Raw genomic sequence first — 57,671 nt, forward strand, 5'->3', positions numbered from 1 at the left:
GAACCCTGCGGCTTGTAATCCGTTGTTCCGTGTCAGTGGAGGCGCATTATAGGGAGTTATTTCAGGCTGACAAGGGGAAAATACAAAAAACTTATCAACCGATTACTTTTCCATCAAAACTAGTAATGGAAAGTTATTTTCGCCTGGTTTTTAAACAAAAACGAGCCCCGCAGGGCCCGTTTTTAGTATTTTGTGACTTACTGCACTGCCACAATGCGTTCGTCATTCACTTCCAGACGAATCGTTTTTCCAGGAACCAGCTCACCCGACAGGATTTGCTGGGCCAGCGGGTTTTCGATCTGTTGCTGGATAGCACGTTTCAATGGACGCGCCCCGTAGACAGGATCGTACCCATTCGCGCTCAGCAGTTTAAGCGCCTCGTCAGAGATGTGGATTTCATAGCCACGATCTTCCAGACGTTTGTACAGACGCTGCAGCTGGATCTGGGCAATAGACGCAATGTGTTGTTCACCCAACGGATGGAAGACAACAACTTCATCTATACGGTTAATGAATTCCGGACGGAAGTTTTGGCTGACCACGCCCAGCACCATGTCTTTCATGTGTCCGTAGTCCAGGTCGCCAAAACGTTCCTGAATGAGATCGGACCCCAAGTTAGAAGTCATGATGACCACCGTATTACGGAAGTCGACCGTTCTCCCCTGCCCGTCAGTCAGTCGACCGTCATCCAGCACCTGCAACAGAATGTTGAACACATCCGGATGCGCCTTTTCCACTTCATCCAGCAGGATGACGGAATAAGGGCGACGACGCACCGCTTCTGTCAAGTAACCGCCCTCTTCATAGCCAACGTATCCCGGGGGCGCACCGACCAGACGAGAGACAGAGTGTTTCTCCATAAACTCAGACATATCGATACGAACCATCGCGTCGTCGCTGTCGAACATAAAGTTAGCCAGCGCTTTACACAGTTCGGTTTTACCGACACCGGTTGGCCCAAGGAACAAGAACGAACCGATCGGACGATTCGGATCGGACAACCCTGCACGGCTACGGCGAATCGCGTTGGATACCGCTTCCACCGCTTCGTTCTGACCAATGACGCGGTTATGCAGATCCTGCTCCATACGCAGCAGTTTTTCACGCTCGCCTTCCAGCATGCGGGCAACAGGGATCCCCGTCCAACGTGCCAGTACTTCGGCGATTTCCGCATCCGTCACTTTATTACGCAACAGGCGCATGGTTTTGCCTTCAGACTGAGTGGCTGCTTCCAGCTGTTTTTCCAGCTCAGGAATTTTGCCGTACTGCAGCTCAGACATCCGCGCCAGGTCACCCACCCGACGAGCCTGTTCGATAGCGATTTTCGCCTGCTCCAGTTCAGCCTTAATCGTCTGCGTACCGGAGAGTGACGCTTTTTCCGCTTTCCACTCTTCTTCGAGCTCAGAATACTGACGCTCTTTGTCATCCAGCTCTTCATTAAGCATATCGAGGCGCTTTTTACTCGCCTCGTCAGACTCTTTCATTAACGCCTGCTGTTCCAGTTTGAGCTGGATGATTCGGCGATCGAGTCGGTCCAGTTCTTCCGGCTTGGAGTCAATCTGCATACGAATGCTGGACGCCGCTTCATCGATAAGATCGATGGCTTTGTCCGGTAACTGACGGTCAGCAATGTAACGATGAGATAGCGTCGCTGCCGCGACAATTGCCGGGTCAGTGATCTGCACGTGGTGGTGCAGCTCATAGCGTTCTTTCAACCCACGCAAAATGGCGATGGTGTCTTCCACGCTCGGCTCGGCAACAAACACTTTCTGGAAACGACGTTCCAGTGCCGCATCTTTTTCGATGTACTGGCGGTACTCATCAAGTGTTGTAGCCCCTACACAGTGCAGTTCGCCACGAGCCAGTGCCGGTTTCAACATGTTCCCGGCATCCATGGCACCATCGGCTTTACCTGCGCCAACCATAGTATGCAGCTCATCGATAAACAGAATGACATTGCCTTCCTGTTTCGACAGATCGTTCAGCACACCTTTTAAACGTTCTTCAAATTCACCGCGATATTTCGCCCCGGCCACCAGCGCGCCCATATCCAGCGCCAGTACACGGCGGCCTTTTAAACCCTCCGGCACTTCGCCATTAATGATGCGCTGCGCAAGCCCTTCAACAATGGCCGTTTTACCGACACCAGGCTCACCAATTAATACCGGATTGTTTTTAGTACGGCGTTGCAGCACCTGAATGGTGCGACGAATTTCTTCATCACGACCGATAACCGGATCGAGCTTACCCTGCTCGGCACGTTCCGTCAGGTCGACGGTGTATTTTTTCAAGGCCTGACGTTGGTCTTCAGCCCCTTGGTCGTTCACGCTTTCACCTCCACGCATCTGTTCAATTGCCTGAGTGATATTAGCGGTCGTCGCCCCCGCTGATTTTAATAAATCGGTCAGCGTACCGCGTGACTCAAGCGCCGCCAGAACGAACAGTTCCGACGAAATAAAATTGTCCCCACGTTTTTGCGCCAGCTTGTCGCAAAGATTCAGTACACGCACCAGCTCCTGAGAAGGCTGCACATCACCGCCGGTGCCTTCTACCTGCGGCAAGCGGCTCAATGCCTGATCAATGGCTGTGCGTAACTGGCCGGCGTTAATGCCAGCAGACGTTAACAAAGGACGGACCGATCCCCCTTCCTGATTAAGCAGGGCGCTCATTAGATGAAGTGGTTCGATAAACTGGTTGTCGTGCCCCAGTGCGAGTGACTGGGCATCGGCGAGTGCAAGCTGGAATTTATTAGTAAGACGATCCAGACGCATAACTCCTCCCATAACAGGTCAAAATTGCTACTGGAGATTAAATGAGGTCATCCCTCAATTATTCAAGGTGAATGACCTGAATTATGTGAAAAGAAAATTACGCGTACCGGATCGTCTTGATTCTTTAGGTTATATCAGCCAAATAAAACTTGCCATACGACCGGTGGTTTTGTCGCGACGATAAGAGAAGAAAGTCTCACTTTCGCTGAACGTACAGCGGTCACCGCCGTAGAGGTTCTCAACCCCAACATGTGCCAGACGCTGGCGAGCAAGCTGATAAATATCTGCCAGGTACTTTTCACCACGTGGCACAAATGCGCTGTCTGCTTGTGGATCTTTGACCATAAACGCGTCACGCACTTCAGGCCCCACTTCAAATGCACGGGGACCAATTGCCGGGCCTAACCAGGCAATAATGTTTTCGGGTTTATCAGCAAAACACGCAACGGTCTCTTCAAGCACGCCTGCACATAACCCGCGCCAGCCCGCATGAGCCGCCGCGACTTCCGTGCCAGCACGATTACAAAATAACACGGGCAAACAGTCTGCCGTCATCACTGCACACACGGTGCCCGGCGTATTGCTGTAGGACGCATCCGCACGCTTAGAAGAATAAGGCTCGCCGGTAAGTTTCAGAACCTCTTTACCGTGCACCTGTTCGAGCCAGACCGGTTTTGAAGGCAGATTGCCCGCAGCAAAGAGTCGTTTGCGGTTCTCTTCAACATGTTCCAGGTTATCGCCGCAATGGGCCCCCAGATTCAGCGAATCGTACGGCGGCAAACTGACGCCACCAATACGGGTAGAACTACAGGCCGCGACGCCTTGCGGCAGCGGCCACTGCGGGACAATTAGCTTACTCATAGCCAGGCCACATCATCCTTATGCTCTTCGAAATCGGCACGCATCACGGCAATCAGATCAACCATATCTTGCGGAATTGGCGCATGCCATTCCATTTCGATACCTGTGATTGGGTGATACAAGCGCAGCATGGTGGCATGCAGCGCCTGGCGGTCGAACTTACGCAGCGTAGAAATAAATTCATCCGACGCGCCTTTCGGTGGACGTGGACGGCCGCCGTAGACCTGGTCGCCCACCAGCGGATGGGTAATATGCGCCATGTGCACGCGGATCTGGTGTGTACGTCCGGTTTCCAGACGCAGCCTAAGGCGCGTGTGTACACGGAAGTGCTCCATAATGCGGTAATGCGTCACCGCAGGTTTCCCCATAGGATGCACGGACATATGCGTACGTTTGGTGGGATGACGGCTGATAGGCTCTTCTACAGTGCCACCGGCTGTCATATGACCAATCGCTACGGCTTCGTACTCACGCGTAATTTCACGCAGCTGTAGCGACTCGACCAAACGCGTTTGCGCCGGAACCGTTTTTGCTACCACCATTAATCCGGTGGTGTCCTTATCCAGACGGTGCACGATACCTGCACGAGGAACATCCGCAATCGGCGGGTAGTAATGCAGTAACGCATTCAATACCGTGCCATCAGGATTACCGGCGCCCGGATGTACCACGAAATCACGTGGTTTGTTGATGACCAGAATATCGTCATCTTCATAGACGATATCTAGCGGGATATCTTGCGCTTCAAAACGAATTTCTTCGTCAATTTCAGCATTGATGGAGACACGTTCTCCACCCAAAACTTTTTCTTTCGGTTTATCGCAAAGATTCCCGTTTACCAGCACGCGCTGATCGAGGATCCATTCTTTTATGCGAGAACGCGAATAATCAGGGAACAATTCGGCCAAAGCCTGATCTAAGCGTTGACCGAGCTGATTATCGGAGACTGTTGCGGTGAGTTCTACTCGTTGTGCCATAAACTGCTTCTTCGTTTAACGTTGGGTTTTACGGCTTTGCCGTTTAATATAGTGTGCTATTGTAGCTGGTCTTAACCGGGAGCAGGAACAGAGAATCTCCCGTAAAACATTTTGAGGAAAGTCAAAACGTCATGACGCGCATGAAATACCTGGTGGCAGCAGCCACGTTGAGCCTGTTTTTGGCGGGTTGCTCTGGTTCAAAGGAAGAGGTGCCCGATAACCCACCAAATGAAATCTACGCGACTGCTCAGCAAAAGCTGCAGGACGGTAACTGGAAACAGGCAATAACGCAATTGGAAGCGTTGGATAATCGCTATCCATTTGGACCTTATTCTCAGCAGGTGCAATTAGATCTCATCTACGCCTACTACAAAAATGCCGATCTGCCGCTCGCTCAGGCCGCCATCGATCGTTTTATCCGTCTGAACCCGACACACCCTAACATTGATTATGTCATGTATATGCGTGGCCTGACCAATATGGCGTTGGATGATAGCGCACTGCAAGGATTCTTTGGTGTTGATCGCAGCGATCGCGATCCACAGCACGCCCGAGCTGCGTTTAATGACTTTTCCAAACTGGTACGTGGCTACCCGAATAGCCAGTACACAACGGACGCCACCAAGCGCCTGGTATTCCTGAAAGATCGCCTGGCGAAATATGAGTACTCCGTTGCTGAGTACTACACCGCACGCGGCGCGTGGGTTGCTGTGGTGAACCGCGTAGAAGGTATGCTGCGTGACTTCCCGGATACCCAGGCAACACGTGATGCCTTACCGCTGATGGAAAACGCCTATCGCCAGATGCAGATGACTGCACAGGCCGAAAAAGTGGCGAAAATTATTGCCGCCAACAGCAGTAATACCTGATTCCTCGCTGAATGCAAAACGGCAGCCCTCGGGCTGCCGTTTTTTTATCCGTTTACGCCGTAACTGAAGCGGTTTAGCTGCAACGCATCCTATCAAATATGGCCTGCTTTCAGGTATTCCTCAAGTAAAAGATCGCCTGTTCCTGCGGTGCCTCACAAAAAGGTTTTCTTGACAAAAAGCGACAAAATAATGTGATTTAGATCACACATTTTGACATTAGGAAAGGTATGCTGGAATCACCAAGACGGGAAAGACAAGAGGTAAAATTTATGACAATGAACATTACCAGTAAACAAATGGAAATTACTCCGGCAATTCGCCAGCATGTCGCAGACCGTCTCGCCAAACTTGAAAAATGGCAAACTCATCTGATTAATCCACATATCATTCTGTCCAAGGAGCCACAGGGTTTCACTGCTGACGCCACCATCAATACACCGAACGGACATTTGGTTGCCAGCGCTAAGCACGAAGATATGTACACCGCTATTAACGATTTGATCAACAAGCTGGAACGGCAGCTCAATAAAGTGCAGCACAAAGGCGAAGCCCGTCGTGCAACAACTTCAGTAAAAGACGCCAACTTCGTCGAAGCAGAAGAAGAGTAGTCCCTTACATTGAGTGTATCGCCAACGCGCCTTCGGGCGCGTTTTTTGTTGACAGGGTGAAAACAGTACAGGTACTTTAACTGACGTAGCCAAAGGAAATTGACATGAAACTTATTCCGTTCTTCTTCGCATTCTTTTTTACCTTCCCCTGAATGGGAGGCGTTTCGTCGTGTGATAAATAATGCGAAGACGAACAATAAGGCCTCCCACAACGGGGGGCCTTTTTTATTGATAATAAAAAAGGCAACACTATGACATCGGAAAACCCATTACTGGCGCTGCGCGATAAGATAAGCTCGCTGGATGAAAAATTACTGGCCCTGCTGGCTGAGCGTCGTGGTCTGGCCGTCGAAGTCGGTAAAGCAAAACTGCTTTCTCATCGTCCGGTGCGCGATATTGACCGCGAGCGCGATTTGCTGGACCGACTGATCCAGTTGGGTAAAGTGCATCACCTCGATGCCCACTACATCACACGCCTGTTCCAGCTCATTATTGAAGATTCCGTTCTCACCCAGCAGGCGCTCCTGCAGCAGCATCTGAATAAAATCAATCCGCACTCCGCCCGCGTCGCGTTTCTGGGGCCAAAAGGCTCGTATTCGCACCTCGCTGCGCGTCAGTATGCCGCTCGCCATTTTGAGCAATTTATTGAAAGCGGTTGCGCCAAGTTTGCCGATATCTTTAATCAGGTCGAAACCGGACAGGCGGACTACGCGGTCGTGCCTATTGAGAACACCAGCTCTGGCGCGATCAACGATGTTTACGACTTGCTGCAGCACACCAGCCTCTCCATCGTCGGCGAGATGACCATTATTATCGACCACTGCGTGCTGGTTTCCGGTACTACGGACCTGAATAGCATCGAAACCGTGTACAGCCATCCGCAACCGTTCCAGCAATGCAGCAAATTCCTCAATCGTTATCCGCACTGGAAGATCGAATATACCGAAAGCACCTCGGCAGCAATGGAAAAGGTTGCCCAGGCGAACTCACCGCACGTGGCAGCCTTGGGCAGCGAAGCCGGTGGCGTGCTGCACGGTCTGCAGGTACTTGAACATATTGAAGCGAATCAGACGCAAAACATTACCCGTTTTGTCGTGCTAGCACGCAAGGCTATTAATGTTTCCGACCAGGTTCCGGCGAAAACCACGCTGTTGATAGCGACAGGGCAACAGGCGGGTGCGCTGGTTGAAGCGCTGCTGGTGCTACGCAACCATAATCTGATTATGACCAAGCTGGAATCGCGCCCGATTCACGGTAATCCGTGGGAAGAGATGTTTTATCTCGATATCCAGGCCAACCTGGAATCGCCGGAAATGCAAAAAGCATTGAAGGAGTTGGGTGAAATTACGCGTTCGATGAAGGTACTGGGATGTTACCCAAGTGAGAACGTGGTGCCGGTCGATCCGAGCTAACGTAAGACAATACCGGATGGCGTATGCATCGCCATCCGGTATCGACGCTACTGGCGGCTATCGTTGGCCTGACGCAGTAGCGTACGGCTTTCGCTCTGGAAGCGTTTGGCATAATCGCCAAACCAGTGCTCAACCTTACGGAAGCTGTCGATAAACGCCTGCTTATCGCCCTGCTCCAGTAAACCAATCGCTTCACCAAAACGCTGATAATACCGTTTGATCAACGCGAGATTACTTTCTGACGACATAATAATGTCGGCATACAGCTGCGGATCCTGGGCAAACAGGCGTCCGACCATGGCCAGCTCAAGACGGTATATCGGCGAAGAGAGCGCCAGTAACTGTTCAAGTTGGACATTCTCTTCTGCTAAGTGCAACCCGTAAGCAAAAGTCGCGAAGTGACGTAATGCCTGGATAAACGCCATATTCTGATCGTGCTCGACGGCACTGATCCGATGCAGCCGCGCCCCCCAGACCTGAATCTGTTCCAGGAACCATTGATAGGCTTCCGGCTGGCGTCCATCGCACCAGACAACCACCTGCTTTGCCAGACTGCCGCTATCCGGACCAAACATCGGATGCAATCCAACTACCGGGCCATCGTGCGCCGCCAGCATCGCCTGTAATGGGCCGTTTTTCACCGAGGCCAGATCGACCAGGATACAGTCAGCAGGCAAGCGCGGTAATTTCGCGATCACCTGCTCGGTAACGTGAATCGGCACGCTAACGATCACCATTCCGGCATCCGCCACGATCTCCTCGGCACGATCCCAGTCCTGCTGTTCAAGAATACGCACCTGATAACCTGACAGCGTAAGCATCTTCTCGAATAGCCGTCCCATCTGACCGCCACCGCCGACAATCACCACCGGGCGTAACGTTGGACAGAGCGTTTTAAATCCTTTGTCATTCTCGCTAGAGTACGACTCACGCATTACCCGACGTAATACATCTTCAATCAGATCAGGCGGTACGCCCAGCGCTTCCGCCTCTGCACGGCGAGAAGCCAGCATAGACGCCTCCCGCTCAGGCACGTAAATCGGTAACCCAAAGCGGCTTTTTACTTCACCAACCTCGGCAACCAGTTCAAGACGGCGCGCCAGCAAATCCAGCAACGCCTTATCCACTTCATCAATTTGATCGCGTAATGCGGTCAATTCAGCCACCATAACCCACCTCTTAAGCCAGGCGCGTCGCCAGCTGGCCGTTCAAATCTTTATTAATTTCACGCAACAACGCATCCGTCATTTCCCAGCTAATGCAGGCATCTGTTACGGACACGCCGTATTTCATTGCACTGCGCGGCTGCTCAGAAGACTGGTTGCCTTCGTGAATATTGCTTTCAATCATCAGGCCGATGATTGAACGGTTGCCATCTTTAATTTGTGCAACCACTGACTCTGCCACGGCAGGCTGGCGACGGTAATCTTTGTTGGAGTTACCATGACTGCAATCTACCATCAGTGACGGTCGCAGTCCCGCCTGCTCCATTTCTTTTTCGCACTGAGCAACATCTGCCGGACTGTAATTCGGTGCTTTACCGCCGCGCAGGATCACATGGCCGTCCGGATTACCCTGCGTTTGCAGCAGTGCCACCTGTCCTGCCTGGTTAATACCCACAAAGCGGTGAGACTGAGCTGCTGCGCGCATAGCGTTAATCGCTGTCGCCAGACTGCCGTCAGTGCCATTTTTAAAACCAACCGGCATCGACAGACCCGACGCCATTTCACGGTGAGTCTGCGATTCAGTCGTACGCGCACCGATAGCGGACCAGCTAAACAGATCGCCCAGGTACTGCGGGCTGTTGGGATCCAATGCTTCTGTCGCCAGCGGCAGCCCCATATTCACCAGTTCAAGCAACAGCTGACGCGCAATTTTCAGACCGGCTTCAACATCAAAAGAGCCGTCCATATGAGGATCGTTAATTAACCCTTTCCAGCCGACGGTGGTACGGGGTTTTTCAAAATAGACACGCATCACCAGATAGAGGCTATCGCTGACCTCTGCGGCAAGGGTTTTAAATCGACGGGCATATTCCAGCGCCATTTCAGGATCATGAATAGAGCAAGGACCACACACTACCAGCAAACGCGGATCGCGACCGGCGATGATATCAGAAATGGTTTTGCGCGACTGCGCAATTTGCGCCTCTTGCGCCAGACTCAACGGGAATTGCATTTTAAGTTGTTCCGGAGTCATCAGAACCTGTTCATCAGTAATGTGTACGTTGTTCAGCGCGTCTTTTTGCATGGTGGTGATCCTGTTTAGCTCGTTTGCGATAGTTGTTCCTCAGCGAGGAGGTAATTACGATAACACAACGGGTAAAGATTTCAATCCACTTTACGTAAATTTTTATTTACAGCCAGTATAAACAGGCCTAACAGGCGCGGAATGTCGTAAATTTAAATTTACACACGCCATTTAAGAGATCCGCTATGCTTTAAAAAAACCAGGGAGTATCAGCAATGAAGCGACTTATCAACACGGTACTGGTGTTACTGCTAAGCGGATGTCAGATAGATCCCTATACCCATGCCCCCACCTGGACCGGCACCGACTGGTACGATGCCGGGATCCAGGATGCTATTTCAGGGTATGTCATTAAAGATAATGAAACTCTTGCCGACAACTACAATGACCCCGAAATCGATCGTACGGAATATCTTAAGGGTTACGCTGAAGGACAACGTAAAACCTGCCAGCAGGATTTTGTTTACGCCAGGGGACTGGCCGGGAAAACCTTCCCTCCAAGCTGTGATACCGTTGAAAATGTCGACCAATTACACAGTGCCTGGCAAAAAGGTTCAAATGAAGGCGCAGCCTCTATAAGATTAAATTAAACAAGAAGTTATATCCGATAAATCAATAAGATTTAACTTAAATCGATAATGTTATTCATCCAGATATAATGACGCTCTGGTAAAATAATGTTACTTTGTTGCGAACAATCGTGAGTATATTTCGACGTATTACGGCTAACGCTGGTAGGTACCTTTTCATGAGCTTTTCTTATCGACTCATACTTCTACTGGCACTGCTATTGTCCGGATTACCGCTGTATGCCCAAAACGCTACGGAAGAGGCGAAATCCGTACGCGCCATGGTTTCCGGCATCGTCAGCTATACGCGCTGGCCAGCGCTTTCCGGTCCGCCCAAACTGTGTATCTTCTCTTCATCACGTTTTACCAGTGTGCTGCAGGATACCCATGCCGGAGCGTTACCCTATCTTCCCGTCATCGTTCATACGCAACAAGACAGTGTCGTAGCTCAGTGTGACGGTTTTTATTTTGGCACTGAATCCCCGACATTTCAGGTGGAATTAAAGAGTCAATTTCCAACTAAGGCATTGTTATTAATTGCCGAACAGAATACCGAATGCGTTATTGGTAGCGCTTTTTGCCTCATCATAAATAATGAAGAAGTGAGGTTTTCGGTAAATATGGATTCCCTGTCACGTAGTGGTGTAAGGGTCAGTCCAGACGTATTGATGCTTGCACGGAATAATAAGGATGGATAAGGGTATTTCTCCCATAACACGCCCAACGTTCAAACGGACACTACGGCGTATCAGCATCGTCAGCGTTTTGGTCACTATGACGCTGATCTGGCTGCTGCTGAGCATTTCTTCCGTGCTGGCACTCAAACAATATGCGCAAAAAAACCTCGATCTGACCGCCGCGACCATGACCCGATCGCTTGAAGCCTCGCTGGTGTTTTCTGATAGCGTTGCAGCAAACGAAACGTTGGCTGCGCTAGGGCAACAGGGGCAATTCTCCGTTGCCGAAGTACGCAATAAAAATCAAAAGGTGATCGCCACCTGGCGCTATGACGCCCAGGATACAACAGAAAAGATTAGCGGTCTGATCAGTCACTGGCTATTCCCACAGCCGGTGACAAAGCCTATTTTGCACAATGGCAACGTCATTGGGGAAGTGCGCCTGACAGCCCGCGACAGCGTCATTAGCCATTTCATCTATCTGTCACTGGCTGTGCTTACCGGATGCATTTTACTGGCCTCCGGTATTGCATTAATGCTCACCCGCTATTTGCACAATGGCGTTGTTGAAGCGCTGCAAAATATTACCGAGGTGGTGCACGACGTTCGCACCAACCGCAACTTCTCACGCCGCGTGTCTGAAGAACGCATTGAAGAGTTTCATCTGTTTGCCCAGGACTTTAATAGTCTGCTGGATGAGATGGAAGAGTGGCAACTGCGCCTGCAAGCCAAAAATGCTCAGTTGTTGCGCACCGCGCTGCACGATCCCCTGACCGGACTTGCTAATCGCGCCGCATTTCGTAGCAGCATTAACGCGTTGATGAACGACGAATCCGCTCACAGCAGCTCGGCGTTGTTATTCCTTGATGGCGATAATTTTAAATTTATTAATGATACCTGGGGGCATGCAGCAGGAGACCGGGTATTGATTGAAGTTGCTAAAAGGCTGGCCGAGTTTGGTGGCAATCACCATCAACCGTACCGGCTCGGAGGCGATGAGTTTGCGATGGTGCTATACAGCGTGCATTCGGAGAATGAAGTTCAGCGTATCTGCGCGGCACTATCGCAAGAGTTTAACCGTCCATTTGACCTTCACAATGGTCATCTGGCAAGCATGACGCTAAGCATTGGGTTTGCGCTGACGTGGGAACATGCCTCTGCCGAGAAATTACAAGAACTCGCCGATCACAATATGTATCAGGCTAAACATTTGCGTTCTGAACGCATTATTAAAAAATAAGGAATTACACACATGCTGAAACATCTATTATCGCCATTTATTCTTATCATACTGATTCTGGCTGGCTGTCAGGCCCCTCAGGGTAAATTCACCCCTGAGCAAGTTGCAGCCATGAAATCATACGGCTTTACCGAAGCATCTGGCGACTGGTCGCTGGGTCTGTCTGATACCATTTTGTTTGATAAAAATGACTATAAGCTGCGTCCTGAAAGTGAAAAACAGATCCAAGAAATGGCAGCTAAACTGGCGGCTACCGGCCTGAATCATGCGCGTCTGGATGGTCACACCGATAACTACGGCGAAGACAGCTATAACGAAGCACTGTCGCTTAAGCGAGCTAACGTCGTGGCAGATGCCTGGGCTCAGGGTGCCAACATCCCACGCACCAATCTGACAACTCAGGGATTAGGCAAAAAATACCCGATTGCCAGTAACCAGAGCTCAAAAGGCCGTGCCGAAAACCGCCGCGTTGCGGTCGTCATCAGCACGCCTTAATGTCTTACTCGGCTGACTGCGCCAACAGATTTTGCGACATTTTGTACCAGCGCAGCCAGTCAATCATCATAAACAGCAGCAGGCTTACGCCCGCTACCGGCATCGCCATCCCCAGCACGCCAGCCACTACCAGCACCGCACATCGCCCCTTCCCGTTGAGCATCAGCCAACACTGCACCAGCGTTTGTGCCGGATTCACCGCCGGTCCGGCGGGTCGGCGTATCCACCACAGCCGATAGCCCAGCACGATCATCAGGCACAGGCCTGCACCAAAGACGATCAGCAGCCCCTGATTGAGTACGCCAAACAGAATCCCCATATGGAAATCAACGCCCCAACGCGTCAATTTCGCCATCAGTGGGAAATCGACAAAGCGCGTCTGGTCAATAATCCGCATCGTGGTTGTATCAACAGACACCGCATCCACCTGGGTTGGCCAGCGGCGGTCAATCTCGGTGACAGTCCAACCATGCTGCGCATCTTTCGCCGGGCGGATCTCCAGCTTCCTGGCATCAATCCCCGCCGTCTGCGCCGTGCGTAATACCGCATCAAAAAGCCCGCCGTCAACCACGCTTGCCGATGGCATTACCATGCCAACGTGATGTCCGGCATGCTCATCATGAATTTGCTGGACGCCATCGAGCTGTGTATTTACCTGCGGCGTCAGCCAGCCAAAGGCTGCCCGCATGCTATCCACATTGCCCCCTGCCCATTGCGACCAGGTTAAACCGGTTGCGGAAAAAAGTAACATCCCGCCTAGCAGAATCCAGCCCAGCGTAACGTGCAGACGACGGTTTTTTTGCAGTCGATTATTCAGACGACGCCTGGGTCGAGTGAAAAACCAAAGCACAATACCGCCCAGCGCCGCTACCCACATCCAGGACGCCGCCAGTTCGCTATAAAGCCGCCCAATATCCCCCAACAGCAAGGAACGGTGCGCATAGTCGATCCACTGGCGCAGAGGTAAAATCCCACTGGTGCCATAGACAGTCATATCGCCTGTTACCGTAAGCGCAACCGGGTCGATAAATATCGCCCGATGTTCAGACGGGGCCAGTACAGGGTCTGCAAACATGACCCGGGTCGTCTCTCCTGGCTCAAGCGCAGGGCGTACTGCATACACCGGCAAATGATTGCCGACGACCTGCTGCGCGAGCGCAATTTGAGCAGCCAGCGATTGTGGTTCTCCTTGCTCGGTTCCCTGTAGCGCCTCAGAGTAAAGCGCCTCTTCCAGTTGCGGTGTGGCAACGTAGAGCGTACCGGTCAGTGCCGCGACAAAAATAAAGGGACCCACGAACAGGCCGATAGAGAAATGAAGGCGTCGCAGCAGGGTTACCCATGCCGCACGCGGGGTGCAGGTGGTCATACTTTTCCTTAGAAAAAGCCAAAGAGCGTCATCACGCTAACGCGTACAGACGTATTTTTAGGATCAGGAAAAAGCAGACCGGTACGGTGGTGCACGGGTATTGGGATACAGCCAGGGGAAGTAGAACCAGAACGTCAGCGTAGGATGTAGTGGCGTTTTTTTCTGTAGCCGCAGCACGCCGCGCAACAGAATAACCAGAGTCAGTATCAGCCCGGGGACGTGCGCCAGCAGCACACAGTAGCCGCATGCTTCGCCGTGATCGACGGGCATCGTCATCGAGGCGCCGTCACCATGTTGTTCAGCATGTTCCACCATCATGCCCATATCATGATGCATACCCGGCATCGCATTCATAGGATCGTGTTGCAAAGAAACAGAGATAAGCGGCGCGATGACGATCAGCAGGATCGCAAACAACGCGAGCCATGCCGCGCAGCGCTGATGACCAAACCGAAAAATTGCACCAATAACCACTGCCCCTCCAATAACGACAGGGCATTGTAAATGATTTATGAATTAATAGTTAATTATGTGAGTTTTATGGCGATAAAAAAAGGGGCCAGCCTTATTGGCCAGCCCCTTCTGACAGGATGTCGCCTGAGCGATATCTTAGTTAAGACGCTCTTTGATACGAGCAGACTTACCAGTGCGCTCACGCAGGTAGTACAGTTTAGCTTTACGAACAGCACCACGACGTTTAACAGCAATGCTGTCAACTACCGGAGAGTGAGTCTGGAAGACACGCTCAACGCCTTCGCCGTTGGAGATTTTACGAACAGTGAATGCAGAGTGCAGACCGCGGTTACGAATAGCGATAACCACGCCCTCGAATGCCTGCAGACGTTTTTTGGAACCTTCAACAACCCATACTTTCACTTCCACGGTATCACCCGGACGGAAGGAAGGTACGTCCTGCTTCATCTGTTCTTGTTCAAGTTGCTTAATAATGTTGCTCATAATTTAATCTCTTATCCTGGGTAAACTGATATTGGGGGCTTACGCCTGCCCATCATGTTTATGTTGCTGTTGTGCGTGTTCCTTTTTGAACTCCGCCAGCAACCTTGCTTGCTCTTCAGTCAGAGCCAGGTTTTCCAGAAGTTCAGGTCTTCTAAGCCAGGTACGGCCCAGCGACTGCTTCAAACGCCAGCGACGTATCTCAGCGTGGTTCCCCGACAGCAAAACTGCCGGTACTTCCATCTGCTCTAACACTTCAGGTCGGGTATAGTGCGGGCAGTCCAGCAACCCATCGGCAAAGGAATCCTCCGTTGCCGATGCTTCATGACCCAGTACCCCCGGAATAAACCGGGAGACGGAATCAATCAGCGTCATCGCTGCTAATTCTCCACCGCTGAGAACGTAATCGCCGATTGACCATTCTTCATCAATTTCGGTTTGAATTACGCGCTCATCTACGCCTTCATAGCGACCACACACCAGAATCAGCTTTTGATTCGTTGCCAGTTCGCTCACGCCCGCTTGATCAAGCTTGCGTCCCTGAGGTGACAGATAAATCACCTTCGCGCCTTCACCTGCCGCGTCTTTTGCTGCATGAATGGCATCCCGTAAAGGTTGCACCATCATTAACATCCCCGGTCCGCCGCCGTAAGGACGATCGTCCACGGTACGGTGCCGGTCATGAGCAAAGTCACGAGGACTCCAGCTCTGGATGTTCAGCAGGCCATTTTTTACTGCCCGGCCAGTTACCCCGTAATCGGTAATTGCGCGGAACATTTCTGGAAACAGGCTAACGATACCTATAAACACAAGCCAATCCCCATCACGCCGACTTTTACCGTTTATCCGGTGGTTTAAAAACCAGGATCCCAATCTACTTCGATAGTACGAGTAGTGAGATCGACTTTCTTGATAACCTGCCCATCGAGGAACGGTACTAAACGTTCCTTGATACCAAACGCATCTTTCAGGTTTGCCTTGATGACGATGACGTCATTCGATCCGGTTTCCATCATATCGACGACTTTACCGAGTTCGTAGCCTTCAGTGGTCACTACCTGGCAACCCATAAGGTCTTTCCAGTAGTAAGTGCCATCATCCAGCGCTGGCAACTGCGAGGAATCTACGACAATTTCACAATTCGTCAGTACATTCGCCGCATCCCGATCCTCAATACCTTTCAGCTTGATGATCAGATCCTGATTGTGGTGCTTCCAGCTTTCCAGCTGTACTTGCTGCCACTGACCCGCCTTCTGGATAAACCAGGGCTGATAGTCAAAAATGCTTTCGGCGTCTTCAGTGGAAGAAAACACTCTGAGCCAACCACGGATACCGTAAGGAGACCCCATTTTCCCCAGAACTATGGGTTCTACGGGCGCCTGTGCGGCGAGTTGCTTGCTCATCATGACCACCGTGACAGATTAAGCTGCTTTGTTTGCTGCTTTGATCAGCGTAGCTACGCGATCAGAAATAGTCGCGCCCTGGCCAACCCAGTGAGCGATGCGATCCAGATCCAGGCGAGTGCCTTCTTCTTTTTCGCTAGCGATTGGGTTAAAGAAGCCAACGCGCTCGATGAAGCGACCGTTGCGTGCATTACGGCTGTCAGTAACAACAACCTGGTAGAACGGACGCTTTTTAGCGCCGTGACGTGCTAAACGAATAGTAACCATAACATCCTCTTGTGTGAATAAAACACCGGGCCCCATCGAGGGAAGGGACCCGGTGTCATATTAAAAGCCCGAAAATTTTACTGATTTCTGAGAAAAAAGCAATCAACATGTGATGAAGCTTGATACCAGGGCGTTACCGTTGCAGCCAGTTTGGCGTCGGCGTGCGCGCAGAAAGCGGAGCGTACACGCAGTACGTGAGCATTTCGAGCACACTCCGGCGTCAAAATGGCAAATAAGGTAGCCCGATATATTTATCTACCAGGGAATCCTGGCGGCATCATGCCCTTCATATTGCGCATCATCTTGGCCATCCCGCCCTTCTTCATTTTCTTCATCATGCGCTGCATGTCGTCGAACTGTTTCAGAAGGCGGTTAACGTCCTGTACCTGCATACCGCAGCCCTGAGCGATACGGCGCTTACGCGAACCTTTGATGATTTCCGGCTTGGCACGTTCTTTCAACGTCATCGAATTGATGATCGCTTCCATACGCACCAGCACTTTGTCATCCATCTGCGATTTCACGTTGTCAGGGATCTGACCCATGCCCGGCAGCTTGCCCATCAGGCTTGCCATGCCGCCCATGTTTTTCATCTGATTAAGCTGTTCTAAGAAGTCGTTCAGGTCAAAACCATCGCCCTTCTTCAGCTTGGTCGCCAGCTTCTCAGCCTGCGCGCGGTCAACCTTGCTTTCGATATCTTCGATCAGCGACAGTACGTCGCCCATGCCGAGGATACGCGAAGCAATCCTGTCCGGATGGAATGGCTCCAGCGCTTCGGTTTTCTCGCCAACACCGAGGAACTTAATCGGCTTACCAGTGATATGACGAATAGAGAGTGCGGCACCGCCGCGGGCGTCACCGTCGACTTTCGTCAGCACGACACCGGTTAACGGCAGCGCTTCGTTGAAGGCTTTTGCGGTATTCGCGGCATCCTGACCGGTCATGGCATCGACAACAAACAGCGTTTCTACCGGATTGATAGACGCGTGGACCTGTTTGATTTCGTCCATCATCGCTTCGTCAACGTGCAGACGACCGGCGGTATCCACCAGCAGCACATCGTAGAATTTCAGCTTCGCTTCTTTCAGCGCAGCGTTAACGATATCGACCGGCTTTTGGCCGACGTCAGACGGGAAGAAGTCGACTTCAACCTGCTCAGCCAGCGTTTCCAGCTGTTTGATCGCCGCCGGACGATAAACGTCGGCAGAGACGACCAGCACTTTCTTCTTGTGCTTCTCGCGCAGGAACTTACCCAGTTTCGCCACGCTGGTCGTTTTACCGGCACCCTGCAGACCCGCCATCAGCACCACGGCCGGTGGCTGAGCGGCCAGATTCAGGGTCTGGTTCTCTTCGCCCATCGCCGCAACCAGTTCGCTGCGAACGATTTTGACGAATTCCTGACCCGGGGTCAGGCTTTTGTTAACTTCATGACCAACCGCTTTCTCTTTTACGCGATTGATAAACTCACGCACTACCGGCAGCGCAACGTCAGCTTCCAGCAGCGCCATGCGCACTTCGCGCAGCGTTTCTTTAACGTTGTCTTCAGTAAGGCGTCCACGGCCACTGATATTGCGCAGCGTGCGCGACAAACGATCGGTTAAATTATCAAACATTGTCTCTCGCCTGGGGTGGAAACGGTCGGTCGCTTGCACGACACATCAACAGAATTTTGTCGCAGTATAACATGAAGCCGCCTTTGTTGTTATGCAACGGTTGGAGCAGCGGTCACGTAACGCTATACTGCTTTTCTTTATCACTGGTCAACTGTCGACACCTATATGCCCGTTTTTGCTTTGTTCGCCCTTGTCGCCTATTCCGTCAGCCTTGCGCTGATCGTTCCCGCTCTGCTGCAAAAAAACAGCGGCTGGCGGCGTATGGCTATCCTTTCTGCGGTTATCGCGCTGGTGTGCCACGCTTTTGCCCTGGAAGCACGTATTTTGCCCGGTGGCGAGAATGGACAAAACCTGAGCCTGCTGAACGTCGGTTCTCTGGTTAGCCTGATGATCTGTACGGTAATGACCATTGTGGCCTCACGCAATCGCGGCTGGCTGCTGCTGCCGATCGTGTATGCGTTTGCATTAATCAATCTGGCCTGCGCCACGTTTATGCCCAACGAGTACATCACCCACCTTGAAGCCACACCGGGCATGATGATCCACATCGGGCTCTCGCTCTTGTCCTATGCCACGCTGATCATTGCCGCCCTGTACGCACTGCAGCTGGCGTGGATCGATTATCAGCTGAAAAACAAAAAACTGGCGTTCAACAATGAAATGCCGCCGCTGATGAGCATTGAACGCAAAATGTTTCACATCACTCAGATAGGCGTGGTTCTGCTGACGCTGACCCTGTGCACTGGCCTGTTTTACATGCACAACCTGTTCAGTACCGAAAATATTGATAAAGCCGTGCTCTCTATCGTGGCATGGTTTGTCTATATCGTTCTGCTATGGGGACATTACCATGAGGGCTGGCGCGGACGTCGTGTCGTCTGGTTTAACGTCGCAGGTGCAGGCATTCTGACGCTGGCCTATTTCGGTAGTCGCATACTGCAACAGCTTGTGAGTTAAGTCTTTAAGGAACCCTACGTGGAACACATCTCCACCACCACGCTCATTGTTACGCTTCTCATCATGGTGGTTATTTCAGCCTATTTTTCCGGTTCCGAAACCGGAATGATGACCCTGAACCGCTACCGCCTGCGCCACCGGGCCAAGCAGGGGAATCGTCAGGCAAAGCGCGTTGAAAAACTCCTGCGCAAACCGGACCGCCTGATAAGCCTGGTGCTTATCGGCAATAACCTGGTCAACATTCTCGCCTCCGCGCTTGGCACCATCGTCGGTATGCGTCTGTATGGCGATGCGGGTGTGGCGATTGCCACCGGGGTGCTGACCTTTGTGGTGCTGGTTTTTGCTGAAGTACTGCCAAAAACCATCGCCGCGCTGTATCCCGAAAAAGTCGCCTATCCCAGCAGTTTCTTACTGGCGCCACTCCAAATTCTGATGATGCCGCTGGTGTGGTTACTGAACACCATTACCCGTCTGCTGATGCGTATGATGGGCATCAAAACGGATATCGTGATAAGCAGTTCCCTGAGTAAAGACGAACTGCGAACGCTGGTGAATGAATCGCGCTCGCAAATCTCGCGCCGTAATCAGGATATGCTGCTGTCGGTGTTGGATCTGGAAAAAATCAGCGTTGACGACATCATGGTGCCGCGAAACGAAATCATCGGGATTGATATCAACGACGACTGGAAATCAATCGTGCGTCAACTGTCGCACTCCCCGCACGGCCGCATTGTGCTTTACCGCGACTCGCTGGACGATACCATTAGTATGCTGCGCGTACGCGAAGCCTGGCGCCTGATGGCAGAGAAAAAAGAATTCACCAAAGAGACCATGCTGCGCGCCGCTGATGAGATCTATTACATCCCGGAAGGCACGCCGCTCAGCACCCAGCTAATCAAATTTCAGCGCAACAAAAAGAAAGTTGGCCTGGTGGTTAACGAATATGGCGACGTTCAGGGCCTGGTGACGGTCGAAGATATCCTGGAAGAGATTGTCGGCGACTTCACCACCTCCATGTCACCTACGCTTGCCGAGGAAGTCACCCCGCAAAATGACGGTTCAGTGATAATTGACGGCAGCGCCAACGTTCGCGAAATCAACAAAGCCTTTAACTGGCACCTGCCGGAAGACGATGCGCGAACCGTAAACGGGATTATTCTTGAAGCGCTGGAAGAGATCCCGGTGGCCGGTACGCGGGTGCGCATTGGCCAGTACGATATCGATATTCTCGACGTACAGGATAATATGATTAAACAGGTGCAGGTCTTGCCGGTAAAACCGCTGCGGGAGAGCGTGGCGGACCAGGGATGATAATATCGTGGCGGGTAACGCATCTGCATTACCCGCCGCGACAGGCTGATTAGCCCTTGGCTTTCGCCACAGACACCATCGCCGCGCGGATGGTACGTCCGTTCAGGGTATAACCTTTCTGCATCACCATCAGTACGTTACCGGCCGCAACGTCGTCAGACTCAACCATGGCAATCGCCTGATGCACGTTCGGGTCCATCGGCACATCGATATCCGCAACCACCTGCACGCCAAACTTCGCCACCACATCCAGCATCGATTTACGGGTCAGTTCGATACCCTCGATCATCGCCGACATGGCATCGTTGTCTTTGTCCGCTACTTCCAGCGCACGGTCCAGGCTATCGAGCACCGGCAGCAGTTCGTTAACGAATTTTTCCAGCGCGAACTTATGCGCCTTTTCTACGTCCAGTTCGGTACGACGACGCAGGTTTTCCATTTCAGCTTTCATGCGCAACACGCTGTCACGCTCGCGCGTTTCGGCTTCAGTAAGCTGAGCTTCCAGATTCGCAATTTTTTCATCGCGCGGATCCACCTGCTCAGCAGAAGCGTCTGGTTCAATCGCCTCAACTTCTTCGTGCTGATCCATGATAATTTCTTCCGGGGCTTGCCCCTCAGGCGTTTTCTGTTCTTTACTACTCATGAATTTCTCCGCGTTTTTTCGCATTCATCTCGCTAACTTGACTTATTATGGGGATAAGATTCAGGGATTCAAGGGAAGTACTCACATTGTCACTCATCTTCGCTACAAGGACCTCGAGAAAATGAATAAACATTTCAAGTGTATTGGCATTGTGGGGCATCCACGCCACCCCACTGCACTGACCACACATGAAATGCTTTACCGCTGGCTGTGCACAAAAGGGTATCAGGTTATCGTGGAGCAACAAATCGCCCGCGAACTGCAGCTGAAAAATGTGCAAACCGGCACGCTGGCAGAAATTGGTCAGCAGGCGGACCTCGCGGTAGTGGTGGGCGGAGATGGCAATATGCTCGGTGCTGCGCGCACTCTGGCACGCTATGACATTAAGGTCATCGGGATCAACCGTGGCAACCTGGGCTTTCTCACCGACCTTGACCCGGACAATGCCCATCAGCAATTAGCCGATGTGCTGGAAGGCCATTACATCAGTGAAAAGCGCTTTTTACTTGAAGCCCAGGTGTGCCAGCAAGATTGCCAGAAGCGTATCAGTACCGCGATCAATGAAGTGGTGCTGCACCCGGGTAAAGTCGCGCACATGATTGAATTTGAAGTCTATATTGATGAGGTCTTTGCGTTTTCCCAGCGTTCAGACGGACTGATTATTTCCACGCCAACCGGCTCTACTGCCTACTCGCTCTCTGCCGGCGGCCCAATCCTGACGCCTTCTCTGGATGCCATTACGCTGGTACCAATGTTCCCGCACACGCTCTCAGCGCGACCGCTGGTGATCAACAGTAGCAGCACCATTCGCCTGCGCTTCTCACACCGCCGTAGCGATCTTGAAATTAGCTGCGACAGCCAGATTGCCCTGCCTATACAGGAAGGTGAAGACGTGTTGATTCGCCGCTGTGATTATCATTTAAACCTGATTCACCCTAAAGACTACAGCTATTTCAATACATTAAGTACCAAGCTCGGCTGGTCAAAAAAATTATTTTAATTTACCTTCAGCCTCTTTACTGTATAAAAAACCAGTTTATACTGTATGTAATTACAGTTATGGTTTTTCATACAGGAAAACAGCTATGTTGGCACAACTGACCATCAGCAATTTTGCTATCGTTCGTGAACTTGAGATCGATTTTCAGAGCGGAATGACCGTCATCACCGGTGAGACCGGGGCGGGTAAGTCCATTGCCATTGATGCCCTCGGTTTGTGCCTTGGCGGACGTGCCGATGCCGACATGGTGCGCGCTGGCGCTACGCGTGCCGATCTGTGTGCCCGCTTCTCCCTGAAGGACACGCCAGCGGCGCTGCAATGGCTCGAAGAAAACCAGCTTGAAGAAGGTCGTGAATGCTTGCTACGCCGCGTTATCAGTAGCGATGGGCGTTCCCGTGGCTTTATCAACGGCACCGCGGTACCACTGTCGCAGCTTCGCGAGCTCGGCCAGTTGTTAATTCAAATCCACGGCCAGCACGCGCATCAACTGCTGACGAAATCTGAACACCAAAAATCCCTGCTGGACGGCTATGCCAATGAGGCATCTCTTATTCAGGAAATGGCGACGCGCTATCAACTGTGGCATCAGAGCTGCCGCGACCTGGCACATCATCAGCAGCAAAGCCAGGAACGCGCTGCCCGGGCAGAGCTGTTGCAGTATCAGTTGAAAGAGCTAAACGAATTTAGCCCGCAGGCGGGTGAGTTTGAGCAGATCGATGAAGAGTACAAGCGCCTGGCTAACAGCGGGCAGTTGCTCACCACCAGCCAACAGGCGCTGGCTATCATGGCAGATGGCGAAGACGCTAATCTGCAAAGCCAGCTGTACACGGCAAAGCAGTTGGTCAGCGAACTGGCGGGTATGGACAATAAGCTTTCCGGTATTCTGGACATGCTTGAAGAGGCAACCATTCAACTCAGCGAAGCCAGCGACGAGCTGCGCCACTATTGTGACCGGCTGGATCTGGACCCTAACCGGTTATTCGAGCTTGAGCAGCGCATCGCAAAACAAATCTCTCTGGCGCGCAAACACCATGTCGCACCTGAAGCGCTCCCGCAGTTCTATCAGTCCCTGCTGGACGAACAGCAGCAACTTGACGATCAGGCAGATTCACTCGAAACCCTCACTCTGGCGGTGAACACTCATCACAAGCTGGCACTGGAAACAGCAAAGACGCTGCACCACCAGCGCCAACACTATGCTCAGGAGTTAGGGCAGCTCATTACAGAGAGCATGCAAGCACTTTCTATGCCGCACGGACTCTTTTGCATTGAGGTGAAGTTTGATGAACACCATCTGAGTGTAGACGGTGCCGATCGCATTGAATTTAAGGTCACCACCAACCCAGGCCAGCCGATACAGCCTATAGCAAAAGTCGCATCTGGGGGGGAACTGTCGCGTATCGCACTGGCTATTCAGGTGATCACCGCTCGTAAAATGGAAACTCCGGCGCTGATTTTCGATGAAGTGGATGTCGGTATTAGCGGTCCAACAGCCGCGGTCGTCGGCAAACTACTGCGCCAGCTCGGTGAATCCACGCAGGTTATGTGCGTCACGCACCTGCCGCAGGTTGCCGGTTGCGGACATCAACACTTCTACGTCAGCAAAGAAACCGACGGCGCGATGACCGAAACACATATGCAACCACTGGATAAACGCGCGCGCCTGCAGGAGCTCGCCCGCTTACTTGGCGGTAGCGAAGTGACGCGCAATACCCTCGCAAATGCAAAAGAACTGCTGGCAGCATAAACTTTTTTCTCTTGTAACGGTCTGAGTTCAACATAAAATCGCCGTCCGACCCGACAGCAAAAGGTTTTAAAGTGGTGAAAGGTCTATTATCATCGGCATATTACATATGAGCCGCGTACTGCTCGGGCCCGAAAAGGAATCAAATCACTATGCGCTGTAAAACGCTGACTGCTGCTGCAGCAGTACTACTGATGTTGACCGCAGGCTGTTCCACTCTGGAGCGAGTGGTTTACCGTCCTGACATCAACCAGGGAAACTATCTGACCGCTAACGATGTGTCCAAAGTTCGTGTCGGTATGACGCAACAGCAGGTTGCTTATGCTCTGGGTACACCGATGATGTCCGATCCTTTTGGCACCAACACCTGGTTCTATGTGTTCCGTCAGCAACCAGGACACGAAGGCGTAACGCAGCAAACGCTGACGCTGACCTTTAACAGCAATGGCGTGTTGACCAATATTGATAACAAGCCCGCATTGACCGGTAATCAATAAGTAGGTCTTCAGATAGCAAAAAAGGTGCTCGCTGAGCACCTTTTTTATTGCCTGCTATTTGTTGGCAGACTTCTCCGCCCGCTTCCTGCGCAACTCTTTTGGATCGGCAATCAATGGCCGGTAAATTTCTACCCGATCCCCATCATGCACAGCATCAGCAAGTTTTACCGGGCGGCTGTAGATCCCCACTTTGTTTTTACTGAGGTCGATATCAGGGCGCAATTCCAGTAATCCAGACGCGCGAATGGCCTCTTCAACCGTCGCGCCCTCTTGCAGCGTCACGCGCTGTAAATATTGCTTTTCGGGTAGCGCATACGCGACTTCGACGACCATTTTAGCTGACACTGACACTGTAAACCTCTTTCGCACGCACCGTGAAGGCTTGCACCATGTTCGACGCCAGCTCTTTAAAGATACGGCCAAACGCCAGCTCAATGAGCTTGTTAGTGAACTCAAAATCAAGCTGAAACTCAATACGGCACGCTTCATGACTGAGCGGCGTAAACTTCCACCCGCCAATGAGTTTTTTGAAGGGGCCATCGACCAGATGCATCAGAATGCTCTGGTTATTAGTCAACTGGTTGCGCGTGGTGAACGTTTTGCTGATCCCTGCTTTAGACACATCCACCGCTGCCGTCATCTGTCCAGGAGTCGACTCCAGTACGCGGCTTCCGGTGCAACCCGGTAAAAACTGGGGATAGGATTTCACATCATTCACTAGCTGATACATCTGTTCCGCACTGTAAGGTACTAAAGCGGTCCGGCTAATCTGAGGCATAACAATTTCCATCTATATCAATCGAGCAAATAATACCATTTATCATCCGCTAAAAAAAACGCTATAGCCCAACTCGTGCTAAGATAGCGCCTTGCGCCCCGCTGGATGAAATGGGGTGTTTTTCGATTCCAGATTACCTATACTGAGCGGCATTATGACGAAGAAAAAAGCACACAAACCTGGCTCAGCCACAATCGCGCTTAACAAGCGCGCACGACACGAATACTTTATTGAAGAAGAGTTCGAAGCTGGACTCGCTCTGCAAGGCTGGGAAGTCAAATCCCTGCGCGCGGGTAAAGCCAACATCAGCGACAGCTATGTCATTCTTAAAGACGGTGAAGCTTACCTGTTTGGCGCCAACTTTATCCCGATGGCAGTTGCCTCAACGCACGTGGTCTGCGATCCCACTCGTACCCGTAAACTGCTGTTAAACCAGCGCGAGCTCGATTCGCTGTATGGCCGAATGAACCGCGAAGGTTACACCGTCGTGGCACTGTCTCTGTACTGGAAAAACGCCTGGTGCAAAGTGAAAATTGGCGTCGCTAAAGGTAAGAAACAGCACGATAAACGTTCCGATGTGAAAGAGCGTGAGTGGCAGGTGGATAAAGCACGTATTATGAAAAATGCTGGCAGATAACACCTTTGTTTTGTGACCAGTCTCTCATTATGGGACTGGTCCTTATTATTTAGTTATTGAATCCCCCTCAATATATTCATCACACTTATAGTTTAATACTGCTGAATCGTTCAAATATCAAGTAAATCACCGTGTTATTTCATGATGCCTGTAGTCCAATAAAAATAAAACCTCAAGAATTTTTTCCGTCTATTTCACTTCATTTTAATAACATTATTATCACTGATGTTTATTATAAATTCATGCTGCACGCTAAAAATAAATCACTTAAAATACAATAACATAATAAAAAACATATATTTTGTGTGGCGTTTACACTAACCCACCTGAAATATCGCCGTATATTTTTAACAGGCAGAAGTTGCGGAATACTTTCTTTCTGACTATATCATCTAATACGAAAGAACTATTCAACGCCGAGGCCGATTTTTATTTACTAACCAAACAGACATCTCTGTGACCTAATCAATGAAACTACATGTGTAAATTCATATTCACGATGAACGGGGCACCTGTCTGCTCATTTTCCCAGAACGCTGTTGCGGATTAATTCCCCCGGCAAGCCATCAGGAGTGAACATATGCGTCATCTCGCCGTTGTATCAAAGTTGACTGGTGTATCTACGAATGTTGAAGCCTCTGAAGTGACGCTCAGTACACCGTCCATCGTGAAATTATCCGTTTCGCGTGAAGACATCAGCCAACTGACCCGTATTAACCAGGATCTGGTGGTCACACTCCGCTCAGGTGACGTAATTACGATTAAAAACTTCTATGTCGCAAACGGCAGTGATAAAAGCCAACTCGTTCTCGAAGACAGCAACGGTGCACTGTGGTGGGTTCAGGATACTGATGGCGCATTCCACTTCCAGCATCTGGACGATCTCACACCGCTGATGGCGGCTGAAGGCAGTCATGACGGTGGCGCAGTCTGGCCGTGGGTTCTTGGCGGCGTGGCGGCGGCGGGCGGAATTGCCCTCGCGGCGGGCGGTGGCGGTGGCGGTGGCGGTGGTGGCAGTGGTGGCAGTGGTGGCAGTGGTGGCAGTGGTGGCAGTGGTGATAATCCCGGGAACGGGAATGGAAACGGGAATAATCCGGGAAACGGCAACGGTAATAACCCTGGAGGTGGAAATGGCGATGGCGACGGTGGAACCCCACCAACAACGCCAGCGCTCCCCGGCGTTCCCGTCATCACCAGCGTAGTCGATAACCAGGAGCTGATTACTGGCATTGTCAATCAACAGGAGTCCACCAACGACAATACCCCTACGCTTCAAGGGACGGGAACGGCTAATACCACGTTGCATATTTTCGATAATGGCAAAGAGATTGGCCAGATCACCATCGATGCCAGTGGTAACTGGTCATTTACACCATCTCCCCCTCTCGCGGATGGTACCCACCAGTTTACAGTCAGCGCGTCGAACAGCGCGGGCAGCAGTGGCATGTCAAACAGTTGGGTTATTATCATTGATACCCTCGCCCCTGATGCGCCTGCTCTCTCTCAGGAACTCGATGATGTCGGATCCATTCAAGGTTTTATCGCCAGTAACGCCGTGATCGACGATGACACGCCGACGCTCTCTGGTATCGGTGTTGCCGGCAATGTCATCAGCGTCTACGACAACGGTATCCTGATTGGCATGACGCAGGTTGATGAGAATGGTAACTGGACATTCACACCGGATACGCCGTTGAGCGAAGGCGTTCACAATCTGACGCTGACGCAAACCGACCCTGCAGGTAACGTCAGTGCAGAAACCACCGTGCCCACCTTCACTGTCGATATCACCCCGCCTCCGGCGGCAGCGATTACCAACGTCAACCCGGAAGGGACAACGGTCACCGGCAGCGCAGAGCCAGGCAGCACGGTCAGTATTATCGGCAGTAATAATCTGCTGCTGGGTTCGGCCGTTGTAGGCCAGGACGGCACTTTCAGCATCGCGATTTCACCGTCGCAGACCCACGGTGAATCACTTACCGCAAAAATTCATGACGAAGCGGGCAACGTCGGGCCAGACACACCATTCAACGCTCAGAACTCAGGCTATCCTGGCGTACCGGTTATCGTCAGCGTGATGGATGACGTCGCCCCGTCAACCGGGCCGTTGAGCAATAATCAGGCGACTAACGATAACAAGCCCACGCTTTCCGGTACCGCTGACGCCAACAGCACGGTGAATATTTACGACAACGGCGTAGCGGTCGACAGCGTACAGGCTGACGGCAACGGCAACTGGAGCTGGACATCAAGCTCACCGCTGGATGACGGCCCGAACGCCTTTACCGTCACCGCAACCAACCAGTCGGGTACCGGGGGAGTGTCGACCGCATTCAACATTAATATTGATACTCTGCCGCCGTCTGCGCCTGACGATCTCAACGTCTCGGCAGATGGTGCTGTCGTAACTGGGAAAACCGAGCCCGGCAATACCGTGGTGATCACCGACAGTAAAAATACCCCCATTGGCAGCGGCGTCGCCGGGCCGGATGGTTCATTTACCATTACCATCAAACCGCCGCAGACCAATGGCGAAACGCTGACAGCCATCTCGACCGATCCGGCAGGAAACTCAAGCCCGCCAGAAACGGCAGTTGCGCCGGACATCACCGCCCCACAACCGCCCACAAACCTGGTGATTAATGGCGCGGGCAACGAGGTCACCGGCAAGGCCGAGCCTGACAGTACGGTCAATATTCTGGATCCACGCGGCAATATCATTGGCACAACGACAGCCACTGCAGATGGGGACTTCACCGCAGCGCTGGTACCGCCGCAGACGAATGGTGAGATCCTGACGGCAAACGCGACCGATGCAGCAGGTAACAAAGGGGGCAATGCCTCCGTCACCGCGCCGGATACCACGGCACCGGATGCACCGACAGATGTTATCGTCGCTGGAAATGGAGGGTCGGTGAGCGGCCACGCCGAGGCCGGAAGTACCGTCACCGTCAAAGACAGCGATGGTCATATTATTGGCAAGGGCCAGGCGGACAGCGGCGGCAATTTCACCGTGTCAATCGCACCGGCGAAAATCAACAGTGAGACGGTCACCGTCACCGCCACGGACGGCAAAGGCAACGAAAGCCTGCCAACTTCAGCAATAGCACCAGATCTCACTGCACCCGAACAGCCCATTATTATCGCCGTCACTGACGATGTCGAAGATATCCTTGGATCCATCAAGAATGATGGGTTGACCAACGACGATAAACCCAAAATTGAGGGCACTGCTGAGGCCGGGTCTAAGGTCAACATTTACGACAATGGCGTACTGTTAACCATCGTTACCGCCGATCTCAACGGCAACTGGAACTACACGCCCACCACCGCGCTGGCGCAGGGCGCGCACGTCTTTACGGTGACGGCTATCGATGCCGCCAGTAACACCAGCAGTGCCGCCAGCTGGAAAATCATTGTCGACAGTATCGCCCCCACCGTGCCGGCCATTACGCTTATCAACGATGACGTCGGCAGCATCACCGGTAACGTCGCGAACAACGGGGTCACCAATGACAAAACCCCCACGTTCTCGGGAACCGGTGAACCCGGCTCGCTGGTGACGCTGTATGATAATGGCCTGCAGATGATGGTTATTCTTATCGACAGAACAGGCACCTGGAGCCATAGCGTGCCAGCCAATGAGGCCCTTAGCGAAGGCACCCACCGTTTTACGCTGACCGCAACGGATGCCGCCGGTAACGTCGTCACCGCCCCCCCTGTCATCATAACGGTCGACACCAAAGCGCCCGATGCCCCCATTATTTCGAGCGCCACAGACGACGTAGGCAGTTTGCAAAGCGACCTGGCTAATGGCGGACGTTCAGACGATACCCTCCCGCTGCTGAAAGGCACCGGAGTCGCAGATTCCACGATCACAATTTACGATGGGGCTACCCCCATAGGCACTGCCACAGTGACGCCGGAAGGAAGCTGGAGTTTTCAGGTCACTCAACCGCTGAGTGAGGGTCCACACGCGTTGTCAGCTATTGCGACAGATAAAGCGGGTAACGCCAGCAGTGCCGGTAATTTCACGCTGACGATTGATACCACGCCGCCAGCCGCCCCTGTTATCACCTCAGCGGAAGGACTTATTGGCAGTGAGACAAAACTGCTGGCTAACGGCGGGAGCACCAAAAGCGACAACCCCAAGCTGTCAGGCACCGGCGAGCCGGGTGCGACAATTACCGTTTTTGATAATGACGTCCGTCTGGGTACGGCCACCGTGCAGCCAAACGGCACCTGGACCTTTACTCCAACGTTACTTACAGACGGTCCACACAAATTCACCGCCACAGCGACGGACGTGGCTGGCAACACGGGGATCCCGTCCGCCGGCTTTACGCTGACGGTAGATAACCTGCCGCCCGCGAAGCCAGAGCCGCCAACCATAACCGATGACGTCAATCCGATAACGGGAATTATCACCAACGGCATCACCAACGATACCACGCCAACCTTCAGCGGTACCGGGAGTGCCGGAGATGTTATCGCCATCTATCTTGACGGCAGAACCGAACCGCTAGGCACGGCGACGGTCGGGGCGGATGGCACCTGGAGCTTTACGCCAACCGACCCGATTAATCCGGACAGCTATCAAGTCACCCTCACCGCCACCGATCCGGCGGGCAACGTTAGCCCGCGTTCGGATGCCGTCACCCTGGGCATCGATACGACGCCGTCCGCGCCGCCGGTTATCACCGCGGTTAATGATGACGTCGGCGATGTCAGAGGCGATCTCGCCGCCGGCGCGGTGACGGATGACACCACGCCGACCATCCGCGGAACCGGCTCCAACGGTGACATAATCACCCTGTACAATGGCAGTACGGTAATTGGCACGGCTACTGTTGCAGGCGGCGTCTGGAGTATCACGCCCAACCCGGCGCTGACCAACGGCAGCTACACGCTGACCGCCATCGCCACCGATGCGGCAGGAAATGCCAGCGACGCCTCAAACAGCGTCTCGTTTACGGTGAACAGCACAGCATTGAAGTTGCCCCAGGTCACGGATATTGAAGATGACGCTGGGGTTATTATCGGTTCGCTAACCAACAACAGCGTCACGGACGATACCACCCCGACGATCAGTGGGACCGGTACACCGGGCAGTACAGTGTTAATTTTCGATGGCAGCAATCCCGTAGCGATTGCCACGGCCACCGTCGCGGCGAACGGCAGTTGGAGTATAGATGTTCCCCTGACACCCAACGTCACTCACACGCTGACTTTCGGTGCCCAGGACGCTGCCGGTAACGTGCTGGCCGCAGGAAACCCCGTGACGTTAATCGTCGATACCTTGCCACCTGCAATGCCAACCGTCAGTGGCGTAGATCCAAACGGGACGCTGGTTAGCGGCACGGCCGAACCGGGCAGCACCGTTATCATTCGCCGCGACAACACGATTCTCGGTCAGGGTATTGCCGACGACGAGGGAAATTATTCCGTTACCCTCTCACCGGCGCAAACAACCGGTCAGGTACTGGACGCTATCGCCCAGGACCCGGCAGGTAATCAGAGCGATCCCACGCCGTTTAACGCCGCGACGTCCAGCATCCCCCACCCGCCGACGCTGGAAATTGTGGACGATGTGGCCCCGGTCATGGGGGTGATTGGCAACGGTAAAACCACCAATGACACCTTACCGCTGCTGCAAGGAACCGCCACTCCGGGGGCTACGGTAAACATTTACCAAAATGGGACCCTACTCGACACAGTGACCGCCGACGCCACCTCCGGCGCATGGAGCTATCAACTGTCCACGCCACTGACAAACGGTACCGCGTATAACTTCACCGTGTCGCAAACGGTAGGTGGTGCAGAGAGCGGTCAATCACCTAATTACACCATCACTATCGATACCGTCGCCCCGCTGGCCCCGACCATCGCCAGCATTATTGACGATGTCACGCCCGGTACGGGCACGTTAGACAAAGGACAACTTACCAACGATTCCCGACCAACCTTTAACGGTACCGGCGAAGCAGGCGCAACCATCACTCTCTACGATGGCAACGGTGTCTATGCCACTACCACCGTCAACAGCAGCGGATTCTGGAGCTATACCCCAACCAATGCCCTGGGCGAAGGCCCGCATGACTTCACTGTGCGCGCGACGGATGCCGCAGGCAACCAGGGCGCTGCCTCCGACAGTTTCCGCATTATTGTCGATACCTTAGTCCCGGACGCGCCGTCCATTGTGACGGTGAAGGACAACGTCGGCACGGACCAGATGCTCACCTCCGGGCAGTCGACCAACGACAACACCCCAACACTGGAAGGCGTGACCGAGGCGAATTCGGTCGTCACTATTCTTGATAAAGGTACGGTAATTGGCACCACCACCAGCGACGCAGACGGCAACTGGAGCTTTACACCTGCCCCAGCGCTCGGTGAAGGCAATCACGCGTTAACCGCTACCGTCACCGATGGCGCCGGCAACATCAGCCCGGCAACGCCGCCGTTCCTGCTGGTTGTCGATACACTGGCGCCAGCCGCGCCAATCATCACCTCGGTGATTGACGACCAACCGGGAAATACCTCACTGACGAACGGGCAACTGACTAACGACGCGCAGCCAACGCTGAACGGCAAAGGGGAAGCCGGGGCGACTATCACGATAAAAGATAAGGGTGTCGAAATAGGTACCGCGCGGGTAGACGAATCCGGTAACTGGACCTTCACACCAGAAAACGCGCTGGGTCAGGGGCAGCATGTCTTCACCGCAACAGCCACAGACCAAGCCGGTAATACGGGTGGGGCGTCCTCCGCCTTTACCCTTGAACTGGATTCCGTTGCCCCGCTGGCGCCGGTCATCGGTAACGTACAGGACAACACGGCCCCCACCACCGGGCCAATAGGTAACGGCCAGACGACCAACGAAACCCGTCCAGCGCTGAGTGGAACAGGTGAAATCGGCGCAACGATAACTATCCTGAGCGACGGTTTGCCCATTGGCACCACCACTGTCGGTGCAGGCGGCACCTGGAGCTTTACGCCAACGGACGCTCTGAGTAACGGTCCGCATACGCTGACCGCCACCGCCACCGACAGCGCGGGCAATACCAGCCCGGCCTCCAGCGGCGTTACGTTCACGGTTGATACGGTATCACCGAACACGCCGGTTATTACCCAGGTCAGCGATGATGTCGGCCCACTAACAGGAAATCTGAACAACGGTCAGGCGACAAACGATGCGCGCCCTACCCTTAACGGTACGGCGGAGGCCAATTCGACGGTCAAAATCTATGACAACGGCACGCTTATCGACACGGTTTCTGCAGACGGAAACGGCGTATGGAATTTCACACCGGGGAGTGCGCTGGGTAACGGCAATCACGTATTGACGGTGACATCCACCGACGCGGCCGGCAACGTCAGCGTGTCGTCTGCCGGGTTTGCCCTGATTGTGGATACCGTCGCCCCGCTGGCACCCACCATTATCCAGGCCTTTGATGACGTACAACCGGGCACCGGCACGCTGTCGAGCGGTGCCTGGACCAACGATACCCGCCCCGTGCTGAGCGGTTCTGCGGAGGCCAACGCCCGGATTGCCATTTACGACAACGGCACGCTGCTGACGACAGTTACCGCAACAATAGACGGTACCTGGGAGTTTCTGTCCACTACGCTGGGTAACGGCCAGCATGTCTTTACCGCCATCGCCACGGATGCGGCCGGAAACGTCGGCCCGGCGTCAAGCGGATTTATTCTTAACGTTGATACCGTTGCGCCATCAACGCCGATCCTTACCTCGGTGGTGGATGACATCACTGGCGGCGTGTTTAATGCCGCACTGAGCAACGGGCAACTGACCAATGACGCCCGCCCTACACTTAACGGTACCGCCGAAGCGGGCAGCACCGTCAATATTTATGACGGCAGCACGCTACTCGGCACTGCTCTCGTGCAAAGTAACAACAGCTGGTCGTTTACCCCAACGACACCGTTGGGGAATGGTTCGCACACCTTTACCGTCACCGCCACCGACCCCGCGGGCAACACCAGCGGTGCAACGGTGGGCTTTACGATTAACGTGGACACCACCGCCCCCACGCTGCCGTCAATTAGCAGCATTGTTGATGATGTCGGTCCCAATACCGGGTCGATTGGCAACAACCAGCCCACCAATGACGCGCGCCCCACGTTAAACGGCACCACGGAAGCCAATGCCCGGGTTGATATTTATGACAACGGCAACTTTGTCACCAGCGTAACGGCGGATGGCAGCGGCAACTGGAACTACACCCCGTCTACCGCACTGGGTCAGGGCCCCCATTCATTTACTATTACCGCAACGGACAGCGCGGGCAATACCAGCGGCATGTCGGCTGCCGCGTCGATTGTGGTCGATACCATCGCACCGGGTATTCCCACCGCTCTGTCGGTGAACGCCAACGGTACTGTGCTGACCGGCGTTGCGGAAGCCAACAGCACGGTGATCGTCACAACAAGCAGCGGCACCGTGCTCGGCACCGCCACGGCCAACGCCGCCGGCAACTTCACCTTTACCCTCAACCCGCCGCAGATCAGCGGACAAACGCTGCAGGTTAGCGCGCAGGATGCCGCCGGGAATACCGGCACGTCAGGCAACGCGCTGGCCCCGTTTACCGGGGTGCCACCCGCACCGATTATCGCCAGCGTTTTTGATGACATTGGTACGGTCACTGGCAATGTCGCCGCCGGAAAAACCACCAATGACACCCGTCCGATGCTCAGCGGCACGGCACAGGCTAACGCCGTCGTCAGCCTGTACAACAACGGAACATTGATGGGCACCACAACCGCGGACGGCAACGGACTGTGGAGCTTTACCCCCTCCGGCGCGCTCAGTGAAGGCAACCACGCGTTTACCGCCAGTGCGGCTAACGCCAACGGTTCCGGCGTATTGTCTGGCGCGTTTAACGTCATTGTCGATACCACGCCACCGCCGCCGCCATCGGTGCTGATCAGCGCCGACGGCGGCACGGTCAGCGGCATCGCCGAAGCAGGCAGTACGGTCACTATCTCCCTGCCCGGCGGCGGCAGCATCACGGCGGTCGCCAACAGCAGCGGAGTCTACAGCGTCACCCTACCGGTACGCCAGATTGAGGGCCAGTCGTTGTCCGCTACTGCAACCGACGCGGCAGGCAACACCTCAACGCCGACCAGCATCCTCGCGCCGGTCTTACCGCTGCTGGCTGAAGACAACGTCACTCGTCTGGCGTTACAAACTGACTTCACGGTCACCAACGAGCACAAAAGCGATTATGGCTTCCTGCTGGTCGGTGCGGTGGATAATGTGCTGAAGGTACTGGGAGACAACACCGCCCTCGTCAACTTCAACATTCAGACCGGCGGCAGCGGCACCATCACCATCAACGCGGCAGCAACCGGCATTGTGCTGTCGCTGCTGAGTACCATGGAGATTGTTATCCAGCGCTTTGACTCCACGCTCAACGCCTGGGTGACGGTGGTCGATACCGGTAAAGCTGATTTTGCCGACCTGCTGACGCTCAGCGCCTCCGGCGTGACGCTCAACTATGGCGGGCTTACTGGTGGGGACTACCGTGTCGTCAGCTACAACACCAGCCTGCTGGCGACCGGGGCCTTCACCAGTCTGGACGTGGCGGTGGTCAAAACCAGCGCCGGATCGATCACTGGTGGCACCAGCGAATCCGGCAATATCATCACCGATACCGACCCCACCAACGGGCAGGATAACGCCCCATCCGGCACGCGGGTGACGTCGATTACCGATGGCAACGGCAATGTGGTGAACATTCCGCTGGGCGGGGCTGATGTGCAGGGTAAATACGGCACCCTGCATATTAATCAGGACGGGAGTTATACCTACACCCTCACCGATAAATCCGCTTCGGTATACGGTCGATCTGAAAGCTTCACCTATACGCTGACGCACGGTAACGACCACTCTTCGGCAAAACTGGTGGTGGCGCTGGGCCAGGGTCCGACGACCAGTACGGTAACAGCGGCAGACGATGTCGCCTCACTGACCTACGGCACCGAGGTCAGCGTGGTCGACCACGGACCATCAAAACAAACCGGCTTTACGCTCGCCAGCGTAGGCCTGGGGAATGTGCTGGACGTCAGTCTGGTCGACGGGTTAACCAACCCCATCAAATTCAACGTTGAAGATGGCGCCACCCGCACGCTGACGATTCAGGCCGACGTTCTCGGCGTAACGCTCGGCGGCTTCGATCTGTACGTCTACCGTTTTAATGACGCTATTCAACAATACGAGCAGTATCGGGTACAACCCAACTGGGTCACGGCAGTATTGGGTGGAAAATCAAAAGATTACACCATCACACTGCCGGGCGGTGACTACCTGTTCCTGCTGAACGCCGGCGGCGGTCTGGCACTGTTAACCAGCTACACCCTGAATATTCAGGCCGATCACACCTATGCGGTGGACAGTCTGAGTGCCTCAACCAACGGCAATATTCTGGCCAATGATTCCGCACCCGCCGATACGGTTATCTCCGACGTGAACGGCGTCGCAGTCAATTTAACAGGCACAACCCGTATTGAGGGACAGTACGGCACACTCACTATCGATGCGAAGGGGAACTACAGCTACACGCTGAAAAGCGGACTGGGCGCGGACAGCATCAATACGCCGGACAGCTTTGTGTACACGGTCAAGGCGCCAAACGGCGATACCGGCAGCGCGTCGCTGAACATCAAACCAACCCCGCAGGCGCTGGACGCGGTGAACGACACCAGCAGCCAGATGGCGGTCACGACGTTGCAGGATACGTCTCAGCCCTTTAGTGATTCCAGCGTGGGATCGGCCAGTTGGACCACTGTGCTGGGGCCCAGCTCGAAAAGTGGTACCGGAACAGTTGAAGTCGCAGCGGGTACAGCGGTGCAAAACGTGGTGCTGCATTTTAACGTGGCATCAGGGCTGACGCTGGGTGGGCTGAACGTGACCTGGGCGCTGTACGACAGCAATGGCGTTAAAGTTGCCGGGGATACCTTCAACGGCGGGCTCCTGATCGGCGGCAATCTTGATATTGCCCTGAACGGACTGGTGCTGCACGCCGGGAACTATCGCCTCGACTATACCGGCAACGCGGGTGCGCTGGGGCTAGGCACCATCACCATCACCCCCAGCGTGAAAGGGACAATAGTCGATCTCGATAACTTCGAAACCGCGGGCGTCAATAGCGTCACCGGCAACATCTATGACGGCGACCATATCGCCAGCGTGCACACCTTGCTGACGGTGAACGGCGCGGGCGGCAGTACCGCCACGCTGGATCCGCTGGGCAGCAGCACCGCCAGCGCCACGATCAATGGACTGTACGGCAAACTGACAATGGGCATTGATGGGCATTACACCTATACCCTCAACAGCGATGTCTCACTGGAATCCATCAAGACCAAAGAGACGTTTAACTACACCCTTAACGACCAAAAAGGACATACCGATAGCGCCACGTTGACCATCGATATGAATCCACAAGTGATCAGCACCGCGGAGGCCGATCGGGTTATCGGCAGCGCGTACGGCGATACGCTGATTTACCACCTGCTCAGCGCCAATAATGCAACCGGCGGCAACGGAACCGCGGACACCTGGAGCAACTTCTCGCTGGCGCAGGGTGACAAAATCGATATCGGCGACCTGCTGGTGGGCTGGAACGGGCAGAACGCCACACTCGGCAATTATCTCACCGTGTCCACCAGCGGTAACAACACCGTGGTGTCCATCGACCGCGACGGTACGGGCGCCACCTATCAATCAACCAGTCTTGTGACACTGGAGAACGTCCACACCACGCTCGATGAGCTGATCCAACAAAATCATATTGTGACCTGACGTGAGCACCAAAACGCCATAACAACAGCCCCGGATGCCACGACGTCCGGGGCAATAACAGTCGTCACTGCCGTATTTTGAAAGGGATATACGATGAGAAATGTCGCCTCTGTTACGTTGCTGCTGGCATTCACGCTCTGTTCCTTACAGGTGAATGCCGAAGATGAACCGCAAATCATTACGCCGGAAGGGCTGGCCACCAGCCAGATGCTCCCCTCTCTGGATGGATCGGTGGCCGAACTCCCGCTGAGCGCCGCCGCGCCCGGCAACCTGACGCTTAACGATGCGGTAAGCCGCGCCGTAAGCTGGCATCCTGCGATCCGTGAATCGATCGGCAAACTGCTCTCGCAAAATGAGCAGATCGACGTGGCGAAATCCAAATACTATCCGCAGGTCACGGCCGGGGTGAACAACGGCTACAGCAATACCTATAACGATCATGGTTTCAGCCCGTCGCTGGTGATCTCGGTCTCGCAAATGCTGTATGACTTTGGCAAAGTCGCCAGTCAGGTACGCGCCGAGACTGCGGGGGCCGCCCAGCAGCAGGCTAACGTCTTACTCAGCATTGACACCGTCGCCCACGAAACTGCCAACGCCATTGTGCAGGTACAGTCCTGGCAGCAAATGGTCGACGCCGCCGAAGCGCAACTCTCCGCTCTGAACGGCATTGGCAGGCTGACCCGACAACGTAACGATGAAGGAGCCACGTCGCTCTCTGACGTGGTACAAACCGATGCGCGTATCGAATCCGCTCGTTCGCAGCTGGCGCAGTATCAGGCGAACCTCGACAGCAGCAAGGCGACACTGATGAGCTTTCTTGGCTGGAATTCGCTCAACGGCGTCAGCAACGCGTTCCCGGTGAAACTGGACAGCAGCTGCGACATCACTAAGCCTGATGACAGGCTGGTACCTGCCGTGCTGGCAGCCTGGGCGCAGGCTAATGTTGCACAGGCCAATCTGGATTACGCCAACGCGCAGATGACGCCCACTATCTCTCTTGAGCCTTCCGTGCAGCACTATCTCAATGACAAATATCCCAGCCATGAGGTGCTCGACAAAACGCAGTACTCCACGTGGGTGAAAGTCGAGATGCCGCTGTATCAGGGAGGCGGACTCACCGCCCGACGCAACGCCGCTGGTCATGCGGTAGACTCGGCGCAGTATTCCATCCAGCGCACCCGCCTTGACGTGCGCCAGAAACTGCTCGAATCCCGCAGCCAGGCGATGAGTCTTGCCACCGCCCTGCAGATCCTGCGCCGCCAGCAACGGCTGAGCGAACGCACGCGCGAACTGTATCAACAGCAATATCTGGATCTCGGCTCTCGTCCGCTGCTCGACGTGCTTAACGCCGAGCAGGAGGTGTATCAGGCCCGCTTTGCCGAACTGCAAACCCAAAGCCAGCTTCGTCAACTCCAGCTGAACTGTCTCTACAATACCGGCACGCTGCGCCAGGCGTTCGCCCTCAACAATCGCAGCATCCAGTCAGTGGAGATCCAGCTATGAGCCACGTCGAGCCGGGTGCAGAAGAGACGATTAGCGAGCCCGCCCTGAACCTGTGGGCACAGGCCATTAGCCACATTGCCAGCCACTATCGCGTCACCTGCTCGCCCGGCGCGATTCAGGCCAACGCTCCGTGGTTTGCCGGAAAAAATAAGCCCCTCGCCCTGACGCAACTCGCGCGCCAGGCGGGGCTGTCGTTTCATACGCTGGATACCACAAAACAGCTGTTCAGCCAGTGGCGTTTACCGGTTGTGGCGGAGCTACGCGACGGCCAAATTATGGTAATAGAGCACTTCAACGGTAACGATGCGCTGGATGTGTTTATCATCGCCGAAGAAGGCCAGCGCAACCGGCTGGCGATTGCCGAGCTGCTGCCGGAGATCCACACCATTACCGCCCTGCGCCCGCTGTCGGCGCTCAAAGACAGTCGGGTCGACCGCTATGTTTCGCGCTTTAAGCCGGACTGGATGCGCGACCTGGTGCTCCAGGACATCCGGCCTTACCTGCCGGTGATGGTAGCCGCGTTTCTGATTAACGTTCTGTCGCTCGCCGGGATTATCTTCTCGATGCAGGTTTACGACCGGGTGATCCCGGCCCAATCGTATCCCACGCTGTATGTGCTCTCGACCGGCGTGCTGGTGGCGGTGCTGTTCGGCTTTTTACTGCGCGAAGCCCGTACCCATATCATGGATGTACTCGGCAAGCGCGCCGATATGCGCATTTCCGATCGCGTGTTCAGCCACGCACTGCGCCTGCGTAACAGCGCCATCCCCCGCTCCACCGGCAGCTTTATTTCCCAGCTCCGCGAACTGGAGCAGGTACGGGAGATGATCACCTCCTCAACCCTGTCGACCCTTGTCGATCTGCCCTTTTTCTTTTTGTTTATCGTCGTGATGGCCTGCATCGCCCCGCAGCTGGCGTGGATAGCGCCCGTCGCTGCGATCCTGATGATCCTGCCTGGCCTGCTGTTACAGAAGAAGCTGGCTATGCTCGCCAACCAGGCTGCACACGAGTCCACGCTGCGTAACGCGGTGCTGGTCGAAAGCGTCCAGGGGCTGGAGGACATCAAGCTGATGCAGGCGGAGAACCGCTTTTTGCAGCAGTGGAACAGCTACATCCGCATTACCGGCGAGTCCGGACTGCGCACGCGCAAGCTGACTCAAGGACTGATTGGCTGGGGCATGTCGGTACAAAGTCTGGTCTACGCTGCGATTATTATGTTCGGTGCGCCGATGGTCATCGAAGGCACCATGACTACCGGCGCGGTCGTGGCGGCCTCAATGCTCGGCTCAAGAATGATTGCCCCGATGGCAAATCTGTGCGGCGTGTTGGCGCGCTGGCAGCAGGTCAAGGCGGCGAAGACGGGGCTGGACAGCATTATGCAGCTCCCCACCGAAACCCAGCACGATGAGAACCGGGTACATCAGGAAATCTTTCGCGGGCACTATCTGTTTGAGAACGCCCACTTTCGCTACCACAGCGACGATCAACAGGTGCCGCTGCGCATCGCCCGCCTCGAGGTGATGCCAGGGGAACGCATCGCCATCCTCGGGCGTAACGGCGCGGGGAAATCCACCCTACTACAGGCCATGGCGGGCGGTGTGGAGCTGATTCAGGGCGACGTCCGGCTCGATAACCTGAGCCTGGCGCAGATCGACATGGCCGATTTACGCCGCAACATCGGCTTTCTCAGCCAAAACGCGCGCCTGTTTTTTGGCACCCTGCGTGAGAACCTGACCCTCGGCGCCCCGCATGTCAGCGATGCTCAGATATTCGACGCGCTGGAAGTCGGCGGCGCAGCCACCTTTGTTAAACAACTCGCCAAAGGGCTGGGACACCCGATTATGGAAGGCGGCAACGGCCTCTCCGGCGGGCAGCGGCAATCCATTCTGCTGGCAAGAATGCTGCTGCGCTCGCCCAATATTGTGCTGCTCGACGAACCCAGCGCCTCGCTGGATGAACATACCGAGCGGGAGTTTATTCAACGGCTAAACCAGTGGCTCGGCAACCGCACGCTGATCGTCGCCACCCATCGCGTACCGGTTCTGGAACTGGTCGAGCGCGTGGTGGTGTTAAAAGAAGGTCAACTGGTGATGGATGCCCCGAAAGCACAGGCGCTGAACGCGAGTCGCGCGCCTGCACAGACTCACGGTCGGGAGTGGAAAAATGAAAACCAATCCGCATGATGCCGCCATGGACGACCTCGACATCCGCCACGAACAGCGCTTTTCCGGTGCCAGCCGAATTATCCTGCTCAGCACGCTGCTGTTTGCCATTCTGGGCATCTGGGCATACTTCGGGACGCTGGATGAAGTCTCCACCGGCAGCGGCAAAGTGATCCCCAGCTCGCGCGAACAGGTGCTGCAGTCGCTTGACGGCGGGATCCTCGCCGAACTGACGGTGCGCGAAGGAGACAAAGTACAGGCCAATCAGGTAGTGGCCCGTCTCGACCCGACCCGCTCGGAATCTAACGTCGGCGAAAGCGCCGCCCGATACCGCGCTTCGCTGGCCTCCAGCGCGCGACTCAATGCCGAAGTCAACGATCTGCCGCTGACCTTTCCCGATGCACTGAACGCCTGGCCCGACCTTATCGCCTCCGAAACCCGGCTGTATAAAAGCCGTCGGGCGCAGCTTGCCGACGCGATGGTCGAACTCCAGGATGCGCTGGTCTCGGTAAATAAAGAGCTGGCAATCACCCAGCGGCTGGAGAAAAGCGGCGCCGCCAGCCATGTGGAAGTGCTGCGCCTGCAGCGACAAAAAAGCGACCTCGGACTAAAAATCACCGACCTGCGCTCGCAGTATTACGTGCAGGCGCGGGAAGTACTGTCAAAAGCCAACGCCGAAGTAGATATGCTGGCGGCCATTTTGAAGGGGCGTGAAGATTCCGTCACCCGTCTGACCGTCCGCGCCCCGATGCGCGGCATCGTGAAAAACATCCAGGTCACCACCATTGGCGGCGTGATCCCGCCCAACGGCGAGATGATGGAGATTGTACCGGTCGACGATCACCTGCTGATAGAAACACGCCTGTCACCGCGCGATATCGCCTTTATTCACCCCGGACAGCGAGCACTGGTGAAAATTACCGCCTATGACTACGCCATTTACGGCGGACTGGAAGGCGTGGTCGAAACCATCTCCCCGGACACCATTCAGGACAAAGTAAAGCCAGAAGTCTTCTACTACCGCGTGTTTATCCGCACCCATCAGGACTATTTGCAGAACAAACTGGGCCGTCATTTCTCGATCGTTCCGGGCATGATTGCCAGCGTGGATATCAAAACCGGTGAAAAAACCATCGCCGACTATTTAATCAAACCGTTTAATCGCGCAAAAGAAGCGCTACGGGAGCGCTAAATCGTTGAGGATAAGGGGTTGCAGGGGCTGGTCACGCGTGTCACAAGTCTGTTATACTTGCCTTAACACATTGGGGCTGATTCTGGATTCGACGGGATTTGCGAAACCCAAGGTGCATGCCGAGGGGCGGTTGGCCTCGTAAAAAGCCGCAAAAAAATAGTCGCAAACGACGAAAACTACGCTTTAGCAGCTTAATAACCTGCTAAGAGCCCTCTCTCCCTAGCTTCCGCTCTTAAGACGGGGATAAAGAGAGGTCAAACCCAAAAGAGATCGCGCGGATGTCCTGCCTGGGGCTGAAGTGCTAAAACTAATCAGGCTAGTTCGTTAGTGGCGTGTCTGTCCGCAGCTGGCGTGCGAATGTAAAGACTGACTAAGCATGTAGTGCCGAGGATGTAGGAATTTCGGACGCGGGTTCAACTCCCGCCAGCTCCACCAAAATTCTCCATCGGTGATTACCAGAGTCATCCGATGAAGTCCTAAGAGCCCGCATGGCGCAAGCCCTGCGGGCTTTTTTGTGCCCTCAATTTGTCCCGTTAAGTCCGAAGAGAACTAATTAAATCCGAACCTTTTAGGCCCATTGATAGGCCCAACGAAAAGCTCTATTGTTTTCGTTGGGCCTAAACGCATGGAGACTCCCCATGGCAAGAAAAACCAAGCCGTTAACCGATACGGAAATCAAAGCCGCCAAACCTAAGGAAGCGGACTACGTTCTCTATGATGGCGATGGCCTTGAGCTACTCATCAAATCCACCGGTAGCAAAATATGGCAGTTTCGCTACATTCGTCCTGTCACCAAGAAACGTGCAAAGAAGAGTATTGGCCCCTACCCGTCAGTTACCCTTGCTGATGCCCGAAACTATCGTGCAGAGTCTCGTTCTCTACTGACGAAACAGATCGATCCTCAGGAGCATCAACAAGAACAACTGCGCAGTTCGCTTGAAGCTAAAACCAATACTTTCCAGCTCGTTGCTGAACGTTGGTGGAATGTGAAGAAAGCCAGTGTGACCGAGGACTATGCAGAAGATATCTGGCGCTCTCTTGAGAGAGATATCTTTCCTGTGATTGGTGACGTCATCGTTACAGATATTAAAGCTCATACATTGGTTCATGCCGTTCAACCAGTTCAGGCCCAAGGAGCCTTGGAAACTGTCCGTCGTCTTTGCCAACGTATCAATGAGGTCATGGTTTATGCTCAAAACACAGGTCTGATTGATGCTGTCCCCAGTGTCAATATTGGCAAGGCATTCGAGAAGCCTCAGAAAAAGAACATGCCGAGTATCCGTCCAGACCAGCTACCGCAACTCATGCAGACCATGCGTACCGCCAACATTATCCTACCAACACGATGCCTATTCATGTGGCAACTTCTTACTATCACCCGCCCTGCCGAAGCGGCTGAAGCCCACTGGGACGAGATAGACCTGGAAGCACGAGAATGGAAAATCCCCGCAGCTCGAATGAAGATGAACCGAGATCATACGGTTCCATTATCGGATGAAGCCCTTACCATTCTAGAAATGATGAAGCCTTTGAGTAGTAATAGAGAATTCATTTTTCCAAGCCGTATCAAACCGAATCAGTCTATGAATAGAATAGCCAAACAGTAAACGCTGCGCTTAAACGTGCTGGCTTTGGTGGTGTGCTCGTCTCTCATGGCTTGCGATCTATTGCTAGTACTGCCCTTAATGAGCAGGGTTTTCTACCTGACGTTATTGAAGCGGCATTAGCCCATGTGGATAAGAATGAGGTTCGCCGTGGTTATAACCGTACAGATTATCTTGAGCAGAGACGACCAATGATGCAGTGGTGGGCTGAATTCGTGAAAAAGGCAGATAGTGGGAGCATCATTGAAAACAGAGAACTAAGACTTGTGGTAATCCCCCCATTTTTAACGGAGGTGATAAGTAGAATCAGGTCATGCGTTGAATATGCTGCATCGGCGTGAAGCCATTCAGTGCCATATTCGGACGTTCGTGATTATAAAACCATTGCCACTGCGTGGCATAGCCCTGCAATTCGTCCAGTGAGTTAAACAGGTGCTGACCCAGCCAGTCATAACGCACCGTCCGGTTATATCGCTCAATATAGGCATTCTGTTGAGGTTTGCCGGGCTGAATAAAACGAAGCGTTATATTCTGCTGAGCTGCCCATGACATCAGTACTTTGCCGGTATATTCTGGACCGTTATCGCATCGTATTGCTGTCGGTTTACCTTTCCATTCAATGAGTTGTTCGAGAGTCCTCACCACACGACTTGCTGGCAGGGAAAAATCCACTTCAATAGCCAGTGCTTCACGATTAAAGTCATCGATGACATTCAGTAAACGGATGGAGCGACCATCTGATAGCTGATCATGCATGAAGTCCATCGACCAGCATTCATTGCGGCTTTCTGGCACCCTCAGGGGTTCAGGTTTATCCCGTTTCAGTCTTTTTTTCGGCTTTATTCGCATGTTCAGCGATAGCTCGCAGTAAATTCGGTACACCCTTTTGTGGTTGAAGCGGAAGCCTTTTACATTGCGCAGGTACAAAAAGCACAGGCCAAACCCCCAGTTGCGCTGACTGCCAGTGATGCGGAGCAGCCAGTCAGCAATGACCTCATTTTCCTCATTCAGTTGAGGCTGATAGCGATAGCAACTTTCGCTGACAACAAACAACTGGCAGGCAAAACTTATGCTGACATTCCGGCTCCTGACCGCATCCTGCGCCATCTGCTTTCGACGCGATGGCTTCACCACTTTTTTGCCATGGCTTCCTGAATGATTTCGGCTTTGAGGCGCTCTTCAGCATACATTTTTTTGAGGCGGCGGTTTTCGTCTTCCAGCTCTTTCAGACGAGTCATCATGGAGGCATCCATCCCGCCAAAACGCGAACGCCACTTATAGAAACTGGCGTTGCTCATGCCATGTTCACGACACAGTTCAGCCACCGGTGTTCCGGCCTCGGCTTGCTTCAGAATGGACATGATCTGGCTGTCAGTAAAACGTGATTTTTTCATAGAGATCTCCCCGGTTCAGATTACGAGAGAATTCTACTTATGAACACACCGGTTTTTCGGGGGGATTACCTTGTAATCTGAACAATTTGCAAAAATGCTTTGAAAGATAAGTTTTTCCGAGTTGTAAGGCCTCAATACACACCGACTCATTTTCCATACCAAGGATTGATGCTGCTTAGCACCGTGATCTATTGAGATGACTGAGATCTATAAGTCAGGACTTAGCTGCTTTTGATATAGCCCAAGTCGGTGAATATTTCTAAATTCCTATTGAATCAGTCGATTAAGACTTTAGTAGCCTGCTAAAGACCTCATCTAATGAGCTAGGTCAGTGTGTTTTTCGCAGAAAGTGATGGCATAATCACACTATGATTTTTTATTTTCAGAACTCAAATGGGCTGACAGAATCCGAATGAAGAATATTCAACAAAAACAAAAGCCCGTGGCAATCGATTTGTTTGCAGGAGCTGGAGGATTTTCTCTAGCCGCTGTTAATGCGGGCTTTTCTTTAGCACTGGCCATTGAAAATGATGCCTATGCTGTGAAAACTTACAAAAAAAATATCGTTAGATACGCTGGGGCAAAGGACGTCATAGTTCTCGATGAGAGCATATTGAAATACACGCCTGAAAAAGTGTACAAAGAGCATTTGGCTGGGAAAGGTTGTGATCTTCTTCTGGGTGGGCCACCCTGCCAAGGTTTTTCGACCCACCGAATTTTAGATGCAGGAGTTGATGATCCGCGAAATGAGCTAGTACTCGCGTATTTTAGGTTTGTTAAAGCATTTCATCCCCGCGTTTTTTTGATGGAGAATGTACCGGGTATACTCTGGGAACGGCATAAAAGTTACCTGGAAGCCTTCTACGAGGAGGGTGCTAAAGCAGGCTATACAGTTTTTGAGCCTGTTGTGTTAGATGCACGAGACTTTGGTGTACCTCAAAGACGTAAGCGGGTATTCATACTAGGCATTAGGGATATAGTCGATACACAAGACTTCGTCTGGCCCCCAGAACCAACACATGCACCACTGGACAAAGTGAAAGGAGATTTAAAAGTGTGGGCTGCCTGTGAAAGCGTATTTAGTCCCGCGCCCGATGGAGATGAAAACGATATACACATGAATCATGGGCCTGAGTTGGTAAAAGCTTTTTCAAATACACCACCAAACGGTGGAAGCCGCAAAGATTCAGGTCGGGTGCTCCCTTGTCATGCAAAGCATGATGGCCATAAAGATGTCTATGGACGTATCAATCCTGCGTTACCCGCACCAACAATGACAACAGCGTGCATTAATCCCTCTAAAGGTCGTTTCGTACATCCTACCGAGCACCATGGTATTACCCTACGACAGGCTGCAAGAATTCAAACATTTCCGGATGATTATATCTTTACTGGTGGGCTTACAGCGGCAGGCCGGCAAATTGGCAACGCCGTACCGGTAATGATGGGAACATACCTCATCCGATACATCAAACAACATCTGCTGAAAAACAATGATATTCATCTATATAACGGTGCCACGGCAGATTCTGATAAACGAGATATTGAGAATATATGATTCAAACACTCGCGTTTCGCACCCAAGCCAGGACGGTCGATCATCTTGGGCGTGAACAAATTGCCGACTGTCCAACCGCTATTTCTGAACTCTGGAAAAATGCTTATGATGCTTATGCACGAAACGTAAGCCTTCATCTTTTTGATGAACAAGAGCCTGTTGCGGCCGTATTCGATGATGGGCATGGAATGAACTTTGAGGAGTTTGTAAACCGTTGGCTTGTCGTTGGTACCACATCTAAGTATGAGAACAATACGAAGGATGATGAAGATCGTGATGGTTTGCCAAAGCGAACTCGCCAAGGCCAGAAAGGCATCGGACGTCTGTCATCAGCAAACCTAGGTCCGTTACTTCTCATTGTAACTAAAAGAAAAAATGCTGATTTCGTTGCGGCTCTAATTGACTGGCGAATTTTTGAAAACCCTTACTTGGTACTTTCGGATATAGAGGTGCCAGTCACCGAATTTAAAAATAAAGATCAGTTATTTGTAATCCTTCCGCAATTGTTCAATCGTCTATTGGATAACATCCAAGGTGATAAAGAAGATACTCCCCGTTCTCAAAGACTTAAGCTTGCTTGGGAGACTTACGACCGCGTGGTTCAGGAAAATAGTCCCTCCTCACCTAAACCATCAGCGGTTATAGCCAGCACTATAGTCAATGCCCGCTTCGAAGAGCATCATCTGACTCCATGGTCTGTCTGGGAGGGTAGCTCTTCCCATGGTTCAGCGTTGATTGTATCTGATATTAATTACGATCTTCGAGCTCAATTACCTTCAGTTGAACCAGATGGGAATGTTAATAAAATTCGAGAAGCCCTCGTTTCAACTCTGTCTGCATTTACGGATCCCTACGTTGATAATGACGCAATTGAATTTAATGCCTTCGCTCCTGAATTTTCTTATGAAGTCAGGATCTGGTCAGGTGCTGTTTCTAAAATGATTGTGGAAGACGAGCGTAGATCAATTAATCGTGATGTGCTGGAAGAAGCAGAACATTTGCTTTCAGGAAACATTGATGCCGAAGGCATTTTCAAAGGGCAAATAAAGGCATTTGGTCAATGGCTTTTTCAGGGTTCTGACTACATCATTTATCCCCCTAAAGATTTTAAACTACCATCTGGTCCCACAACGTTAGTGGGTCCATTCAGCTTAACTGTCGCGACTTACGAAAGGACTCAGCGCAACACTACATTGTCTGAGACTGATTGGGCCAGATTCGAAAAACTCGCTTATGAACACGGTGGTTTTTTACTATTCCGTAATGGTCTTCGGGTCCTCCCGTATGGGCGAACGGATAATGATTTCTTTGAAATTGAAACCCGCCGTAGTATCTCAGCAGGGCGTGAATTCTGGAATGCTCGTAGGATGTTTGGTCGTGTCGCTATATCTCGCGAACAAAATCCTAACTTGAAAGACAAAGCTGGTAGAGAAGGGTTTATTGATAATCGAAGCGCAAAAGCGCTGCGTGCATTGGTCATTCATATTCTGCGAACCGCAGCCTATCAGTATTTTGGTCAGGCATCAGAATTACGAAACCAGGTACTGCCGGATGTACAAGCAAAATATGATAAGGAAAGAGCTGATAAAGAGCGGCAAGTATTGTCCGCAAAAAATGCGAGCCGCTTCCGATCTAATCTCCGGAAGAATCTCCCCTTACTAAATGAGATATATGCTGAAACGGAAAATATCCTCTTCGAAACAAAAATTGAAAATGAACAGGATCTTATTAATGCACAGTCATTAATCACAAGGCTCACTGAAAACATGGCCGATCTGCGCCTATCTGGAGCACCTGCCAAACTTGGTGCAATTGAAGATGACTATCGCGCATACAGAGCCATGTACGCTGAAATAACTCTAAAAATCAAGGAATTAGAGGATAAGCGAGCAACCGCAATTGAGCTTATAAAACCAGCTAAGCCCGAGGAAATAGCGCAAAAGCAGCTAAACAGCCACTCAAGTCGTCTTCAGGCACGTCTTAGAACTTGGCGTAAAGCCATTGAAACGATTCAGAATACAGAAAGTGAACGAGTTGCGTCTCTGTTTGACGAACGAAATAAAGCATTTCATCAGGATGCCATGCCCTTAGTTGAGAACGTCCGCCTCGGCCGGTGCGGTCTAGACGATGCGCTTGCCGAAATGAAAGCAATTTTTCAAAAGCTTGATAGTGAGAATGAAGATACCTTTCAGTCATACCTTTATGCGTTAGAAATCATGAGCGAAAATATTAATATTGAACTTATCGCGCGACAAGGCACCGCTGAAAATGTGACGTTACGAGAGGATCTCAACAGGCTCAATCAAGTGGCTCAACTTGGCATCACCGTTGAAATACTCGGGCATGAATTAGCAAGTAATGAACGGATGGTTTACGAAGGTATTCGCCAGATTCAGCAGGCAGGGCAGTTTGCAGGAACCGAACTCATTGTCGAAGGGTTTGAAGCTTTGAGCCAGCAACTTGAGTTTCTTTCACCGCTAAAAGTGTCTGGTACCAAAGCCAGGCGGTTAATAACAGGTAGAGAAATTGAAGATTATCTGAATAAATTTTTTGGTGCAGTAATACGCAATAGAAAGATCAATATCCATGCTTCAGAAGAGTTTCGACAATTTACTCTTTATGAGCAGCCTTCTCGCATATATCCGGTTTTTGTAAATTTAGTGAACAATAGCGTTTACTGGATGGTTAATTCCCGTACAGATGAACCAGAAGTTTTCCTTTCGGTTGAGGAAGAGCGAATAGTTATCTCCGACAATGGGCCTGGTATCAACCCAGTGGACCAAGAACATCTTTTCAAAATGTTCTTTACCCGTAAATCTAGTGGCGGTAGAGGAATTGGACTTTATTTATGTCGCACAAATTTACAGGCTGGCGGGCATTCAATAGCGTACACCACAGAGCGTAAGTTCAGACGTCTTAGCGGTGCTAATTTTGTCATTGATTTTAAGGGGGCCACTTTTGGCTGAAGCAACATCGTTTAAAGACCTGGTCAACGAGGCTTTTATTCTACCGCTTCGTTCAGTTTTGATTGTTGATGACCAGTATCCCACGTGGGAAGAGATATTCTCTGAAAAAAACCTAGATGTATCGAGTGACAGCTCAGGGACAGATGTGGTGCCCCAAAAAAAATGGCATACCTTAGCAACCGCAGGGGAAGTCATGCGCCTCATCAAACAGTTTCGGGAGCATAAACCGGGGTTAATCATCGATATCCATGATGGTGTATCAATTAGTCAAGAGGAAGGAAAAACTCGAAGTGAGTCGCCTGAAGAACTTGCTGATCACCTCCATCAATCAGATTTACTCATTCTTGATTACAACCTTGAAGGGGCAGAGGCTGGAACGGGTGGTGACACTGCCAGAAAAATCCTTGCATCTGTTTTAAATAACCAACATTTTAATCTAGTTGTCGTGCACACTAGTGAAGACCTCGATAACGTTAGTCACGAATGTTTGCGATCCCTATTACCAAGTTGCACATCTCAATACACCCCAGAGATGAAGGAACAAATATCTCTTTTAGATCAAGTCATTATTCAACAAGAGGATAGCGGACGGTTTGATCGCAGCGTCATCCTTGACAAAATGGATATGGCAACTTATATAGCAGCCAGACATCCTGCAGGAGGTCAGCAAAAAGCACTCGGCAAATTTATGTCATGCAAAGGTGCGTTCGTGCTACTGAATGAATGGGCCAGCGAATTGCAGCTTCAGCAAGCGCAACGTAGAGTATTCTTTTACTGGGCTATCGAGCAATATGAAAAAAAATACATTAATGATTTCAGCATCAACCCTCTACAATTGCTTGACTGGAATATAACTGAAAAGTGTAAATGGTTGCGAACTTCACGAGGCTTCGTGTGCTTTGTAAGAAAAGGGCCTGAAAACTTGATGGCCGAGCTGGAAGTGGCTTTGCTGGACTGGAAGCCCACCCCATCCAGACTTCTTTCTGCAAAATTTCGCAATGAAATAAGCCGTCTCGGGGCTGAAGTAGAAGAAACATCACTCAAGCAAAGACATGCCTATGCAAAATTCTATGAGACAATCTGTAATCCGGGTAGCAATGAACTTTCTGCAGAACATACTGAACTTCTGCGCACATACCGTCTAAAAAACCATGTTGCACGTCAGTCGGAAATGCTCTCATTCCTAGTAGAAGATGCAGTAGCTGATTTCGGCAGAAAAATTTATCAGGCAGATCTAGCCAGCGGATCCACTTATCATCAACATTACCGTGTTGACCTCAGTAAAGAAGCCGAAAAAAAACAGGCAATAAGTGAATATAATCGCTACGTCTGCTGCCTTCCTTCTAGAATCAGTGAAGATGGCAAAAGTGCACCGGAGCAGTTAGATAGTGGACACATATTCAAATTAGGTGATACTTGGTGGGTCTGTGCTACTCCTGCATGTGATTTACAACCGGGCCAAAGTATTATAGCCTTCAATAAAGGTAATGACGCTAGTTTGCGACCATTTACCGCTATCAGGCTTCACCCTTCTAGCCCAGATAACCTGACCCAAAATCATATTAACAGTGGTTCTTATTGTTACGTCGAATATGACGGAAATATAATAGGTTTGGGGATACGCTCACCAAAAGATGATGTCAGCAGCCCAGCAATCCAGAAAGTTGATTGGCGTGCATTTGTTGCAGAACAAGGCGGAATGATTGAAAACAGAATATTACCACTCCTTGAAATACAATTAGAGTTTAAAGACAACACTATTAAAAGCCTTCCAAAAAAGGCAGAAGTAGTAGCAAAACTCCGTTATGAATATGCTCTGAATTATATTCAGAGAGTTGGCGCGAGTGTTAGCAGAATTGGACTTGGGTATGTTGCGCTATAATTATTAACTATTTATCACAGTCATAGCCTGACAGTTACAGATTATTAAAACAGGTAACTGTCAGGTCTGCAAAAAAAACAATCAAGATACATCTTACCGCCTTGCCACGACTTCAGAAAATGCAAACTTCAAATAGCCATCTTTCTTTATCCATTCTTTTACTGTCCGATCCAAATTACTGGAATTCAAATTGCAAGACTTATCTTTAGTTTCATTATCAAGGAACTATTCTAACTCTCGCTGAATAGCTAAAATTGCTTTCGTTGTTGAGCTCCATTTATCCAAAGGCATTTTTGAATGTAAAAGGCGGATTATTTCAACTTTAATAGGTACGTATTTTTCATTCATACTCTCCTTGGCATTATCAAGACGTTCCTTTTCTTTTTTTACTTTATGTTCTGCCCACTCCTTATGTTCTCGACTTCCATGCCATTTTCCATAAAATACATGGCATTTTGAATATAATTGCACCCATCGATTATACGCTCTCTGCCTGACACGAGAAAGGCCAGATGGTAATAACATAACGATATATATAGATACTTATCAAACCTACCCTGCAAAACTGCATCAACCCAAACAGATGCAGCCTCACTTTTCAACAACTGTGTACTTTCAGCCAGAAAATATTCAAAACCATCATATTCCTTTTCTCTCTCCTCACAAAATATTTGAACATCCTCTTGGTATTTTTTAGTCGATACTTTCCCATCTTTTTTTAATTCATCAAGCTTGAGTTCATAAGCGTCTTTCAACTTGTTAAAAAGGGCACTAACATCATTTCCTTTCAAAATATCCTCCAGAATGTCAATACGTGAGCTAATGTTTTTTTATACTTTACCTTACGTCCTACACAGCATTTTTTTGCCGTTAGTCTCTGTCTTGTTCAAATTACCCCAAACAGATCATGAATATGAGGTCAGAACTTCTTTTAACAATTCTGTATCTGAAGATGAAAATACAACAATGTATGGTCAGATTACGTTCGCAAAGAAACGTCAAAGAATGCCCATGGCAGGACTGACAAAGATCCGTAAAAGCTACGCAGATTTTATAAATGAACACGATTACAACAAAAACAGATAGTTAGATTATTTCGGATGCGGGTTCAACTCCCGCCAGCCCACCAAAATTCTCCATCGGTGATTACCAGAGTCATCCGATGAAGTCCTAAGAGCCCGCACGGCGCAAGCCCTGTGGACTTTTTTGTGCCTACAATTTGTCTTGGGAACTCTGAAGCCAACTCATTAAATCCGGACCTTTTAGACACCTTGTTAGGTGCCTCATAAAGCTTTATTGTTTTTGAGGTGCCTAAAACTATGGAAACCTGGCAATGGCAGCTTTTTGCACCGGTCATGTCATTGCCTTGGAATCCAGGGCAATGACCCAATAAACAGATTTTCCAGAGAATAAAAGCAACTAACGTTCGCTGATAACCATAATCACCAAACTCATTCCCCTATTTATCCGCAGGATAATCGCGGTTAATCCATGCGTGGTCATCTTCCCAGGTGAACATCCATTGACGCACCGGACCGGCCATCACGTTCAGGTAGTAATTGTCATAGCCTGCCAGGGTGGCCACCGGATGATAGCCCTTCGGCACCATCACCACATCGCGGTTGTAGACTGCCATACACTCATCGAGCGTCCGGTCGTCGGTATACACCCGCTGCATGCAGAACCCCTGCTCCGGGTTGAGGCGATGGTAGTACGTCTCCTCAAGATAGGTTTCCTGCGGGGGATTGTCGGTATCGTGCTTATGGCTCGGGTACGAACTGGTGCATCCCTCATTGGTCCAGACCTCGACCACCAGCAGGCTGTCGGCAGGTTTGTCTTGCGGCAGAATGTTATGCACATAGCGCTGGTTATTTCCCTTGCCACGCGCTTCGCCGTCAATATCCTGCGGCGCGATCAGTCGTGTCGGGTACGTGCCCTTCCCCGGCGCAGCGCACACCGCCAGCTCAAGCGTCGTCAGCGCGGTGACCTGTACAGCTTCCTGAGAGGTCACGTAAACCGCCCACGGCTTGATGCGCTCAAAGGGACTCATGCGCTCGCCGATATCGGTAAACGTTGCCCCCGGCGTGCTGATGGTCGCGCGTCCGGCCACCAGCACCAGACAACGTTCTTCGCTGACGGCGGGCAGCGTCAACTGCTGCCCCTCCGCCAGTTCATACGCCTCAAAGCCCACATATCCCCAGCCCGCCCCTTCCGGCGTCACCGACTGGGTACGCCCTTGCACGTTCGGCGGCTGCCAGGGTGATAATAAACGTGACATGTCGCCTCCTCAGATAAGCCCGGCATCCCGCGCCAGACGGCTAAGATTGTTATAGCCCAGACGTGCATAGGTCAGCGGATGCGCAATAGCCGGATCCTGCTCTGCCTCCACCACCAACCAACCCTGATACTGATTTGCCTTTAGCAGCGCCATTATCGGCGGGTAGTCCACGCAACCGTCGCCTGGCACGGTGAAGACACCGCTCAGTACCGCGTCGAGGAAGCTGGTTTTACGGTTTTTCACGTCGGCCAGCACGTCGGCCCGCACATCTTTGCAGTGAACATGATTAATACGTGATGCCCAGCGCTGCGCCACCGCCAGCGGGTCTGCACCGGCAAATGTCAGATGGCCGGTATCCAGCAGCAATCCCACCTCATTGCCAGTATGCGTCATCAGATTATCCACATCCTCAGCGGACTCAATCACTGTCCCCATATGGTGATGATAGGCAATCTGTACGCCCTGCTGCTGGGTATAGCGGGCAAACTCGGTCAGCTTCTCGCCGTATTCCTGCCAGCGCTCCTGCGGGAATCGCGGACGCAGATGAACCGGCGTCTGCTGCTCGCCATGAATACAGCCGCTCACTTCAGCGAACACCAGCACCTTCGCACCCAGCTCACGTAGCAGCGTCAGGTGTGACTGCACGGCGGCAATTTCCTCCTCCACGCTGCGCTCCAACAGGCGACCGGAATACCAGCCGGAAACCAGCTGCAGGTCGTGGCGTTGCAGGATCGGCCCCAGCAAGCGCGCTTCACGCGGGAATTTATTACCCAGCTCGAACCCGGCAAACCCGGCCTCTTTGCCTTCGCTCAGACAGGTATCAAGCGAAGTCTCAGCGCCAAGTGAAGGAAGATCGTCGTTGGTCCATGTCAGTGGATTAATGCCTAATTGTACCGTCATTCTCTTCTCCTGAATTATGCGTGTCCGCGCTCGCGCCACCAGGCGATAAGCTGCAGGTAGTTGTCCCGAATACGCGCCACTAGCTGCGCATCGTCGATATCGTGTTTCAGCCAGGCGCGGGAGGCATCGCCAAATAATGTCCGTCCCACGGCAAACCCTTTCACCAGCGCCTGACCCGCAGCGGCTTTGAAATCAGCACGGAGCTGATCGGCCGGCGCATCAAGCCCTAAAATAACTACCCCACGGCAGTGCGGATCGCGACGTGCAATGATCTCGCTCAGCGCCGTCCAGCCCGCAGAAGAGAGCGGCGGTAGCTTCCACCAGTCGGGGTAAATCCCCAGGTTATAAAAGCGGGAAATGGCGCGCAGATAGAGCTCATCGCTGCGTGGCATGCTGGCGGGCAGGATCACTTCCAGCAGCAGTTCATGCCCGGACTGGCAGCACGCGTGGTACACCTCCGCGACTTTTTGCTCCTGCTCCAGACGCAGGGCGTGAGCATCTTCCGGATGGAAAAAGACCAGGCATTTCACCACGTGTTCCTGCGGCCAACTGATCAGCTGCGTGCCGATATTGCCGTGCTCCATCTCCAGCGGACGCGAGCCCGGCAGTTCGATGGGGCGGCCTATCCACCACCCTTCACCGGTGATGGCATTCAGCGCATCCTGACCAAACGTGCCGTCGCACAACAGCCCGGCTTTGCCATCCAGCCCGGCGCAACTCGCCGCTTCCCGGCTGGCCTGTAAGATCAGCTGTTTTAGTGCCGGGATGCGTTTTAGCGAAGCGCCACACTGCAAGGCCATCTCTTCAAGCTGGCTGCGGTGATCGAAGGCCATCACGCACAGTTCCGGCCATTCCCGACGACGCGTGGTGACGCGGTGCAGATGGTTAAGACGCGGGTCGATATCCGGGCGTGGCACCGTGTCAGCCCGAGATAAATAATCATCCAGCTCCAGTTTGCTCGGCATGGCCGGGGCGCAACCGTGGCGCGATACCACCAGTGCGCCGCAGGCGTTAGCATAGCGACAGGCCTGCTCCCAGCCCTCATCGTTAAGGTAGCCACGCAGCAGGCCGGACATAAACGCATCGCCCGCGCCCAGCACGTTGAGCACCTCCACGCGCACGCCGGTCACCGTCAGACCGTCATCCAGTCGCGGTGGAATGGCGTCGGTGTATACCGAACAGCCGAGCGCCCCTCGTTTGCAGACCAGCGTCGCCTTACTCACTGCCCGCACCTGTGCCAGCGCCTGCAGCGTATCGGTGCTGCCACCGGCAATATGAAACTCCTCCTCGGTACCGACAATCACATCAAAAAGATGCAGTACGTCCTGCAACTGACGCGTTACCTGCTCGGCGGCAATAAAACGGGTTTCGCCGTCGCCTAATGAGGTCAGCCCCCATAGCACCGGGCGATAGTCGATATCCAGTGCCGTACGCACGCCGTGACGGCGGGCATATTCGAGCGCGGTCAGCACCGCGTCGCGGGTTTGCGGGTGAGAAAGATGGGTCCCGGTGATGGCCAGACAGCGGGCAGACGCGATGTACTGTTCATCCACATCGCTGGCGACAATCGCCATATCCGCGCAGTTGTCACGGTAAAAAATGAGAGGAAAGGTGTACCGGTCTTTAATGCCGAGTAGTACCAGCGCCGTCAGGCGTTCTTTATCCGTTATCAGGTGGCTGGTATCGCATCCTACCTGGTGTAATTCTTCGCGCAGAAAACGGCCCATATGCTCGTCACCCACGCGCGCCAGCATTGACGAGCGCAGCCCCTGGCGCGCCGTGCCGTAAGCCACATTACCTGACGAGCCGCCAAGGTATTTAGCAAAACTGGAAACATCCTCCAGACGCGCACCAATCTGCTGACTGTAGAGGTCAACCGCCACGCGGCCCATGCATATCACATCAAACTGCTTTTCCACGTTGATACCTCTTCAGACAATATCGTTCACGTTCAGCCAGCGGCCTTCCCGGTGTGAGAGCGCAATGGCGTCCAACACGCGCGACACCTTCCAGCCCTCTTCGAAGTCCGGCCACATCGGCACATCGGCGGCGATGCCGTCGACCAGATCACGCACTTCCACCGTTTTCTGGTCGTTAAAGCCGATACCGTGCCCCGCCCCCAGGCAAAATGCGGCATAGTCCGGATGCGCAGGCCCCACCAGCAGCGTACGAAATCCCTGGCGATTCACCGGATCGTCATGCAGATAGAGCTTCAGTTCCGCCATACGCTCCTGGGTAAAACTGATGGTCCCTTTGGTCCCGGTTATCACATACGAAAGTCCCATTTTGCGCCCACAAGCGACGCGAGAAGTTTCAATCACGCCCTGTGCACCGCCCGCAAAACGCACCATCGCGTGCGCCTGATCTTCGTTTTCCACCGCCACCTTTTGCGATGAACCGGCCTGCGCCGGGCGTTCCGGCACCACAATTTTCAAATCACCGCAGACCTGTTGAATATCACCGACCAGATACTGGGCCATGTTGACGATATGCGCAGCCAGATCGC

42 protein-coding genes, 1 other RNA gene, 1 pseudogene and 1 other annotated feature (1 of these 45 running past the window's edge) are annotated in these 57,671 nt (G+C 52.6%); of the genes and pseudogenes, 23 read left to right on the plus strand and 21 right to left on the minus strand.

Annotated features, from left to right (window positions below; genetic code table 11):
- Window positions 1–197: 197 nt before the first annotated feature.
- From clpB to rluD, 3 genes are all read right to left on the minus strand, one after another.
- Complete coding sequence (gene clpB / locus FCH32_RS18780) at window positions 198–2,771, minus strand: ATP-dependent chaperone ClpB (protein ID WP_115257744.1); 2,574 nt, start codon at window positions 2,769–2,771, stop codon at window positions 198–200.
- 129 nt (window positions 2,772–2,900) lie between these two features.
- Entirely contained in the window at window positions 2,901–3,632 is a 732-nt protein-coding gene (gene yfiH, locus FCH32_RS18785; RefSeq protein WP_115257743.1) for a purine nucleoside phosphorylase YfiH, read from the minus strand.
- Window positions 3,629–4,609: a 23S rRNA pseudouridine(1911/1915/1917) synthase RluD gene (rluD, locus tag FCH32_RS18790; protein ID WP_096756108.1), complete on the minus strand. Its 981-nt coding sequence runs from the start codon at window positions 4,607–4,609 to the stop codon at window positions 3,629–3,631. Before rluD ends, yfiH begins: the two co-directional genes overlap by 4 nt.
- Window positions 4,610–4,740: 131 nt before the next feature.
- Between rluD and bamD the strand changes: the two genes are divergently transcribed.
- The 4 genes from bamD (at window position 4,741) to pheA (ending at window position 7,498) form a co-directional block, all read left to right on the plus strand.
- Complete coding sequence (gene bamD / locus FCH32_RS18795) at window positions 4,741–5,478, plus strand: outer membrane protein assembly factor BamD (RefSeq protein ID WP_096756107.1); 738 nt, start codon at window positions 4,741–4,743, stop codon at window positions 5,476–5,478.
- Window positions 5,479–5,747: 269 nt separating this feature from the next.
- Window positions 5,748–6,086 carry a ribosome-associated translation inhibitor RaiA gene (gene raiA / locus FCH32_RS18800; RefSeq protein ID WP_096756105.1) on the plus strand — a complete coding sequence of 113 codons (339 nt, stop codon included), beginning with the start codon at window positions 5,748–5,750 and terminating at the stop codon, window positions 6,084–6,086.
- 103 nt (window positions 6,087–6,189) lie between these two features.
- Window positions 6,190–6,315, plus strand: a sequence feature (Phe leader region).
- The gene (pheL, locus tag FCH32_RS18805) at window positions 6,191–6,238 is read left to right on the plus strand and encodes a pheA operon leader peptide PheL (RefSeq protein WP_101706155.1); all 48 of its coding nucleotides are present in this window, start codon (window positions 6,191–6,193) and stop codon (window positions 6,236–6,238) included. It overlaps the preceding feature by 48 nt.
- Window positions 6,316–6,337: 22 nt before the next feature.
- Window positions 6,338–7,498, plus strand: coding sequence for a bifunctional chorismate mutase/prephenate dehydratase (pheA, locus tag FCH32_RS18810; protein WP_096756104.1), 1,161 nt, complete (start codon window positions 6,338–6,340; stop codon window positions 7,496–7,498).
- 47 nt (window positions 7,499–7,545) lie between these two features.
- On the opposite strand, the gene tyrA is transcribed toward pheA, so the two are convergent.
- Both tyrA and aroF read right to left on the minus strand, forming a co-directional pair.
- The gene (gene tyrA / locus FCH32_RS18815; RefSeq protein ID WP_115257741.1) at window positions 7,546–8,667 is read right to left on the minus strand and encodes a bifunctional chorismate mutase/prephenate dehydrogenase; all 1,122 of its coding nucleotides are present in this window, start codon (window positions 8,665–8,667) and stop codon (window positions 7,546–7,548) included.
- Between the two features lie 10 nt (window positions 8,668–8,677).
- Complete coding sequence (gene aroF / locus FCH32_RS18820; RefSeq protein ID WP_096756102.1) at window positions 8,678–9,748, minus strand: 3-deoxy-7-phosphoheptulonate synthase AroF; 1,071 nt, start codon at window positions 9,746–9,748, stop codon at window positions 8,678–8,680.
- A 215-nt stretch (window positions 9,749–9,963) separates the two neighbouring features.
- On the opposite strand from aroF, the gene FCH32_RS18825 reads away from it, so the two are divergent.
- The 4 genes from FCH32_RS18825 to FCH32_RS18840 all read left to right on the plus strand — a co-directional run bounded on the left by FCH32_RS18825 (window position 9,964) and on the right by FCH32_RS18840 (window position 12,729).
- Window positions 9,964–10,338 carry a DUF2799 domain-containing protein gene (locus FCH32_RS18825; protein ID WP_096756101.1) on the plus strand — a complete coding sequence of 125 codons (375 nt, stop codon included), beginning with the start codon at window positions 9,964–9,966 and terminating at the stop codon, window positions 10,336–10,338.
- Between the two features lie 158 nt (window positions 10,339–10,496).
- The gene (gene yfiR, locus FCH32_RS18830; RefSeq protein ID WP_096756100.1) at window positions 10,497–11,015 is read left to right on the plus strand and encodes a regulatory sequestration protein YfiR; all 519 of its coding nucleotides are present in this window, start codon (window positions 10,497–10,499) and stop codon (window positions 11,013–11,015) included.
- Window positions 11,008–12,234: a diguanylate cyclase DgcN/YfiN gene (dgcN, locus tag FCH32_RS18835; RefSeq protein ID WP_115257739.1), complete on the plus strand. Its 1,227-nt coding sequence runs from the start codon at window positions 11,008–11,010 to the stop codon at window positions 12,232–12,234. Before yfiR ends, dgcN begins: the two co-directional genes overlap by 8 nt.
- Before the next feature lie 12 nt (window positions 12,235–12,246).
- Window positions 12,247–12,729, plus strand: coding sequence for an OmpA family protein (locus FCH32_RS18840; RefSeq protein WP_174361334.1), 483 nt, complete (start codon window positions 12,247–12,249; stop codon window positions 12,727–12,729).
- Between the two features lie 4 nt (window positions 12,730–12,733).
- Here FCH32_RS18840 and FCH32_RS18845 read toward each other — a convergent pair whose 3' ends face one another.
- The 7 genes from FCH32_RS18845 to ffh all read right to left on the minus strand — a co-directional run bounded on the left by FCH32_RS18845 (window position 12,734) and on the right by ffh (window position 18,332).
- Window positions 12,734–14,095 carry a PepSY-associated TM helix domain-containing protein gene (locus FCH32_RS18845; protein WP_174361335.1) on the minus strand — a complete coding sequence of 454 codons (1,362 nt, stop codon included), beginning with the start codon at window positions 14,093–14,095 and terminating at the stop codon, window positions 12,734–12,736.
- Window positions 14,096–14,158: 63 nt separating this feature from the next.
- Entirely contained in the window at window positions 14,159–14,569 is a 411-nt protein-coding gene (locus FCH32_RS18850) for a DUF2946 domain-containing protein (RefSeq protein ID WP_416335748.1), read from the minus strand.
- Window positions 14,570–14,704: 135 nt separating this feature from the next.
- Window positions 14,705–15,052, minus strand: coding sequence for a 50S ribosomal protein L19 (gene rplS / locus FCH32_RS18855; RefSeq protein ID WP_002914145.1), 348 nt, complete (start codon window positions 15,050–15,052; stop codon window positions 14,705–14,707).
- A gap of 39 nt (window positions 15,053–15,091) precedes the next feature.
- A complete protein-coding gene (trmD, locus tag FCH32_RS18860; protein WP_115257737.1) occupies window positions 15,092–15,859 on the minus strand; it encodes a tRNA (guanosine(37)-N1)-methyltransferase TrmD in 768 nt (255 codons plus the stop codon).
- Between the two features lie 44 nt (window positions 15,860–15,903).
- Window positions 15,904–16,452: a ribosome maturation factor RimM gene (gene rimM, locus FCH32_RS18865; protein ID WP_096756095.1), complete on the minus strand. Its 549-nt coding sequence runs from the start codon at window positions 16,450–16,452 to the stop codon at window positions 15,904–15,906.
- Window positions 16,453–16,470: 18 nt separating this feature from the next.
- A complete protein-coding gene (rpsP, locus tag FCH32_RS18870; RefSeq protein WP_003031228.1) occupies window positions 16,471–16,719 on the minus strand; it encodes a 30S ribosomal protein S16 in 249 nt (82 codons plus the stop codon).
- 251 nt (window positions 16,720–16,970) lie between these two features.
- The gene (ffh, locus tag FCH32_RS18875; protein ID WP_096756094.1) at window positions 16,971–18,332 is read right to left on the minus strand and encodes a signal recognition particle protein; all 1,362 of its coding nucleotides are present in this window, start codon (window positions 18,330–18,332) and stop codon (window positions 16,971–16,973) included.
- A gap of 165 nt (window positions 18,333–18,497) precedes the next feature.
- On the opposite strand from ffh, the gene FCH32_RS18880 reads away from it, so the two are divergent.
- Both FCH32_RS18880 and FCH32_RS18885 read left to right on the plus strand, forming a co-directional pair.
- A complete protein-coding gene (locus FCH32_RS18880; protein ID WP_096756093.1) occupies window positions 18,498–19,289 on the plus strand; it encodes a cytochrome C assembly family protein in 792 nt (263 codons plus the stop codon).
- An 18-nt stretch (window positions 19,290–19,307) separates the two neighbouring features.
- Complete coding sequence (locus FCH32_RS18885) at window positions 19,308–20,600, plus strand: CNNM domain-containing protein (protein WP_174361336.1); 1,293 nt, start codon at window positions 19,308–19,310, stop codon at window positions 20,598–20,600.
- Between the two features lie 49 nt (window positions 20,601–20,649).
- Here the strand turns inward: FCH32_RS18885 and grpE are convergent, their stop codons facing one another.
- A complete protein-coding gene (gene grpE, locus FCH32_RS18890) occupies window positions 20,650–21,243 on the minus strand; it encodes a nucleotide exchange factor GrpE (RefSeq protein ID WP_174361337.1) in 594 nt (197 codons plus the stop codon).
- Between the two features lie 121 nt (window positions 21,244–21,364).
- On the opposite strand from grpE, the gene nadK reads away from it, so the two are divergent.
- The 3 genes from nadK to bamE all read left to right on the plus strand — a co-directional run bounded on the left by nadK (window position 21,365) and on the right by bamE (window position 24,484).
- The gene (gene nadK / locus FCH32_RS18895; protein WP_096756091.1) at window positions 21,365–22,243 is read left to right on the plus strand and encodes an NAD(+) kinase; all 879 of its coding nucleotides are present in this window, start codon (window positions 21,365–21,367) and stop codon (window positions 22,241–22,243) included.
- An 85-nt stretch (window positions 22,244–22,328) separates the two neighbouring features.
- Window positions 22,329–23,990: a DNA repair protein RecN gene (recN, locus tag FCH32_RS18900; protein ID WP_174361338.1), complete on the plus strand. Its 1,662-nt coding sequence runs from the start codon at window positions 22,329–22,331 to the stop codon at window positions 23,988–23,990.
- Between the two features lie 149 nt (window positions 23,991–24,139).
- Entirely contained in the window at window positions 24,140–24,484 is a 345-nt protein-coding gene (gene bamE, locus FCH32_RS18905) for an outer membrane protein assembly factor BamE (protein ID WP_115257734.1), read from the plus strand.
- Window positions 24,485–24,538: 54 nt separating this feature from the next.
- Here bamE and FCH32_RS18910 read toward each other — a convergent pair whose 3' ends face one another.
- Window positions 24,539–24,817, minus strand: a complete 279-nt coding sequence (locus tag FCH32_RS18910) for an RnfH family protein (protein WP_217439082.1) — start codon at window positions 24,815–24,817, stop codon at window positions 24,539–24,541.
- Between the two features lies 1 nt (window position 24,818).
- Window positions 24,819–25,262, minus strand: coding sequence for a type II toxin-antitoxin system toxin RatA (gene ratA / locus FCH32_RS18915; RefSeq protein WP_115257733.1), 444 nt, complete (start codon window positions 25,260–25,262; stop codon window positions 24,819–24,821).
- A 154-nt stretch (window positions 25,263–25,416) separates the two neighbouring features.
- Here ratA and smpB point away from each other — a divergent pair, with 154 nt between their 5' ends.
- From smpB to FCH32_RS18950, 7 genes and pseudogenes are all read left to right on the plus strand, one after another.
- Window positions 25,417–25,899 carry an SsrA-binding protein SmpB gene (gene smpB, locus FCH32_RS18920; RefSeq protein ID WP_096759347.1) on the plus strand — a complete coding sequence of 161 codons (483 nt, stop codon included), beginning with the start codon at window positions 25,417–25,419 and terminating at the stop codon, window positions 25,897–25,899.
- A gap of 580 nt (window positions 25,900–26,479) precedes the next feature.
- The gene (locus FCH32_RS18925; protein WP_174361339.1) at window positions 26,480–37,726 is read left to right on the plus strand and encodes a BapA/Bap/LapF family large adhesin; all 11,247 of its coding nucleotides are present in this window, start codon (window positions 26,480–26,482) and stop codon (window positions 37,724–37,726) included.
- A gap of 93 nt (window positions 37,727–37,819) precedes the next feature.
- Entirely contained in the window at window positions 37,820–39,229 is a 1,410-nt protein-coding gene (locus tag FCH32_RS18930; RefSeq protein ID WP_135911571.1) for a TolC family outer membrane protein, read from the plus strand.
- Window positions 39,226–41,412, plus strand: a complete 2,187-nt coding sequence (locus FCH32_RS18935; RefSeq protein ID WP_174361340.1) for a type I secretion system permease/ATPase — start codon at window positions 39,226–39,228, stop codon at window positions 41,410–41,412. Before FCH32_RS18930 ends, FCH32_RS18935 begins: the two co-directional genes overlap by 4 nt.
- A 7-nt stretch (window positions 41,413–41,419) precedes the next feature.
- Window positions 41,420–42,583, plus strand: coding sequence for a beta-barrel domain-containing protein (locus FCH32_RS18940; protein WP_174361416.1), 1,164 nt, complete (start codon window positions 41,420–41,422; stop codon window positions 42,581–42,583).
- Between the two features lie 72 nt (window positions 42,584–42,655).
- Window positions 42,656–43,018: a transfer-messenger RNA gene (gene ssrA, locus FCH32_RS18945) on the plus strand.
- A gap of 203 nt (window positions 43,019–43,221) precedes the next feature.
- Window positions 43,222–44,435, plus strand: a pseudogene (locus FCH32_RS18950) (integrase); the annotation flags it as partial.
- 58 nt (window positions 44,436–44,493) lie between these two features.
- Here the strand turns inward: FCH32_RS18950 and FCH32_RS18955 are convergent.
- A protein-coding gene (locus FCH32_RS18955; protein WP_174361341.1) for an IS3 family transposase occupies window positions 44,494–45,581 on the minus strand; the annotation gives its coding sequence in 2 pieces (ribosomal slippage) (window positions 44,494–45,329 and window positions 45,329–45,581; 1,089 coding nt in all).
- Window positions 45,582–45,993: 412 nt separating this feature from the next.
- On the opposite strand from FCH32_RS18955, the gene FCH32_RS18960 reads away from it, so the two are divergent.
- From FCH32_RS18960 to FCH32_RS18970, 3 genes are read left to right on the plus strand one after another with little or no spacing between them, the layout of a single operon-like run.
- Window positions 45,994–47,139, plus strand: coding sequence for a DNA cytosine methyltransferase (locus FCH32_RS18960; protein ID WP_174361342.1), 1,146 nt, complete (start codon window positions 45,994–45,996; stop codon window positions 47,137–47,139).
- A complete protein-coding gene (locus FCH32_RS18965; RefSeq protein ID WP_174361343.1) occupies window positions 47,136–50,105 on the plus strand; it encodes an ATP-binding protein in 2,970 nt (989 codons plus the stop codon). Before FCH32_RS18960 ends, FCH32_RS18965 begins: the two co-directional genes overlap by 4 nt.
- Window positions 50,098–51,987: a response regulator receiver domain gene (locus FCH32_RS18970; protein ID WP_174361344.1), complete on the plus strand. Its 1,890-nt coding sequence runs from the start codon at window positions 50,098–50,100 to the stop codon at window positions 51,985–51,987. Before FCH32_RS18965 ends, FCH32_RS18970 begins: the two co-directional genes overlap by 8 nt.
- Before the next feature lie 386 nt (window positions 51,988–52,373).
- On the opposite strand, the gene FCH32_RS18975 is transcribed toward FCH32_RS18970, so the two are convergent.
- From FCH32_RS18975 to FCH32_RS18995, 5 genes are all read right to left on the minus strand, one after another.
- Window positions 52,374–52,778, minus strand: coding sequence for a hypothetical protein (locus tag FCH32_RS18975; RefSeq protein WP_174361345.1), 405 nt, complete (start codon window positions 52,776–52,778; stop codon window positions 52,374–52,376).
- A 668-nt stretch (window positions 52,779–53,446) separates the two neighbouring features.
- Window positions 53,447–54,265, minus strand: coding sequence for a 5-deoxy-glucuronate isomerase (gene iolB, locus FCH32_RS18980; protein WP_174361346.1), 819 nt, complete (start codon window positions 54,263–54,265; stop codon window positions 53,447–53,449).
- Window positions 54,266–54,274: 9 nt separating this feature from the next.
- Entirely contained in the window at window positions 54,275–55,165 is an 891-nt protein-coding gene (iolE, locus tag FCH32_RS18985) for a myo-inosose-2 dehydratase (protein WP_096756056.1), read from the minus strand.
- 14 nt (window positions 55,166–55,179) lie between these two features.
- A complete protein-coding gene (locus tag FCH32_RS18990) occupies window positions 55,180–57,084 on the minus strand; it encodes a bifunctional 5-dehydro-2-deoxygluconokinase/5-dehydro-2-deoxyphosphogluconate aldolase (RefSeq protein WP_174361347.1) in 1,905 nt (634 codons plus the stop codon).
- Window positions 57,085–57,096: 12 nt separating this feature from the next.
- Window positions 57,097–57,671, minus strand: the 3' portion of a protein-coding gene (locus FCH32_RS18995) for a Gfo/Idh/MocA family protein (RefSeq protein WP_117343225.1). It continues 559 nt past the right edge of the window; 575 of the gene's 1,134 nt are visible here — the last part of the coding sequence; its start codon lies off the right edge, out of view — the gene reads right to left on this strand; its stop codon occupies window positions 57,097–57,099.

The organism is Citrobacter gillenii (assembly GCF_013337685.1).
Taxonomy (GTDB): domain Bacteria; phylum Pseudomonadota; class Gammaproteobacteria; order Enterobacterales; family Enterobacteriaceae; genus Citrobacter; species Citrobacter gillenii.

What these genes read in the sequence shown, in the direction of transcription:
- clpB (WP_115257744.1), bottom strand. Translation starts at nt 2,771, where the DNA reads ATGCGTCTGGATCGTCTTACTAATAAATTCCAGCTTGCACTCGCCGAT.
- yfiH (WP_115257743.1), bottom strand. Translation starts at nt 3,632, where the DNA reads ATGAGTAAGCTAATTGTCCCGCAGTGGCCGCTGCCGCAAGGCGTCGCG.
- rluD (WP_096756108.1), bottom strand. Translation starts at nt 4,609, where the DNA reads ATGGCACAACGAGTAGAACTCACCGCAACAGTCTCCGATAATCAGCTC.
- bamD (WP_096756107.1), top strand. Translation starts at nt 4,741, where the DNA reads ATGACGCGCATGAAATACCTGGTGGCAGCAGCCACGTTGAGCCTGTTT.
- raiA (WP_096756105.1), top strand. Translation starts at nt 5,748, where the DNA reads ATGACAATGAACATTACCAGTAAACAAATGGAAATTACTCCGGCAATT.
- pheA (WP_096756104.1), top strand. Translation starts at nt 6,338, where the DNA reads ATGACATCGGAAAACCCATTACTGGCGCTGCGCGATAAGATAAGCTCG.
- tyrA (WP_115257741.1), bottom strand. Translation starts at nt 8,667, where the DNA reads ATGGTGGCTGAATTGACCGCATTACGCGATCAAATTGATGAAGTGGAT.
- aroF (WP_096756102.1), bottom strand. Translation starts at nt 9,748, where the DNA reads ATGCAAAAAGACGCGCTGAACAACGTACACATTACTGATGAACAGGTT.
- FCH32_RS18825 (WP_096756101.1), top strand. Translation starts at nt 9,964, where the DNA reads ATGAAGCGACTTATCAACACGGTACTGGTGTTACTGCTAAGCGGATGT.
- yfiR (WP_096756100.1), top strand. Translation starts at nt 10,497, where the DNA reads ATGAGCTTTTCTTATCGACTCATACTTCTACTGGCACTGCTATTGTCC.
- dgcN (WP_115257739.1), top strand. Translation starts at nt 11,008, where the DNA reads ATGGATAAGGGTATTTCTCCCATAACACGCCCAACGTTCAAACGGACA.
- FCH32_RS18840 (WP_174361334.1), top strand. Translation starts at nt 12,247, where the DNA reads ATGCTGAAACATCTATTATCGCCATTTATTCTTATCATACTGATTCTG.
- FCH32_RS18845 (WP_174361335.1), bottom strand. Translation starts at nt 14,095, where the DNA reads ATGACCACCTGCACCCCGCGTGCGGCATGGGTAACCCTGCTGCGACGC.
- rplS (WP_002914145.1), bottom strand. Translation starts at nt 15,052, where the DNA reads ATGAGCAACATTATTAAGCAACTTGAACAAGAACAGATGAAGCAGGAC.
- rimM (WP_096756095.1), bottom strand. Translation starts at nt 16,452, where the DNA reads ATGAGCAAGCAACTCGCCGCACAGGCGCCCGTAGAACCCATAGTTCTG.
- rpsP (WP_003031228.1), bottom strand. Translation starts at nt 16,719, where the DNA reads ATGGTTACTATTCGTTTAGCACGTCACGGCGCTAAAAAGCGTCCGTTC.
- ffh (WP_096756094.1), bottom strand. Translation starts at nt 18,332, where the DNA reads ATGTTTGATAATTTAACCGATCGTTTGTCGCGCACGCTGCGCAATATC.
- FCH32_RS18880 (WP_096756093.1), top strand. Translation starts at nt 18,498, where the DNA reads ATGCCCGTTTTTGCTTTGTTCGCCCTTGTCGCCTATTCCGTCAGCCTT.
- grpE (WP_174361337.1), bottom strand. Translation starts at nt 21,243, where the DNA reads ATGAGTAGTAAAGAACAGAAAACGCCTGAGGGGCAAGCCCCGGAAGAA.
- nadK (WP_096756091.1), top strand. Translation starts at nt 21,365, where the DNA reads ATGAATAAACATTTCAAGTGTATTGGCATTGTGGGGCATCCACGCCAC.
- recN (WP_174361338.1), top strand. Translation starts at nt 22,329, where the DNA reads ATGTTGGCACAACTGACCATCAGCAATTTTGCTATCGTTCGTGAACTT.
- bamE (WP_115257734.1), top strand. Translation starts at nt 24,140, where the DNA reads ATGCGCTGTAAAACGCTGACTGCTGCTGCAGCAGTACTACTGATGTTG.
- FCH32_RS18910 (WP_217439082.1), bottom strand. Translation starts at nt 24,817, where the DNA reads ATGGTCGTCGAAGTCGCGTATGCGCTACCCGAAAAGCAATATTTACAG.
- ratA (WP_115257733.1), bottom strand. Translation starts at nt 25,262, where the DNA reads ATGCCTCAGATTAGCCGGACCGCTTTAGTACCTTACAGTGCGGAACAG.
- smpB (WP_096759347.1), top strand. Translation starts at nt 25,417, where the DNA reads ATGACGAAGAAAAAAGCACACAAACCTGGCTCAGCCACAATCGCGCTT.
- FCH32_RS18925 (WP_174361339.1), top strand. Translation starts at nt 26,480, where the DNA reads ATGCGTCATCTCGCCGTTGTATCAAAGTTGACTGGTGTATCTACGAAT.
- FCH32_RS18930 (WP_135911571.1), top strand. Translation starts at nt 37,820, where the DNA reads ATGAGAAATGTCGCCTCTGTTACGTTGCTGCTGGCATTCACGCTCTGT.
- FCH32_RS18935 (WP_174361340.1), top strand. Translation starts at nt 39,226, where the DNA reads ATGAGCCACGTCGAGCCGGGTGCAGAAGAGACGATTAGCGAGCCCGCC.
- FCH32_RS18940 (WP_174361416.1), top strand. Translation starts at nt 41,420, where the DNA reads ATGGACGACCTCGACATCCGCCACGAACAGCGCTTTTCCGGTGCCAGC.
- FCH32_RS18960 (WP_174361342.1), top strand. Translation starts at nt 45,994, where the DNA reads ATGAAGAATATTCAACAAAAACAAAAGCCCGTGGCAATCGATTTGTTT.
- FCH32_RS18965 (WP_174361343.1), top strand. Translation starts at nt 47,136, where the DNA reads ATGATTCAAACACTCGCGTTTCGCACCCAAGCCAGGACGGTCGATCAT.
- iolB (WP_174361346.1), bottom strand. Translation starts at nt 54,265, where the DNA reads ATGTCACGTTTATTATCACCCTGGCAGCCGCCGAACGTGCAAGGGCGT.
- iolE (WP_096756056.1), bottom strand. Translation starts at nt 55,165, where the DNA reads ATGACGGTACAATTAGGCATTAATCCACTGACATGGACCAACGACGAT.